This is a genomic window from Corynebacterium pelargi (assembly GCF_014635485.1).
Taxonomy (GTDB): Bacteria; Actinomycetota; Actinomycetes; order Mycobacteriales; family Mycobacteriaceae; genus Corynebacterium; species Corynebacterium pelargi.
The window spans coordinates 643964-701634 of the sequence record NZ_BMCX01000001.1 but is presented as its reverse complement, the minus strand read 5'-3'; the positions used below and the strand labels follow the sequence as shown (position 1 = coordinate 701634).

Sequence of the window (57671 nt, the reverse complement as noted above, 5' to 3'; positions counted from 1 at the left end):
TCGCGCACGGCTGCTCCGCCGCCGGCGGAGTGGCCGACGAGCAGCATCTTAGAGAAGTCCACGTGCTCGTAGAGGGGGCTTGAGGGGTCGCGGTCTGCTTGGTTTGCTCCAAGGGCGGCGATGTCCATTTGTTCGCCGAACCAGTTGGCCACGCTGTAGCCGAGTGCCACGATGTAGCCGTGGGAGGCGTAGAACTCGGCGTGGTGGTGCACCATGCCGGGTTCGGATCCAATGCCGGGTGAGAGGACGATCAGCGGTGCGCGCTGGCCTTCGGCAAGGTCGGTGGGGTAGATGAATTGGAAGCCGATGGCGGGGTTGGGGCCTTCTGGGGTGACGCCGTAGCACTCCGGTGGCACGTTGTTGCCGTGGTTAAAGCGCAGGATTTGGTTGTAGAGCGCGTAGATGGGGGTGCAGTCGATGGTGGGGACGGTCGATGCAATGGGGTGGGGCCCTGGTGCGCCGAAGGTTTCGCGAATCTTGCCCGGATCCTGGTGGAATGGCGCGGTGATGCGGGTGCCGGTGAGTCCGATATCCGCCAATGGTGCGGGCACCTCGGGGGCGATGTCTTCTGCTGGTTGCTCGATGGAGTCGAGCACATCGATGATGGGGTTCAGCCCGTTGGTGATGCCGAAGTCGATGGCGTGGGCTGCGGGCATCGTGCTCAGGCCTAGCGTGAGGCCAAGTAGACCTGCGGTGATGCGGGTGCGGGTTGCTGCCACGGGAGGGCTCCTTTTTCTTGAAGGGGAATACAAAGGAAGTATTGGAGGGCAGCATTAGTGTACCCACCAGGGCATGAGCACGGTGAGTGCTTTGCCTGGTGGGTAGGGGTTGGGGATGTGAAGTCCCCCGAGTGTGGGGAGGGGCGTTTTAGGTGTGCTGGAGTTCGGGGGTGTGGGTGTGTTCTTCGGCCTTGTTCAGTTTGTAGTTTCGAGCGAACACGGAAAGGCCGATAAAGACGATGATGCTTACTACGAGCACGACCACCCCGGTGTAGTAGGTGCCGTCGAAGTTGCCGTCGACGGTGCGCACGAAGACGTCCTTGGCGTAGGTCATGGGGTGCAGGCTGTGCATGGCGCGCATCGGGGCTGGGGTGAGCTGGATGGGCCAGACGCCACCGAAGGCGAAGACGCCGTAGGCGAAGAAGCCCAGTGCGAGTGCTCCTCCTGCAAGCCGGCCGAAGGCCAGGCGAAGGAATTGGAAGATGCTGGTGCCGTGGGCTGCGATTAAGACCATGGCAAGGAAGTAGGCGCCCAGGTGTGCGATGTGGAAACCAGCGGCCATGCCCGCGCCGGTGAGCAACCACAGCAGGGCGGTGTTGCCGGCGCCAACGACTGCAAAACCAGCGAGCACGGCAACCAGGGTGGAGGCGTGTTTGCGGGTGCCCAAGATGTGCGGGGCAAGCATGCTCACCAGTGCCATGAGGAGGTAGCCGAAGACGAGGATCAGGATCATCGTCACGCCACCGGAAAGCACCTTGGAGGTGGGGTCGTGTTCGTCGCTAAGCTCCTGCACGGCGTGGCGGTAGTCCTCCTCATAGGCCACGGGCACGGCGATTTGGTGGGAGGATGCCTCGATATCTTTGATTTCGGGGGCCTGCTGCGCGCCTTCGCTTAGCCCCGCGTCGAGCTGTGAGGTGCCGTCTTTGAGTTTGGCTACGCCGGCGTCGAGTTGGTGGGTGCCGTCGAGAAGCTGGCCCATGCCGTTGTCAAGGCGAGCGGCTCCGGCGGCAAGCTGAGAGGAGCCGTCTTTGAGCTGCAGTGCGCCTTGGAGGTAGGGCGCTGAAGGGTCGTTGAGGTTATAGCTCATTTGGGCTGTGCCGTCTTTGAGCTTGGCTAATTGGTTGGCCAGTGCATCGGGGTTGGAGGTGTCCAAAACGGCGATGCGATCGCGGATTTCTTGGGCCTGTGCTTGCAGCCCGAGCATTTCAAGTTGGTCTGCGAGGGGTTTGAGCATCTCCACGGTGGTGCCGGCCTGCTTGAGCAGGGGGATGACCTTGTCGGTGAGTTGGCCTACCCCGGCATCGATTTGGGCCGCGCCGTCGCCAAGCTGGCTTGTGCCGTCGAGAAGCTGGCCCATGCCCTGATCGAGCCTGCTTGCGCCATCGGAAAGTTGCGCGGAACCGTCTTTGAGCTGCGTTGCGCCGTCGACGCCCTTTTCGGTTCCGGCCTTTAATTGCGCGGCACCATCGTCGAGCTGCTGGGCACCATCGGCGGCCTTCCTCAGCCCTTCTCCCAGGCGATTCATACCGCCGAGAATTTCCGAGCTATAGCCTTCCGCGATGCCCTTGGCAATGCCTTTTTGAATGCCCGGCACAAGCCCCGAGGTCAATAGCGGGGTATTGGTGCCGTATTGATCATTAAAAGAGATCACCACCTCCGGTTGCTTGGGGTGCTCATCGATGACGCTGGCTACTTCTTGAGAGAAATCCTTCGGGATCGAAAGCACCACCATGAAGTCGCCATCGCGCAGCCCATCATTGGCTTCGGCGGCTGGAAGTTCGGTGAAGTCCATGTAGCTGGTGTTCAGCAGGCCCTCCACCACGTCGTCACCAAAATTGACCTTCTGGCCATCTTTTTGAGTGCCGGCATCCTCATTGACCACCGCCATGCGAACGTTTTGCAGGTAGTGGGAGGGATCCCAGAGTGACCACATAAACGCTGCCGTTACCAGCAGGGGAGCCACGAGAACGGTCACGATGATCGAACGAATCAGCAGCGCCCGCTTACGTGAGGGGGAGGGCTTGGTGGTTTCTTTCATGCGCAAAAACTCCGTTGCGAGGTGAACAATGACGAGGTGAAGCGTCATCAGTGAGGGGCAATAGCGTAATTTTGTGGCGCTATAAATTTTGTCTGCTAAAGCTTAGTAATCCTTCGAAGGGAAAAGCAAAACTTTTCGCAGCTCAAGCTTTTCGACGCCACCCCACGCCCTCAAAGCGCCTCGATTAGAATTGCAATCTATGACTTTCGCAGCACCGGGAACTCCCCAAGACCTCCGCCATCACATCGCTGCTGCTAAAAGGGTGGTGGTCAAGATCGGTTCCAGCTCCCTTACCGGCGAAGACTTCGCAGTAAGCCCGGAAAGAATCAACCGCATCGTCGACGCCCTCGAACAGCGCATGGGCAAAGGCTCGGACGTCATCGTCGTCTCCTCCGGTGCGATCGCCGCCGGTCTAAAACCCCTCGGCCTGCATCGCCGGCCTGCAGATCTTGCCACCAAGCAGGCCGCAGCCAGCGTCGGCCAAGTGCACCTTGCCAATGCATGGGGTGCTTCCTTCGGGCGCTACGGGCGCACCACCGGCCAAGTGCTGCTCACCGCCGCCGATGCAGGCGTGCGTGAACGCGCACGCAATGCACAGCGCACCATCGATCGGCTAAGGCAATTAGGGTGCGTGCCCATCATCAACGAAAACGACACCGTGGCCACCTCCGAGATGCACTTCGGGGATAACGACCGCCTTGCAGCCATTACCGCCAACCTCATTGCCGCTGATGCACTGGTGCTGCTTTCCGATGTGGATGGCCTCTATGACCGCAACCCCAGCGACCCCACCGCGCGCTTTATCAGCGAGGTGCGAGACGCCAGCGATTTAGATGGTGTGGTCGCAGGCGATGGGGGCGTGGTTGGCACCGGAGGCATGGCGTCGAAGGTGTCTGCAGCGCGTCTGGCAGCCCGCGGAGGAATCCCGGTGTTATTGACTGCGACCGCTCGCATTGAAGATGCGCTCGATCGCGCCGATGTGGGCACGGTGTTTTATCCGGAGGAAAATAAGCTCTCAGCCTGGAAGTTCTGGGCCTTATACGCCGCCGATGTAGGCGGTGGCCTAAGAATTGATGCCGGCGCGGTGCGCGCGATCCAACAAGGCGGTAACTCTTTGCTGGCGGTAGGCATTACGGAGGTGATTGGTGATTTCCACTCCGGTGAAATTGTGGAGATCCTAGGCCCTGAAGGCCAGATCATCGGCCGCGGCGAGGTGGCCTATGATTCCGATACCCTCGTTGGCATGGTGGGCAAGCAATCGGCGGAGCTTCCCAAAGGCATGCAGCGACCAGTGGTGCACGCCGACTACCTTTCCGGTTCACGCGCCTAGCCGCCCCGCAGTCTGTGCTGGCCCAAGCCCGGTTGTTTGCCTGATCGTCTACATGGAAGGAGCGCTGCCATGAAATTTGCCATGATGCCTCAACGCTGGGATATCCCCGCACAGGCGCTAATCGATGCCGGACACGAAGAAGTAGAGCTTGATCAAGCCGACTTCCTAGTGTTCAACGGCGCCAAGGACTTTCCGGAGCTGCCGGAAAATATCCAATACGTTCAGGTCGCCTTCGCCGGCATGGATGCATTGCGCAAACAAGGGGTGCTCAACGATCAGGTGCGCTGGGCCAATGCCGCAGGCCTTTATGCCGACACCGTGGCCGAATCCACCCTGGCCATGTTGCTTGCGGTGGGGCATAAGTACCCGGCGATTCTCAACGCCAAGTCTTGGGGCATTCGCCCCCTGCCGGATCAGCACACCAATTGGCTTTACGACGATAAAACGCTCGCCATCATCGGCGCCGGCGGTATCGCCCGGCGTCTGCTGAAGTTTGTGTCCGGCTTTGATCTGCACACCATCGCCGTCAATACCAGCGGCAAGGCCGTCGAAGGCGCGGATGAAACCTTCAGTATCGAGCAAGTAGAGCAGGTGTGGCCCAGGGCCGATTACGTGGTGCTTTTGGCGCCACTGACTGAGGAAACTGAGCACATGGTCAATGCGAGCGTCTTCGAGCAACTGCCCAATCACGCCATCGTGATCAATGTGGGCAGAGGTGGGCTCGTGTGCACCGAGGAATTAGTCGCTGCCCTTGAACAAGGCCAGATTGGTGGTGCAGCCCTTGACGTCACCGAACCTGAACCGCTGCCCGACGGTCATCCTTTGTGGCAGATGGATAATGTGCTGATCACACCCCATGTGGCCAATACCACCGAGCGTATGCAGCAGCTTTTAGGGCCGCTGTTTGTAGAAAACGCACGCCGATTCGCAGAGGGTGAAACCATGCTCACCGAAGTTGAACCCGCGAAAGGCTACTAGCTGCTAGTTTAAGGCGGTATGAAACAGCCAACGGTATTAGAACGCGCCAAAGCCGCCAAAGCAGCAGCGCCGAAGCTTGCAGCACTCTCAAGCACTGAGAAAAACGCCCTCCTTGAAGATGCAGCCGAGTATCTCCTGGCGCACAGCGAGGCGATTTTAGAAGCCAATAAGCAAGACCTGGAAGCCGGTGAGCGCGCCGGGTTGAGCGAAGGGCTGTTAGATCGTCTTCGCCTCGATCACGGACGCATCGAAGGCATCGCCGGCGGCTTGCGCCTAGTGGCGGGCTTAGCCGATCCAGTTGGCGAGGTCATCGGCGGCGGCGTGATGTACAACGGCATGCTCATGCGCCAGGTTCGAGTCCCACTTGGGGTGGTGGGCATTGTGTATGAGGCTCGCCCCAATGTCACCGTGGACGCCTTCGGGCTGACCCTAAAATCCGGCAACGTGGTGTTATTGCGCGGCTCGAAGTCTGCCGTGCACACCAACACCAAGCTGGTGGAGCTGCTTCAGGAGGTCGTGCAAAAGCACGGCCTGAGTGCCGATACCGTGCAGCTTTTGCCCTGCGAGAGCCACGAGAGCGTCCAGGAACTCATTACCGCCCGAGGCTATGTCGATGTGGTGATTCCCCGAGGTGGCGCGAAGCTGATCGAGGCCGTGGTCTTGGGAGCTACCGTGCCCACGATTGAAACCGGCACCGGCAATTGCCACTTCTATATCGATCGCGACGCCAATATGGATGAAGCCATTGCCATGCTGCTCAACGGCAAAACCCGCCGCTGCTCAGTGTGCAATGCCACAGAAACGGTCCTGATCGACGCAGGCCTGCCGGCCACCGAACAATTGCGCATCATCCGCGCCCTCCAGGACGCCGGGGTGAAGGTGCATGGGGACGTCGACAAGCTTGCCACCATCGGTGCAGAAAACATCGTTCAGGCCGAGGCGAGCGACTGGGAAGAGGAATACCTCAGCATGGATATCGCAGCCCAGCTTGTCGACGGCCTCGACGGCGCCATCGAACACATCCGACGCTATAGCTCCGGACACACCGAAGGCATCGCCACCCGCAACACCGCCACCGCCCAAGCATTCGCAGCGGGCGTCGACGCCGCCGCCGTCATGATCAACGCATCCACCGCCTTTACCGACGGCGAGCAATACGGCATGGGCGCAGAAATCGGCATCTCCACCCAAAAACTCCACGCCCGCGGACCCATGGGACTGCCCGAACTGACCACCAGCAAATGGATCCTCGAAGGCCAAGGGCATACCCGCGCATGAGCAAACGCATCGGCATCATGGGTGGGACCTTCGACCCCATCCACCACGGCCACCTCGTCGCAGCAAGCGAAGTGGCCGCACGCTTTGGCCTCGAACTCGTCGTGTTCGTCCCCACCGGACAACCCTGGCAAAAAGCCGACCGCGAGGTCAGCGAACCAGAAGACCGCTACCTCATGACGGTGATCGCCACAGCAAGCAACCCCCGATTCACCGTGTCGCGCGTCGATATCGAACGCGAAGGCGCCACCTACACCATCGACACGCTCAACGACTTAAAAAGCCAATACCCAGACGCAGAACTGTTCTTCATTACCGGAGCCGACGCACTCGCCAAAATCCTGTCCTGGCGAGACTGGGAAAAAATGTTTGAGCTTGCCACCTTCGTCGGCGTCACCCGACCAGGCTATGTGCTCGAAGAAAGCAATATCCCCCAACGCTTCCAACACCGCGTGGAACTCATCGAAGTGCCAGCGATGGCCATTTCATCCACAGATTGCCGGGCGCGGGCCAAAAAAGGCATGCCGGTGTGGTATCTGGTGCCCGATGGGGTGGTGCAGTACATCAATAAGCGGAAGCTGTACTCGCCTTGCGGTGCCGACGATGACTTAGACCCCACCCCCTCCTAACTTTTTGCGAAAACTTAGGAGGGTGGGAGACTGCTAGTAGCGAAATTAAACTTTCCGCCCCAACCCAATTGAAGGAAACTTAAGGTTTATGACAGCAACTGCTGACACTATCCGCCTCGCGGAGATCGCCGCGAAGGCCGCCGACGAGAAACTCGCCACCAATATTGCGGTGCTTGACGTCTCCGATGTCATGGCAATTAGCGAGGTGTTCATGCTGGCATCGGCTGATAATGAGCGCCAGGTCCGCGCCATCGTCGAAGAAATTGAAGATGCCCTCACCGAAGCCGGTGAAGAACCAAAGCGCCGCGAAGGCAACCGCGAGAACCGTTGGGTGCTGCTGGATTACGGCATGCTGGTCATCCACGTGCAGCGCAATACCGAGCGTGACTTCTATGGCCTTGATCGCCTCTACCGCGATTGCCCACTGATTGAGGTCGAAGGCATTGAGCTGCCGCAGCGCCCCGAGATGGACGAAGTTGATACCCGCACCGTGGAATCCCTCGACGACATTCCGCTGGCTGCCCAGCCGGAAGAGGAGTTCTAGGCGCCGATGGCTCGACGTCTTTTACTGCTGCGACACGGCCAAACGGAATTCAATGCCACCCGCCGAATGCAGGGACACTTCGATACTGAGCTTTCTCAGACCGGATGGCAGCAGGCACAAGCTGCCGCCGAGATGCTTGTTGGCCAGCCAATTGTGAAGATCATTGCCTCTGATTTGCGGCGCGCAAAAGATACCGCCCAAGTCATCGGTGATCAGCTCAACCTTCCCGTCAGCCTGGACTCGCGCTTGCGGGAAACTGATCTTGGCGATTGGCAAGGCAAAACGCATGAGGAAGTCGATAGTGCGTTCCCAGGGGCGCGTGCTCGCTGGCGTTTCGACGCCACCTGGGCCCCACCGAATGCGGAAACCCGCCAGGAAGTCGCCGCCCGAGCCTTCACCGTGGTGGAGGATCTCCTGCAAGAAGTAGAGCAGTGGGAGGGCAATACAGTGCTGATTGTTGCCCACGGCGGCACCATTTCCGCACTCACCTCAGCGCTACTCGGATTTGCCGACTCCAAGCACCCGCTCTTTTCTAATCTTGGCAACACCCAGCTTGCCCAGATCGTCGGGCGCGACGTGCCCGAAGGATATCCGGTGCATGGCAACAAGGCTGTGCAGTGGTACGTCGAGGGCTGGAATATCGACCGCGTGCTTTAGCGCTGGGTGGTGCGGTGCCTGCGCCGGCTGCCGCGCCAGCGATGCCCAGTCGCGCCGGGTGCTTGGGCGCTGAGATGCTTGGGCGCTGGGCACTTGGCACTGGGCGCTGGGACGCTGGGCGCTTGGGCTTAAAAATTTTCCCCACGCTAGTAGTTTGTGCCACCGAGCTTTTTGGTGCGCGCTAGTGTTGCAGATAGCCCATACGCCTAGCCCATACGCCCTGCAGGTGGCCTGATGTGCACTCCGCGCGCTCAAAGCCACCGCGTGCACTGCACTCATTGTTAAGAAAAGATTCCCATCATGGCTGTTCGCATTGTCACCGATTCTTCTTCCGGATTGCCGGTCGATCTCGCCCGAGAATTGGGTATCACGGTGGTGGACTTGCACGTGATGCAATCGAGCGGGGAGCAAAGCACCGCTGGTTTAAGTGCGCTCGAATTGACAGCGGCCTACGCCCGCCAGCTCGAACGCGGTGACGATGCGGGCGTTGTGGCGTTGCACCTTTCTAAAGAATTATCTTCCACCTGGTCTGCCGCGACCCAAGCCGCTGCTATTTTTGATGGCCTGGTTCACGTCGTCGACACCCAAACCATTGGCATGGCCGTGGGGGCTGCTGCGATGGCTGCGGCGAAATTAGCTGCCGAAGGGGCGGATGTGCAGGCGTGCGCTGAGGTTGCTCGCGATGTGCTCGACCGCAGCGAGACGTGGTTATATCTGCATCGCCTCGATGCCATTAAGAAGTCCGGGCGTATCTCGGCAACCACCGCAGTGGTCTCCTCGGCGCTGGCCACTAAGCCTTTGATGCGTGTTGAACACGGACGCCTTGAATTGGCGTGTAAAACACGAACCCAGTCGAAGGCCTTTGCGCGTCTGGTGGAGGCGATCCGTCAAAGAGCTGCCGCCGAGCCGGTCTTTGTCATGATTCAGCACTACGATGCCGCGAATGAGGCGGCCGAGTTGCAGCGGCAGATGGAACGCCAGCTTGCCTCTGGATCAAGTTTTCTTAGCTGCCCACTTGAGCCCACCGCGGCGGTGCACGCAGGCCCCGGTGCGATTGGTGTGTCAGTTGTATATCACCGTGACTAACTTATGCACAGGCTTATCGGCACCCACTGAGTTATCCACAGGCCATCACCGCCATTGTTTGCCCGGTATCTGATGGGCTTTTAGCCTCGCAGGCATGGGGAGGGCAACACACAGGCTTCAAGAGTTACTGCGCACCACCGAAGAAAGCGATCGGCTAAAGGTGCAGTACCCAAAGCTTCGGCTGGGTATGAGCAAAAAGCAGGCCATCATGCTGGCGATCGTGCTGCTGCTGGTGGTGCTGGTGGTCTTTCGCCCGCAGCGAGAACCACTCATGCAAGAAGCCTCACTCGATACCCGGCCACACCCGGAGGCTTCGAGTTCGCAGGCCTCAAACGAGCCGGTGGTCATCGCCGTGGTAGGTGCTGTGGAGCACCCGGGTCTTCTTAGCCTTGACCCCGGCTCCCGTGTCGCCGATGCCCTTGAGCAGGCCAAACCTCAACCCGACGCAGATCTCGCCGGTGTGAATTTGGCTGAAAAGCTTGTCGACGGCCAACAAATCACCCTCCCACGCATCGGGGAGGTGCTTAGCAGGCCCGAAGATCCCGCGCCGCCTGGAGATGCTGGTGGCAAAATTTCTTTAAATCGCGCCAGCATCAGCGAGCTGACCGCCCTTGCCGGGGTCGGAGAAAAAACTGCCGCGGCAATCATCGAATACCGTGAGGCTAATGGCGGCTTCCAAAGCGTGGAGCAGCTTCAAGAAGTCAAAGGCATAGGCCCTGCAAAGTACGCAGCTATTGCTGAGCACGTTGTCCTATGAGCGATCTTCGCCTGGTACCAGCGGCAGCGAGCTTGTGGTTCATTGCAGTCGTGGTGACATGGAGCAGGTCACTGGCCTTGGGGCTAGGGTGCGCCCTACTCCTCGCAGTGGCACTAGCACTGTGGCAAAGGCCCCAAGGAATCGCCGTGGGCGCAACAGGTGTGGCTGGGGCACTTCGCACCTGGCAGAGTGTGCGCGCAGCGGATCACTTCGATTTCTCCCAACCGCTGCGAGCCCAAGTCGCCAGCATGCCCCATAGCACTGATAATGGGTGGTTCTTTCGCGCCAAGGTAGCTGGCTTTCCTACTGAACTGCCCGTTTTTAGCACCGAAGCACCAAAGGTTCAGCAATTCGACTCGGTAACACTCGAAGGGGCGGTGCGCCCCAGCGGTGGCCTGTCAAGAGCGCTCTATATCGCAGAAGACATCCACTACCTTGGCCCGCCTGATGGCCTGCAGCGTTTTTCCCTCGAGGTCAAGCTGCGATTTCAGACCCTGGTGCACCAGCACTCCGATGGTGAGGCCATCGGCTTATTGCCGGCGATGATCCTTGGCGATGCCTCCCTCCAGACCCCTGAGGCAAAACAACGCTACGCCGCCACCGGCCTCGCACACCTGAGTGCCGTCAGCGGCGGCAACGTGGCCATGCTCACCACCGCGGTACTCGCCATTGCCACGCTCGCAGGTGCCAGCAGAGCGCTCGCATTGACAGCGGCCATGCTGAGCTTGGCCGTGTTCGTCTTCATCGTAGGCCCTGAACCTTCTGTCTTGCGCGCCGGGGTCATGGGTTCGCTGGCGCTCGTAGCCATGATGGCCCACACTCGAGCCCCACCCATCCACGGCCTGAGCATCGCAATACTGGTGTTATTGCTCTATGAGCCCGCGCTTGCCACGTCTTTTGGCATGAGCCTTTCCAGTGCTGCCACCGCGGGCATTATCGCTATCTATCCGCTGGTGTATCGCAGCATTGCCAGCCCGTATTGGCCCGATGTGCTCAGCCGCATGGTGGCGGTGGCGCTTGCTGCAGAACTTGCTACGTTGCCGCTGGTGGTGGCCATGGCCCAGCGGGTGTCTTTGGTCGCGGTGCCAGCGAATGTGTTGGTAGCCCCGGTGGTGCCGATGATCACCGTGGTTGGTCTTTGCGCTGTGCTTTTGGAGCCCACCGTCCTTGGTGGCGTGATGATTCGCGCAATCACCCCCTTGGCCAATTGGATCGCCAAGGTTGCCGAATACGGTTACAACCTGCCTTTTTCGCGCGTAAATGTTCACAGTGATCCACTCACGCTGGCTTGGATGGTGCTCGCAGTCGCTTGGATCCTTTTCGCCTTAGCTTCTCGACGCCCAACGCTGATCATCGCCGTGGCGCTCGGCATCGGTGGTGTGCTCATCTTGTTGGTCTAGGTGTGGCACCATTGTTGCCGTGAGCCAAGCAATCGCCCCCGTCCATCTCGTCCTCGGTGATGATGAATTCTTGCGCGAGCGCGCCCGCATTGCCATTAGCAGCAGCATTGCCGAACATTCCGAGGCCACTGTCAGCCGAGTGCGCGCAGGTGAGATCACACAATCTGAGCTTTTAGAGCTGCTCAGCCCCTCACTTTTTGCTGAGCAACGCGTCATTGTGATCGAACACCTTGAAGATGCGGGCAAAGAACCAGCCCAGCTTGTGCTCGAAGCGGCGAGCAATCCTGTCGACGGGATGTACCTGATCATTTGCCACGCCGGCGGTGGGCGTCAAAAAGCAATGGTGCCGAAGCTGAAAAAGCTCGCACAAGTACATGAGGTGGCCAAACTCAAACCCAATGAGCGCCCCGCGTGGGTCACAGCGGAGTTTAGAAACCACGGCCTCAGCCCCACACCTGATGTGATCCATGCGCTTCTCGACGGCGTGGGGTCCGATCTTCGCGAGCTTGCCTCAGCCGTTTCTCAACTCGTTTCAGACAATCCCGATGGTGTGGACGCATCGACAGTGCGGGCGTTCTACAACGGCATCGCCGAAGTATCGGGATTTGATATCGCCGACCTCGCGGTGAGCGGGGAAACGGCGCGTGCGGTTGCCAGTACTAGGCGTGCGCTCCAATTGGGTGTTTCGCCCGTGGCGCTGGCTACGGCTTTGAGCATGAAAGTAGGCGCAGTGGCGCGTCTATATGGATCGTGGCGGATTAATTCTCGTGAGTTAGCCGGAGAGTTAGGAATGGCGCCGTTTATTGTGGAGAAAACCTCAAAGGTGGCGCGACGCTGGTCAGCCGATGCGGTGAGCAAGGCTGTGATTCTTATGGCTGAACTCGACGCCACCGTCAAAGGCCAAGGTGGCGACCCTGAATTCGCAATTGAGGATGCGGTGAGGCGCGTTTCCCAATTGGCTGGCTAAACTGTCACGCATGCTTTCATCCGAACTACCCGAAGACGTGCAGGCGTTGGCCAACAAGCTATTCGAGCTTGCACGTTCTGGAGATCCGCGCACCCTGGCGGAGTATCTCGACCACGGTGTCGATCCGAACCTACAAAACCATGAGGGCAATAGCCTGCTGATGCTGGCCGCCTATAGCGGCAATGAGGAAGCGCTCGAGGTGTTGATTCAACGCGGCGCCGATGTCGATGCCCTCAACGATCGAGGTCAGTCACCCCTGGCCGGGGCCATTTTCAAAAAGGAGCAGGGGGTCGTCGAAAAGCTCATGCAAGCTGGCGCCGATCCTGCCTTGGGGCAGCCGAGTGCCATAGATACGGCTCGCATGTTTGGCCAAGACGAGCTCGTGCAACGACTCGAAAGCCGTGGAGCTTAACCAGCTCGCCACGCTCGTCACCTTATATCTGGCCGGGATGATCACCCCAGGGCCCGATATTTTCCTCGTGATGCGCGTGGCCACAAAATCACGCAAACATGGTCTGGCTACGGTCGCGGGCATTGTCACCGGGCTTGCGGTGTGGGTGACCCTGACCGTTACCGGCGCCTCAGCGTTGCTGACTGCCTACCCCTCGATCCTGAGCGCCATTCAACTGCTTGGCGGCGGCTGGATTGGGTACATGGGTGTGCAAATGCTGCGCGAAGCTCGCAAACAGTTCAAAGCGGACGCTCGCATTGACTTAAAGCTCGAGGGGATCTTGGGCACGCCCTGGCGTTCGTACCGCCAAGGGCTGCTGACCAACCTGGCCAACCCCAAGGCTTTGCTGTACTTCGCCGCTGTGATCGCGCCGTTTTTGCCGCCTAATCCAAGTCTGGCGCTCAGTGTTGAGCTGATCGCTGTGCTGCTGTTTACCGCCTTTGTTGGATTCGGTCTGATCGCGATGGCGGTGGGCTCGAAATTGCTGCGCACACGCATGGTCAAGGCCGGGCCATATATCGATGCTGTCGCGGGTGCCTTCTTCGTGTTCGCCGCGATTGCCTTGATGATCGCCGGTGTCCGCGGCTTCTTCTAAACGCTCGCATTGACGCTTTGCACGACACTTTGCATGACGCTGAGGCGAGGGCATACGAAGTCATTAGGATGATGGGCATGAAGATCCTCAGCACCAATGTGGCCGTGCCCCAAGCTGATCCTGGGGGCGCGGATCGTGTGAGCGGCATCGATAAACAGCCGCGCGAGCGCATCCGTGTGTCTGCGCCCGGGCCTTCCTACGGGGATGGTTCGGGTGTGGAATCAGATGTGATTGGTGACACCAAGCATCACGGCGGCGCAGAAAAAGCGGTGTATGCCTTCGCCCGTGAGGAGCTGGATTATTGGCAAAAGCAGCTCGGCCGCGAATTGCGCCCCGGGGTGTTCGGCGAAAATCTCACCACCACGGGCGTGGATTGGTCTGCGCAACTGATCAACCAACGCATGCGCATCGGCAGCGCGGTGCTTGAAGTGTCCATTTCACGCCAGCCGTGTCGAACCTTCGCTGCGTGGCTTGAGCAGCGCGGATGGGTCAAACGCTTCGCCGAACATGGCGATTGCGGAGCCTACCTCCGCGTAATCGAGGCTGGGGAAATTCGGCCAGGTGATTCCATCGAGCTTTTCGACGCCCCGACGCACGCATTGACAATGCGGACGCTCTTCGCAGCGAATATGGGGGATCGCGAAGCCATGGCGGCTGTGCTCGAGGCCGATTGCGTGGCCCCGATGTATCGCGAGCGCTTTGAGAAGATGCTGCGCTCGCAATGACGATGGGGCCGTCCGGAGAAAGAGGCACATGTGATTGTCCAGCGGGTTGATGCGTGGAAGCAAGAGCGCAGTGCTCACTTGAGCGGGGTTGGGGTAGTAGCACCGAGGTATCGGCCATCGGTTTCGCACCTTCCTGAACATCCGAAAAGTAGAACGCCGAGCGTGATCCATCTGGTGTCGCACGGCTAAACGATTTACGGACCTAGGCCGAAGGTGTGACATGTTGGCCGCCCACATTGGCTAAGCTCTTCTCGATTGTGTAACGACTAGGGGGGGCACCCTACTGATTCCTGAAATGTGATCGGCGTTGCCGTGCTTGTTGTCTGACGACAGCGAGGCTGAGGAGGTTGGAGCGCTCGGCTTGAAAACTTCTCGTGTCCGGTGGGGGCGAAGCCGGAATCTTTTGGGTCTTGAACTTTTTCTCCCTTTCCAACTCTCGATTACTGCCGAATCAGGGTTGCATCGTACGACCTAGCTAAAAATAGTCCTAAAAAATCAGTGTTTAATCCCTGAGAATCGCATCAAAAACGGTGCTTTAGCAGCACGTTTGCTATTGGAAACGCATGCTCCTAGCCTTGTTACATAAATTAAGTCCTTGCCATTAATTGACAAGCACCACATCTGCACAATCATTGTGACGCACGTTACTAAGGGTTGGCTTTTTGATTAGAGAGGACGATCAAGTTGAAATTCTTTGAACTTCAACGACCGCCACACAGTGGACTATCGCTAGCGCAGCAGCGCAAACTTTGGCTCAGAAACTTTCTGAAAGCATTCTTCGTAGTCTTCATCGCCTACATGTGCATGTACCTCGTGCGCAATAACTTCAAGGCTGCACAACCCCTGCTCAAAGAGCAGTACGGCTTGACTACTTTGGAGCTGGGCTATATCGGATTGGCGTTTTCCATCACCTACGGCATAGGTAAAACGGCGCTCGGTTACGTTATTGACGGTCGAAATACTAAGAGGATTGTTTCGTTCCTTTTGGTAGCTGCTTCGATGACTGTTCTGGCACTGGGTCTGTTCCTGGCAGCCTTCGGTTCGCATGTAGGTATCTTTGTCGCTCTTTGGGGGCTAAACGGTGCATTCCAGTCAGTTGGTGGTCCAGGTTCGTACTCGACAATCACGGCTTGGACACCACGAAAGCAGCGTGGTCGCTACCTAGGTTTTTGGAACGCGTCGCACAATATTGGTGGTGCCCTCGCAGGCGTAGTTGCTTTGTGGGGTGCGAATCAGTTTTTCCACGGAGACGTTGTGGGAATGTTTGTATTCCCTGCACTTCTAGGCATCGCTATTGGTGTTGCGGGCATGTTCATCGGTAAGAATGACCCACAAGAGTTGGGTTGGAATACGTCGGAGGAAATCTTCGAAGAACCGGTGGAAGTACGCAACGTCGAATCCGAACAAATGACCAAGTTCGAAATTTTCCGCAAGTATATTATGCGCAACCCATGGATCTGGTTGCTCTGTGTGGCTAACGTCTTTACCTACATCATCCGCATCGGTATCGACAACTGGGCGCCTTTGTATGTTACTGAAACCCTAAATTTCGACACTTCGGCGGCCGTGGAAACGATCTTCTACTTCGAGATTGGCGCGTTTATCGCATCGATGTGCTGGGGCTATATCTCTGACCTAATGGGCGGTCGTCGAGCACTCGTCTCTGTACTCGCGATGGTTGCCCTGTTTTTTGCTATCGGTTTCTACAAAAACGCCACCACCGAGTTGCAGGTCAACGTTTCATTGTTCGCACTTGGTGCTCTCATCTTTGGCCCGCAGCTACTAATTGGTGTCTCGCTTGTTGGTTTCGTTCCGAAAAAGGCAATCTCAGTAGCTAACGGTATGACGGGAACCTTCGGCTATCTTTTCGGCGATTCTCTAGCAAAAGTTGGTTTGGCTATGATCGCTGACCCTGAGCGTGAGGGGCTCACCATCTTTGGTCATCTCCTCCATGGCTGGGGAGCAATGTTCACCGTGCTCTACTTGGCATTAGTGGTCGGCTTCGCTTTGATGCTGATCGTTAGCATCGGTGAGGAGCGTCAAATCCGGCGGCTTAAAGAAGATGATGCCAAAGCGGCAGCCGCCACCTCGTAGCAACTTCACAGTTCTACTGATCTAGCCATATTTAGGGAAGTCTTAGTCCGCGTACTTGCAGGCGGACTGAGGCTTCGCCATTTTCAGTTGTTGCGCTTTTAGCCGTGGCATTTTTCCGACCCGGTGGGGAAGGGGGAGCGTCTAAAAACGAAGGTTTATGCGAGTCTTTTGCCCTTCCTCGCAGGTGGAGGATGGAGAGCACTTCGCAGCCATCACGAAGACGTTGCCTCAACTGCGTGAACTTTTGGGGTCGCGCGAGGTAGCGCTGCGGTATGGGATCAGTGTTTTACTTCGCCTGATCGGTGTTGCCTTGCCAGCTTCAATTCGTCGTTAATGCTTTTTAAGGTGTTGTAGATTTTTGCTCCAAAAATGACCACTGCAATGATTATTGCAAGGGGGATCGCGATTAAGACCGCGATTAACGCGAGTTCGACAATGCCCAGACTCATTTGGTTCCTCTTATCGTTTCACTGTGCTCTTCAGTGTTGCTTAAAACGGAATTGAGTTCAATAGGAGCTCGTGCGAGCAGACTGAGGCCGGGGGCGCTCAATTGGAGCCGTCCAGCATTGCGGGGCAGAGGGCATGTAAAAACGCCACGTCCCGATGGGAGACGTGGCGTCGAAAAGCTAAGAAGGCTTAGGCCATCTTGTTCAGGGCGCGAGCCATGTTGGACTTCTTGTTGGCTGCGTTGTTGCGGTGCAGCACGCCCTTGGACACGGACTTGTCCAGCTTGCGGGAAGCTACGCGGAGCTGGGTCTCAGCAGCGGCCTTGTCGCCGGCCTCAACAGCCTCGTGGAACTTGCGGATCTCGGTGCGAACAGCGGAACGCACGGACTTGTTGCGCAGACGAGCCTTCTCGTTGGTCAGAATGCGCTTCTTCTTGGACTTAATGTTTGCCATGGGAGTACCTCTTGGTTCTCGATCGTTTTCGAATGATCATCTACGCCCGCTCAATACTTCAAAAACTACTGTAAGGAGTGATGTTCGGTTGTGAACCCAAGGTCTTGTTCACCATAAGAACAGCACTAGGTGCATCTGATCGACAGCGGTTGTCTACCTTAGCAGGTGGTGAGGTGGGAATGATAATCCGGGCTTCACGTTCCCGGTGATGGCGCTTAGATTGGCGGGATTTGAGGATGTGTCGCAGGGGGGCGACTAACGCCAGCCGTATTCCTGCCTCAAGCGATTCGCGATCCTCTCGAAGCGCTGCTGCGGCATCACGATGCCTTGGCGTCGAATGTGGGTTTCGGGCACGGTGACGATTTTGTCTATCCGCACCCAGGACTGGCGGCCACTTGCATCCCAGGGGCCTGAACCGATGTCCATCCAATGGTCATCAGTCTCGTGATCCGGGTTGGGGGAGGTGAGTAAGCCATAGATCGACTCGGCGGTGCGCGCGACCACTACGAGCGAGCGTTCAACAACATGTTGGGGCGAATGATCAGAGGGAGCCCAAAACCACACCACCTCGCCGGGATCGACTTGGCCGTCCATATCGGGCGCGTAGATGATGCTGCTGGGGATATCACCTGCAGAGTGCACTTCACATGCCAGGTGATCGGGCTTGGCCTCTTGATGTTCGCAAAGCCCAAGCCGCTCGGATAAGGCATTGAGGCCGTCTTCGATCGGGTCTTGAGTGCGCAGCGAACTGCTTATTCGCCGAATGAGCGAAGGCCTCTTGCGTGCTGCGTGCCTCATATTGTCACCCTTATGTGCCAAGCGGTTGTTCTTTCAAGTCTATCTAGCTTTGCGGCCGTGGTGTTTCGCTATGTGTGAAGTTTTCCATTTGGGGGTTGCGGGGGTTGCAGGTTGGCCGTGGGGGTTGCTGGGGTTGCTGCCTGTGGGCGGGGTTGGGTCGTGGGCGGGCGGGCTTGGGTCGGGGGCTGTGGTTTGGCGGAGTGCTTCGTCAATGCGTGCGTCGGGTAGTGTGTTTGTGACGTGTGATGAAAGGTGCGTGGAATCAAAAACGATGGCTGAGAAATTTGCGGAGAAGACGTTCACGGATCCCAAGCAGATCCGCAACTTCTGCATCATTGCCCACATTGACCACGGCAAATCCACCCTTGCCGACCGCATCTTGCAGCTTTCCAACGTCGTGGATGCGCGCGACATGCGCGATCAATACCTCGACAACATGGATATCGAGCGCGAACGTGGCATCACCATCAAGGCGCAAAACGTGCGTTTGCCCTGGATTCCGCGCTCCGGCCCCTTCGAGGGCGAACAAATCGTCATGCAGATGATCGACACCCCCGGCCACGTCGACTTCACCTACGAAGTCTCCCGTGCGCTCGAGGCGTGTGAGGGCGCCATTTTGCTTGTCGACGCCGCGCAAGGCATCGAAGCGCAAACACTGGCCAACTTGTACCTGGCCATGGAAAACGATCTTGAGATCATCCCGGTGCTCAACAAGATCGACCTGCCCGCAGCAGACCCAGAGAAGTATTCCGAAGAGATCGCCCACATCATCGGCTGCGAACCTGAAGAAGTCCTTCGTGTTTCCGGCAAAACCGGCGAGGGCGTGGCAGAGCTTCTAGATAAGGTCGTGGAGCTCGTTCCCGCCCCGACGACCGCACACTCTGACGATGCGCCCGCCCGCGCGATGATTTTCGACTCGGTTTACGACACCTACCGAGGCGTCGTCACCTACATCCGCATGATCGACGGCAAGCTCACGCCTCGCCAAAAGATCAAAATGATGTCTACCGGCGCGGTCCACGAACTGCTCGAGATCGGCATCGTTTCGCCCACGCCTAAAAAGTGCGATGGCCTTGGCCCGGGTGAAGTCGGCTACCTCATTACCGGTGTGAAAGATGTGCGCCAATCAAAGGTGGGCGACACGGTCACGTGGGCGCACCACGGTGCAGAAGAACCGCTGCAGGGCTATGAGGAGCCCAAGCCGATGGTGTATTCGGGCTTGTTCCCAATTTCGCAGGCAGACTTCCCGGATCTGCGCGATGCTTTGGAAAAGCTGCAACTCAACGATGCATCTTTGACCTTCGAGCCTGAAACCTCCGTTGCCCTTGGTTTCGGTTTCCGTTGTGGCTTCCTAGGTCTGCTGCACATGGAGATCACCCGTGACCGGCTGCAGCGCGAATTCGATCTCGACCTCATTTCCACCGCACCGAGTGTGAACTATCGCGTGATTGCTGAAGACGGCACGGAAACGCGCGTGCACAATCCTTCTGACTGGCCCGGTGGCAAACTTCGCGAGGTTTACGAGCCGATCGTGAAAACCACCATCATCGTTCCAAGCGAATTCGTCGGCTCCACCATGGAATTGTGCCAATCCAAGCGCGGCCAAATGGGCGGCATGGATTACCTTTCCGAAGACCGCGTCGAGCTGCGCTACACCATGCCGCTTGGCGAGATCATCTTCGACTTCTTCGACCAACTGAAATCCCGCACCAAGGGCTATGCCTCTCTCAACTACGAGGAAGCTGGCGAACAACTGGCAGATTTGGTGAAGGTGGACATCTTGCTCCAGGGCGATCCCGTCGATGCTTTCAGTGCGATCGTTCACCGCGACAATGCCCAGTGGTACGGCAACAAGATGACCAAGAAGCTCAAAGAGCTCATTCCTCGCCAGCAATTCGAGGTGCCCGTCCAGGCAGCCATCGGCGCCAAGATCATTTCCCGCGAGAACATCCGCGCTCTGCGCAAGGACGTGCTGGCCAAGTGTTACGGCGGCGATATTTCCCGTAAGCGCAAGCTGCTGGAAAAGCAGAAGGAAGGCAAAAAGCGCATGAAGTCCATCGGTTCTGTGGCAGTGCCGCAAGAGGCTTTCGTTGCTGCCTTGTCTACCGACGAGGCATAACCCCCCTCCGCGCTTGTGTAGCCCCTTTCGCTTCGCGGCGAAAGGGGCTTGTTGCTGCTAAAGCTCAGCGCACAGCTCTTGCACGATTTCCTCAGCGCTTGCTTGAGTGCACGAACGGTATCCGGTGCCGGCCCATAGATTCAGGTGCTCAACGTTGCCTTGTGCGTTCGCTTCCTTGCGAGCCTCAGCCGTGAGGTAATGCACCTCCGGGTACAGCGAAGGCGAGAATTTCGTCAATGCGTCCGTCCACTCGTTGCGAATGGCGCGAGCTGTTCGGCCAGAAAACGCTCGGGTCAGCACAGTCTCGCGCTCCAGGTTCAGCAGTGCTGCGCGGTGGGTAGATTTTGTTCCCGCTTCTTCGGCGGTGAGAAATCGGGTGCCAACTTGTACTGCTACGGCTCCGAGGCTTGTGAGTTCTCGTACGTCTTGGGCGGTGGCCACCCCGCCTGCTGCAATCACTGGTAGGTCATGCTCGGTGGCCATTTTTAGCAGTTCTTTGGTGCTGTAGTTTGCTCCCTGAGCCTCATCAAGCGGTGATGCTCGGTGCCCGCCGGCTTCTTTTCCTTGGACGACGATCACATCGCCAAGTTCGGCAGCAGCGGCGACTTCCTCGGCAGTGGTGGCGTGAAGCGCGATCAATGAGCCCTGTTCGCGCAGGGAGTTCGCGATCTCTCGGGAGGGATTGCCGAAGGTAAACGACACTACTGGGACGCTCGCATTGACAACGACAGCGACCTTCTCTTCGTAATCATCGTCCGACCACGTTGGGGATTGGGGCAGGGGAGCGTCGACAAGCTGGGAAAGATGCTCGCGATATCTCAGCCATGCGTCGGTGTCGTCGTGGCGTTTTCCAGGCACGAACAGGTTCACGCCGAAGGGTCGAGAAGTCAATGCGCGCGTTCGGGTGATCTGGGCGGAAAGTTCATCGGCGCTGAGATAACCGGAGGCCAGGAAGCCGAAGCCGCCGGCGTTGCATACTGCGGCGCAGAGTTCGGGCGTGGACGGGCCGCCGGCCATGGGGGCGAGGACGATGGGGCGCGCGAGATTGGCGAGCAGGTCGGTGTTCATGCGGTGGCTCCGTTCTGATGTTGCTCTCGGTACCACGCTAGCGAAAAGCCGCAACCTGCTGGCTGCGGCTCGGGATTGTGTTTGGGGTTTGGGCGAGATTGGCTGGGGTTTGGGCGATGTTGGGCGAGGCTCGGGTGGCTAGTCTTCGAGTTCAGCGTCAATGCGAGCGGTATCGCGCTTGTGTTGCTTGCGGTTATACACCGGCGCGATAAGCAGCACAACCACAACGCCGACGATGCCGCCGATGATCCCGCCATTGATAAATGATGAACTACCGTCAAGCTTCCAGCTAAAGATCAAAAGCCAAATGAACGTCAAAATGAGCGTGACGACGGTGTGTTTGCGCATCGCCGGGCTGAACGGTTTTGGAATCACCGGCACGGGAATTTCTTTGCGCATGCGTGAGGTGCCGATGCTATTGGCGATGCCGACTGTCGCGAGGGGGATAAATGAAAGCCATGGGTTGTCTGCGAGCACGGCGATGGCGATGCATCCGATGAGGGTTAGGTACATCGCCAGCGTGAGCGTGTAGGTGCTGGCTTCGTGGTACTTGCGGATGTGAAACTCGTCGCCCAATGCACGTTCTGTCGCACGAATGGTTTGCTGGATCATTGTGGGTCTCCTTCGTTTGCGTCGAGGGGGAAGAGCGTTTCCACCGTCAATGCGAGCGTTCGGGCGATCCTGAGTGACAAGTACACCGAGGGCGCGTAGCTGCCGCGTTCGATGTTGGCGATCGTTTGTCTGGACACGCCGGCCGCCTCTGCGAGCGCCTGTTGGCTCATGCCGAGCGCTCGCCTTGAAGCTTTGACGTTGTTCCCGGATTCGCTCATACCCAAAATGTAAACCAAACTTTACAAACTGTCAAGGATTCTTTACATAGCTTGTCGACGCCCAAAGAGCGCACTCCCAACGCGAACAGAGGTAGCACCCTCCTCAATCGCCCACTCGAAATCTCCAGACATCCCCATGGACAGCTCGCGTACCTGAGGAAAATCCGGAAGCAAAGCATCGCGAAGCTCACGCAAATCAGCGAAATTCTTCCTCACTACGGCCTCATCGTCATTGCGAGCGATCGTCATCAAGCCCCGCACCCGCAAATGCTCGTGATGAAGCGCCGCTAAAAACTCCGCAGCATCTTCAGGAGCAACACCAGACTTTTGCTGCTCGCCAGAAATATTGACCTGGACGAACACATCCAAGGTGCGCTCGAGCCTGCGCTCTAAAGCATCGGCAACCTTCAGCGAATCAAGCGCGTGAAACTCATCAGCGTGCGCGGCAACATCTTTGGCCTTATTCCTCTGAAGCTGGCCGATGGCGCACCACGTGGCGTCGACAAGCTGCGGAGCCTTGGCGGCGAGCTCTTGGGGGCGATTCTCACCGAAGGTGTGCATGCCGGCCTCGCGCGCGAGTTGAACAAGCTCGATAGGGTGCGTCTTGGTCACCGCGATAAGACGAACGTCCTCCTTGGCGCCGGCGCGAGCGCTCGCATCTTCAATGCGAGCGCACACATCCTCGTAATTCCTGCGAATTTCATCCAAAGTGATCACAAAGCAAGTCTAAAACGCCACGAGAATCGCTCAACCTAGACTCGTACAGTATGACTCTGCGCACGACCACATCCCGCCACCTCGGCCTGACCATCAAAGAACACCGACTCAGCGTGCCTTGGGATCACGACAATCCTTCCGAAACCTTTGATTTATTCGCACGCGAGCTCATCCCCGCCGGTGGCGAAACCCTGCCGGTGATGGTGTATTTCCAGGGCGGGCCCGGTTTTCCCGCGCCGCGACCCGACAGTATTCAAGGCGTGATTGCCGAGGCGCTTCGGCACTACCGCGTGATCTTGTTGGATCAACGTGGCACCGGCCGTTCGGCCAGGATTGATGATCGAAACCTGCGTGGCGATCTTCTGCCACTGCTGCGCCAGGAGTTCATTGTTCGCGACGCTGAGCTGCTCCGCGAAGCGCTCGCATTGAAACAGTGGGCGCTCTACGGTCAAAGTTTCGGCGGATTTTGTATCACCACGTACCAATCCCTATTTCCCGAGTCCATTGAAAGCGCCTACCTCACCGGCGGTTTGCCGGCGCTGTTCGATAGCGCTGATCAGCTCTATGAAACGACCTTCGAAAAGCTTCGTCGACGCCATCTGGAGTTCTATCGCCAGTACCCGTGGATCGAAGATCGAATTCGCGAGGTATGCCACCACCTCGACTGCTCGGATGAACACCTTCCAACCGGCGAGCGACTGTCCTCCCGACGCCTGCGAACCCTCGGCATCAACCTGGGGCGAGGCACCGGATTTCACGCCCTCGCATACCTTTTCGAGCAGCCATTCAGTGTGTCCCAAGGCGAAAAACGCCTCGACTCCGCCTTCTTGCAAGCAGTAGGCCAGCAAGTGTCTTTCGCCGGCGCGCCCCTGTACGCAGCGATCCATGAGTCCATTTACGGCGGCATCGTCAATGCGAGCGCTCCGACCAACTGGGCAGCCCACCGCGTGCGCGAAACCATCCCAGGCTTTGAAGAGGATGCAGACCCCAAGGCTAAGGAACCGTTTTATCTCACCGGCGAGCACATCTTCCCCTGGCAATTTGAAGAAGATCCCGCACTTCGCCCCTTCAAGCCGAGCGCAGAAGCCCTGGCCCAACACCCTTGGCCTGCGTCTCCCTACGACGCCGAGGCGCTTCGCCAACACGCCGCAACCTCCGCCGCGGCCATCTACGTCGACGACATTTTCGTCCCCTTCGAGCAATCCATGGCGACGGCGCAAACCTACAAAGACCTACGACCGTATATCACCAACATCTATCAACACGACGGGATCCGCGCTGATGGCGCGGCAATTTTCGCCCGACTCCGAACGCTTATCGACGATCACTGATTCAATGCGGCCGTACCGCACAAAGAAAAAGTAGGCAGAGCAATGTCACCACAGCACCATCTCCGACCCTCGATCCTGATTCACGCACTGGTGCTTTGCGCTGGTGGGTTTTTCCTCGGTGTGGCTTTGCATAGCGATTTTGACTCGCTTCGTTTTAACGTGTCTGCGCTGTGCATGGCGGGTGTGTGGTTGCTTGGTTTTGCCGTGAAGCCTGCGAGGATCTCACGCTCAGATTTCTCTGCTCGAGCGCTGCGGCCTGCGGTTCTCGCCGCGTGTGCGTTGGTGTGTATCACGCTGGTCGGTGCGCTCATTGTGCCTTCGCTCCCTTGGCTCGAAGCTCGTGTGCTGGGTCTGTTGTCGCAATTGCGTGGCCCGAGTGTTTGGACGCTCGCTTTGATTGCTGCGGTCGGCGGCATTGCAGAGGAGCTCTATTTCCGCGGCACCCTTTTCGATGCGCTCCCTCGCTCTGTAGCGGCCTTGGGCACCACGGTCGCTTATATTGCGGTCGTTTGTGCTTCAGGCATGATCTTGCTGATGCTCGCCGCGGCGGCATTGGGGGCGCTGGCGGCCTTCTTGCGCGCTCGCTTTGACAACGTGGTCGCTTGTGCGATGTTTCATGTTGCTTGGTCTGTGCCCGTCTTGCTCATCGTCCCGCACCTCTTGCCTGCGTAAAACCGCTTTTTTGCCGTAGCTATTGCGCGAATCGAATAGCTGTTCTAGTATTCGGTTTTGTAAGGCAATGTTCGTGGTCATCGAGGGGGAACCACTATGCAGCAGGGGAATTACGTTCACATGCAAGCCGGGGATTTCGCGGATTTCCAGCGCGAGATCAACCGGCAAACCATCGAGTTTTGGGTACAGCACCCGCCAAACAATGATGCAGACTTTCACACCCAGCTTGCCGACGTCGCCACGTCGATGAATATTAGCCGTGGTGAAGCTCGCCAAGCTCTAAGGATTGGTGAAATGCTTCGCCGTTTTCCTAAGTTTTTGGCCTGTTTACGCGCCTGGTATCACGTGAATTTTCAAAGGCTTGCGGTCGTCGAAAAGCAAGTTATGGCCGTGAAACCGGAGCTGGCCGATGAATTAGATGCGTTTTTGACAGAATATTTCACGCCGAAGCATGCCGACGAGGTGCTACCGCAGGCGCAAACGGTGGCAAAACATCTTCGCGCCTTTATTGCCACCTTGGACCCCGAAGCTGCGATGAAGCCCCTGGACACCAAGCGCAGGGCGCGTTTCACGCGGTGTCATAACGGTTTAACGCGATTTAGTGCGACGCTGAGCGATGCTGAAGCGAAGCGTCTTGAGCTGGGAATTCGCAAGCATGAACGCGCTGATGACGAGTCAAGCGCCGATGGTTTCGTGCGACTGCTCGAGAGCAAAACGCTCACCTCAATCACGCTGAATACCTTCGCCGACCCGGCCGGAGTGCAGCATATTATTTCAGGCGGGCTCGCCGGCGAGCTGCAAGCCGACCAGCAACGATCGCTCAACCACACCGCTGAAACCGAGCAATATCGACCCACTCCAGAGATCCGAACCACGGTGCAGCTTCTCGACGGCACCTGCCGCTACCCAGGATGCTCCACCCCCGCTGACCAATGCGACCTCGACCACGTGATCAACTACGACGAAGGCGGAAAAACCGCTCCCGGAAACCTTGCGTGCCTATGCCGTTTCCATCACACCCAGAAAACCTCAGGCCGAGTGCAATACTCCATGGACGAGCACCGCGTCGCCACCTGGCATTTTCCTAACGGCAACACGAAAACCACCCGCCCTGCAGGCGAGGCCACACTAGCTCCGATGTTCGGCCAATCCTGGCAACGTCATGAAGCCAAACGCGTGCAAAAACGCCGCTCGGCAGCCTAGTCCAGCCGGGGAATCGCCTGAAGAAGCTGCTCGGTATAAGGGTGAGTTGGCTGCTGAAAAATGTCTTCAGTCGGCCCATATTCCACTATGCGACCCTCATGCATGACAGCGACGCTATCGCACACAGCGCGCACTACCGATAAGTCGTGCGAGACAAACACCATGGTCAGGTGATGATTCTCAACCAAACGGTCCAGCAGGGCTAACACCTTCGCGCGCACTGACACATCCAACGCCGAAACGGGCTCATCGGCCAGGAGGATGTCGGGTCGCCCCATCACTGCGCGCGCAATGGAAATGCGCTGACGTTGTCCACCAGAAAACTGGTGCGGGAACTTCGTCAAGGCGTGCGGTTCGATGCCTACCTCGGCGAGGGCTTCCTGCATGTCGCCGGTGCTAGCGTCGGGTGCAGACTCCGCCAAAATCTGTGCGATGGTCATCTTCGGGTCAAGCGAGCTCATCGGGTCCTGGAACACTGTCCGGGTGCTTCCATCAACGCGCAGCGAGCCCGATGTCGGCTCTAACAATCCGCCGATCATTCTTAAAAGGGTGGTCTTGCCAGAGCCAGATCCGCCGACGATGCCAAGTCTCTGACCACGGCGTACTTCCAGCGAAACGTCGCGAACCACAGTTGAACGCCCGAATTGACGATGTACTCCACCGACAGAGACGATCGCGTCTTGGTAACGAGCAGGTCGCGCCGACTGCAACGTGGAGGCGTCGATCAGCATCTTTGTGTAGTCGTGTTGCGGATTGTGAAGGATCTCCTGGGTGGTTCCGCGTTCGACGATTTCACCGTTGCGCATCACCAGGATTTTTTCGCAGGTATTGGCGATCAGGCCGAGGTCGTGCGAGATGAAAAGCAGGCCGCGGTTTTGAGCGAGGCGCAGGATCAGCTCCACCACGGCCTTTTGCGCGGTGACATCGAGCGCGGTCGTGGGCTCGTCACAGATCAGCAGGCGGGGATTATTGATCAGCGCCATGGCAATCAGGATTCTTTGGCGTTGACCACCGGAAAGCTCGTGAGGAAACCGATCTGCAACAGAGACGTCGAGTTCAACTTCTTTGAGCGCTTGTTCAACTCGTGCGTTCGCCGCCTTGCGACTGAGCCGTTGGTGCACCCTCGCAGCTTCGCGAATCTGGCTTCCAACCCGCATGAGCGGATCCAACGCCGTCATCGGCTCCTGGAACACCATCGCCACGTCTTTCCCACGCACTCGACATAGCTCGGGTTCCTTCAAGGCGGTCAGATCGATGCCGTCGAGCGAAATTCTGCCCCCATCCGGATCCAAGAGGCGCATGATTGCCAGCGCAGTTAAGGTTTTCCCGGAACCGGACTCGCCGATGATGCCAACGCGTTCACCAGGCTTTACGACGAAACTTATGTCTTTAACGATGTCTGCAATTGACAAGCCTTGAACGTCGAGAAGCTTCATGCGCGCACGCTCGTTTCGTGTCGAGGATCGACCTGATCCCGCAGACCATCACCGAACAAATTGAAGCCGAGGACGGTCACGGCGATGGCAGCGCCAGGCCAGATCGCTAACCAGGGGGCGGAGGAGAGGGAAGATTGTGCGCTTTGGAGCATGCGTCCCCATGAAGGTTCAGGTGGAGGCGTACCAAGGCCCAAGAAACTCAAACCAGCTTCAGCCAGGATCGCCAGGGCGAACGCGATTGAAGCCTGGACAATGGCCACGCCAAGGATATTCGGCAGGACATGGCGGATTGCGATGTAGAACGTGCCACGCTGGGCGTCTTTGGCGGCCAAGATGAAGTCTTGCGCCATAACGCGCATGGTCGATGCTCTGGTCACTCGCGCGAACGCTGGAACGCTCGCAATGCCGATTGCCACCATGGCAGTGGTGGTACTGGAGCCGAACATTGCTGTGGCAACGATAGCCATCAGCAAGGCGGGGAAGGCGAGCAGCACATCAGATAGACGCATGATTAACGCATCCCAGACTCCGCGGTTCATGCCAGCAGCGATGCCAAGCGGAACGCCAAGGATCGCTGCGACGGCTACGGCGACCATGCCTACGAGCAATGAAATTCTCGAACCGACCATGATTTGAGAAAGGACGTCGCGACCATATCGATCCGTTCCCATCCAATGCTGTGCGCTAGACCCTTCAAGGCGTGCGTTCGGCATAGCGTGGAGTGGGTCGTAGGGGGTCCAGAAGAGTGACACGATTGCTACGGCCAAGACGCACGCAATGACGAAGAGACCGGCCTTGCCGGTGGCGTTGAGGCTTTTCATCGGTTGCTCCTTTTGGTGCGTGGGTCTACGAGGGCGTAGGTGACGTCGACAAGCGCATTCACGCAGATGGTGAGGATGACGAGCATCATGACGGTGGTTTGCACCGTCGGGAGGTCGCGATTGCTTACTGCTTGCAGCAGCATTGAGCCGAGCCCTGGGATGGCGAACACTTTCTCAATCACGACCGCGCCGATCAGCAGCGAGGTTAGTTGCATGCCGGCGACGGTCAGGACGGGGAGCGCGGCGTTGCGCAGGCCGTGGCGGAAGAGTGCTTGCACGGGGCTTAAGCCGATGGCGCGGGCTGTGCGCATGTAGTCGTTGTGGAGGATGTCGAGGATTGCTGTGCGCACGTAGCGGGTCATGATCGCGGCTTGCACCAGGCCAAGGGCCACGCAGGGCAGGATGATGCGAGCGATAAAGGCGCCGGGATGTTCGCGGGGCACTACCCAGCCGTTGGGTGGCAACCAGCCGAGGTGGACGGAAAATAGGGCGATGAGCAGGATGCCTGTGAGGAAACTGGGTATGGCGATGCCGATTTGACTGAGCGCGCTGACGAGCACGCCGTCAATGCGAGCGCTCCGCTGTGCGGCCCACATCCCCATCGGCACGGCGATGAGGAGGGCGAGCACCATGGCGATCGTGACGAGGATCAGGCTGACTTGGAGCCTGTCGACCACCATCGATGAAATATCGGCGCCAGACACGATTGATTGGCCGAAGTTTCCTTGGAGCATCCCCGTGACCCACTGCAGGTATTGCTGCCAGGCGGGCTGGTCGAGCCCCATGTCGGCTTCGAGTTTGGCCACGCTTTCTTCGGTCGCGGTGACGCCAAGTGCGATTTCTGCGGGGTTGCCGGGGATGATGCGAAGCGCGAGGAAAATGAGCACGCTGGCCAGGACCAGGGTGATGGCGTAGCGCAGGAGGTGTCTTGCCACGGCGCGGAGTTTCATTGATGCTCCTTGCGTACTTGGGCGAGTTCGAGTCCGTCACCGACCGCATTGACGGGGATGCCGGTGACGTCTTTGGTCACGATGATGCTGGGCAGGTTGTATAAGGTGTCGGCGCCTGCTTGGTCGACGATGCGTTCAATTGCTTGGCGCATCGTGGGCACATAGTCGGATTCGGGGGCGGTGTCTGCTTGGTTGAGCAGGCGTTGTACTTCTGCGTCGTCAAATCCGAGGTAGTACTCGGCGGTGCCGAACATGGTGGGAATGTCGCGCGCTTCAACGTGGGCGACCAGTGATAGGTCGTAGTCTTTGCCCTTGTAGACCTGCGAGAGCCATACGGCGGGAAACTCCACTGATTCGATGTGGACGTCGAAGCCGATGTCGCTTAGTTGGGAGTACAACAGCTCGGATGCGCTTTGGGCATAAGGCAGCGATGGCACGGAAATGGTGATGCTGGTGCCGATGGCGTCCGCCTCTTTCATCAATGCGTGCGCTCGCTGGGGGTCGTAGGGGAAGCGCTTTGATTCGAAATACCAAGGATCGGTGGGTGCAGCGGGCACGCCACCGGTATCGACCCCATAGCCTTCCCACGTCGTGTCGATGACAGCCTGGCGATCAATCCCGTACATCACCGCCTGGCGCACGCGCACATCGTCAAAGGGGGCGCGCTGATTGTTCATGCTTAGCAGCACTTCGCCGTTGGTCGTGCCGACTTCCACGCTTAGCGATTCGTCCGCGCGGATGGCGTCGAGAAGCTCTGGCGACTGCAATCCCACCACAGCATTGACATCGTGCGTGCGCACCGCATTGCTAAGCGCATTGGCATCGCCGAAATAGCGCAACACGGCGCGCTCGTTGGCCGGGCGTTCGCCCCAGTAATCCGCCCGCGCCTTCAATGCGAGCGACTCGCCGACAGCCCAACGTTCAACTTGATAGGGGCCTGTGCCGATGGGTTCGCTTTCAAGCTTGTCGACGCCCCCGGGGTGCATCATCGCGCCCACAAGGGTGCCCATGTTCCACAACCAGTCATTCGAACGGTGTGCAAGCCTGACTTCAAGCGTGTGGCTGTCGATCACTCGCGTCGACTGCACCACATCCATCTTCGACTTCAGTCCATTGCTCCACGCGTCGGATTGCACCCTGTCGATGGAAAATTTGGCGGTGTTGGCGTCGAAAGCCTCGCCATTTGAAAAGGTCACGCCTTTGCGAAGGTGGAAGGTGTAGATCTGTCCATCATCGGAAACTTCCCACCGCTGTGCGAGCGCCGCTTCAATGCGACCGGTCTGCGTGATGCGAACGAGGCCTTCGTAGACGTTGCCCATGAGCGCTTGAGGGATAGCGGCACCGGCGGTGGTGGTGAAATCGAGGGAGGCGGGTGCGGTACTGAGCCCAATGACAACGGTGCCGGGGGCATCGGCGCTGTATTGACTGGTCTGGGTAGCGGTTTCGCCGGCGCTGCAGGCTGCGATTCCGCAGGTCAGCGCCAGTGCCGCGGCGGCTGTGCGGAGTTGAGGCATGGGTTTGAGGATATCCCTTCGCCTTCCGAGCAGCGAAAAACGGTCGAAGGGGGTGCCTCAGATGGAGGTATTTTCGCGCCGCCAGCCCGCCACCGTCCCGCCCCGAACGCACCGCCAACCCACCGCCAGCCCGCCACCGTCCCGCCCCGAACGCGCCGCCAACGCTTCGCCAACCCGCCCCGAACCCCCGCCCATCCAACCACCCCACAAAGTCCTTCTGCAGCCAAAAATAACGCGCATACCTGGTGTATCGATGGGGTGCGCATCCGGGGGTTCAATAAGAAATGATGAACGTTTTGGCGTAATCTTTAGCAACCGTAACCGACCGCTTTAACCATTGAGTTGATTATTTTGTCTGAAAACAGTGATACGGCTGGTGTGCGCCAGCCGGAGAAGCGTAGGGGAGTGAAGTCTGATCCCTTCATCTTCTTTGCTTCTTTGGGTTTTATTGTCGTCTTCGTCTTGCTGACGATCCTGCTCGGCACCACCGCCCGCGATGCATTCAGCACGGTGGCCCAGGGCCTGATGCGCACCACCGGCTGGCTTTATATCTCCGGTGTGAGCGTCATCTTCATCTTCTTGATCGCCGTGTTCGTTTCTCGCTATGGCCGCCTGCGCCTCGGCGATGACGATGGCGAGCCCGAGTACAGCTTGCCGGCGTGGTTTTCCATGCTCTTCGCCGGCGGCGTGGGCGCTGTGTTGATGTTCTGGGGTGTTGCAGAGCCTTTGAACCACGCGGTGAATGTGCCGCGTCAAGACGCTGATCCGATGAGCGAAGCGGCGATTCGCGAGGCCTTCGCCTACACCTTCTATCACTTCGGCATTCACATGTGGGCCATTCTGGCCTTGCCGGGCCTTGCGCTTGGTTACTTCATCTACAAGCGCAAGCTGCCACCGCGTGTGAGCTCGGTGTTTGCCCCGATTCTGGGTTCGAAAATCTATGACGTTCCAGGCAAGCTTATCGACGTCCTGGCTATCATCGCCACGACCTTCGGTATCGCAGTCTCGGTTGGTTTGGGTGTGCTGCAGATCAATGCCGGCCTGAACATGCTGTGGGACGTGCCCGTGGTGAGCTGGGCTCAGTTGATGATCATCGTGATTATCACTGGTGTGGCCTGTGTTTCGGTCGCTGTTGGTTTGGACCGTGGCATTAAGACCTTGTCGAATGTCAACATTGGCCTGGCTGTGCTGCTCATGATCTTCGTCCTGATCGCAGGCCCAACCTTGACGCTCTTGCGCTTTGCCGCTGAGTCCTTCGGTATCTATGCCGATCAATTGCCAGAGATTATGTTCTGGACCGACTCCTTCGGTGATAACCCGGGCTGGCAGGGCAAGTGGACGGTGTTCTACTGGGCGTGGACGATCTGTTGGTCGCCTTTCGTGGGCATGTTTGTCGCTCGCATCTCCCGCGGCCGTACCGTGCGCGAATACATCGGTGGCGTTTTGGCGCTGCCGGCAATCTTCTCGGTGATTTGGTTCGCCATCTTCGGCCGTGCGGGCGTGGAAATTGAGCTCGCCGAGCCCGGCAAGCTTTCAGTGCCGGTGGTTGAAGAAGGTGACGTGCCCTTCGCACTCTTCGGCTTCCTTGAGCAGTATCCGTGGACGGGTGCCGTGAGTGTGCTCGCATTGATTGTGGTGATCATCTTCTTCGTCACCTCAATGGATTCCGCCGGCATGATCAACGACATGTTCGCCACTGGTGAAGAGGCCATCACTCCCACCTGGTACCGCGTGCTGTGGGTTGTCGCTATCGGTGCAGTAGCAGGCGCCTTGCTGATCATTTCTCCCGGTGTGGGTATCAAGACCCTCCAGGAAGTCGTGATCATCGTGGCCTTCCCCTTCTTTATCACGCAGTTCATCATGATGTACTCGCTGGTCAAGGGCATGATGGATGACTCCGCGGCCGAACGTGCGATTAAGACGCGTCGTTGGGAAAAGACCGATACCCCCGAGAAGCTGGAAGCACACGAGGCAATGCCGGCACCAGGCTACGACGAAGAAGGCAATGAGCTCGCCGTGGTAGCACTGGAGCAGGATGCTGAGGGCAATATCGTCATCCCCGGCAATGTGGTGATTGAAGGCGACCTCGGCGTGCACGGTGACGTCGACAAGCAAAACTAGATAAGCACCTCAAAAGCTCCCGGATCGTCAAAGCGACCGGGAGCTTTGTTATACCTCGCTCATCTCTGGAGGTTGCCGCTTAAAGCCCTTGGTCACTACCGCGAGCACAGCCACGCCGATGCCTAACCAGATCACGCCGATGGTTTTGGCGTGCCCATCGAGTTGAGTGAGCAACCCGATACAGACCACAGCGCCGATGGTGGGGGCGATGGCGTAGGAAAAGACGTTGAGCTTGGTACCCTGTTGGCGCTGGCGGAAGAAGTAGAAGATCACGCCGAGATTCACCGAGGCGAAGGCGACGAATCCGCCGAAGTTTACAAACGACGTCGAAGTAGAAACGCTCATGACGATCGCAATGAGGCCAACAGCGCCAGAGATCACAACGTTGATCGCCGGGGTGGAAAAACGCGAAAGGCGTCCGAATATTTTCTTCGGCAGCACCCCATCGCGGCCCATGGCATACAGCAAACGCGAGGCGCTTGCCTGGGCAGCGATGCCGGAGGCGAATTGGGCCAGCACCAAACCGGCGAGGAACACCGCACCAAATGCCGTGCCACCAATCTTCAGCGCCAAATCCATCGCAGCGGAGTCGGGGTCTTGGAACTGATAACCGGGGTGAACCAACTGGGCTAAATAAGCCAGGGCGATGAAGATGAGCCCGCCGATAAGCGCGATCAGGAAAATTGCCCGAGGCATGCGCTTTTCAGGTTCGAGGGTTTCCTCCGTCAGCGTGGTCACCGCGTCGAAGCCAAGGAATGAGTAGGCAGCGATGGCGGCACCGGCCACGACAAAGCCCGGCCCGGACTGATCGTTGATGAAGGGATCTAGATTAAACCCAGTGGCGTCGCTTTGGAAGATGAAGCGGATGCTGAGCAGCGCAAAGAAGAAAATGACCAGGCCTTGAAACGCCATGAGTAGGGTATTGGCGCGCTCTGCCACTTGGATGCCGACGATATTGAGCACCGACGTCAGGCCGATGAACAACAAAATCCACACAGGTTTAGGCACGGCGGGGAATTGGGCTCCAAGGTAGGAAGCGCCAATCAGCCAAATCACCATGGGCAAGAAGAGGTAATCCAATAACACGGCCCAGCCCACCATGAAGCCGGCGTGCGGTTGGATAGTTTTTCGCACATAGGTGTACGCGGAGCCGGAGACTGGATAGGCCTTTGCCATGCGCCCATAGGAGTGCGCGGTAAAAAGCATGGCGATCATCGCCACGAGGTAGGCTGCCGGCGCAGCGCCGTGGGTCGCAACCGAGATCACCCCGAAGATCGACAGCACCACCATGGGGGTGAGGTAGGCCAGGCCGAAAAGCACCAGGGCTTTAGTTTTGAGTGTCCTTTTGAGTTGGAAGGTTTCTTGACTCATTGTGTTCGCCTTTGCTTCGACGTGTTAGGGGGTGGTTTCTTCAGGCTGAGGCGCCGATTGCGCTTGCTCAGGCTGCGCTTGCTGCGTGGGCTCAGTCGCCTGCCCAGTCGCCTGCCCAGTCGCCTCCCGCCTAGCCGCCTTCTGCTCAGCCCCCTGCCCGGGCTGGGCAGGCTCGATATTCCATGTGCTGGGGTCGATCCGGCCCTCGTACAGCGGTAGCGGCACCACGGGGTCGGTGGGGCGAAATTGTGCCCAGGGGCGGTTCACCCCGGCGGTGCCGTGATCGCGAATGCTTCGCAAAGCGTCGAGATCCAAGGTGGCGCTGAGCACTTCCGGATCTTCGCCGCGAGCGCTCGCAATGACATTTCCGTCGGGGGCGACGATCAAGCTGTGGCCTTTGCCGGTGGGGGCCGCGACGTTCACGCTGACGAAAAACACTTGGTTCACGATGGCATTTGCCTGCGCAAGGATCAGTTCCTGGGCTCGGTCTTCGCTGGTGGTTTTGACCACGTTGAGGATGACCTCTGCGCCCATCCATGCCAGGTGACGAGTGGTTTCGGGAAACCACGAGTCGTAGCAAATGTGTAGACCGACTGCTGTGTTCGCGGCTTTGGCGGTGACGAAGCGATTGCCGATGTCGTAAGGCTCGTGGGGTCGCCAGGGGAAAATTTTGCGATAGCTGGCCACAAGCTCGCCTTGGGGTGAAAGCAGCAGTTGGGTGTTGAAAAGCTCGCCCTGTTCGCCGCGTTCGCACACGCTGCCGGGGACGAGCCAAATGCCAAGTTCTGCTGCGATGGTTTTGAGTTCCTCAACCCGAGGCCCGTCGAGGGGTTCGGCCGATGCTTCGAGGGCGCTGCGTCGTCCTTGATCAGGTTCGCCATCGCCAAAAAGGTGCAGCTCGGGGAAGATGAGCAGTTCGGTGTCCGGGTGTTCGCTGAGGATCGCGCTGGCTTGTGCTTTGAAGTCTGCAAGCGGCTGGCCGATGAGCAAGGGGTTGGCTTGCACGGCCGTGACAGTCAGTGTGCGTGCTGTGTCCATGGGGGTCCTTGTATGGGTGTTCTGTGGGTGTTCGAGGTGGGGTGTTCGCATGCCCGCAGGAGTATGGTTTGGGGCACGAAAAACAAATTTTGACGATTATGTCACGATTTTTCGGTAACTAGTTATAAACTCATCTCGATACCTCAGCAGTAGTGCTGTTTTTGCACCACAAACCCTCAAAGAAAGGCGAGCAATGAAAGATCTGGAGTACCGTCTGCCGCAGGAGCGCCGCGTCGCTACTGCACTGCCCGGACAGCACAGCAAGGCGTTGGATGAACGTCGAAAAGCTGCTGTTGCTCGAGCCCTAGCCCCCGGCCTCCCGGGCTTCGTCGTTGACGGCGACGGCGGAGTGCTTGTCGACGCCGACGGCAACTCCTTTATCGACTTCGCTTCGGGCATTGCCGTTACCACCGTCGGTGCATCGAACCCGCACGTGGCTGAAGCAATCGCCACCTCGGCACGCCGCTTTACCCACACCAGCTTCATGGTCTCGCCTTACGAGTCCTATGTCGCAGTGGCCGAGCGCCTCAACGAACTGACCCCCGGCGACTTTGAAAAGAAGTCCGTGCTGCTCAACTCCGGCGCCGAGGCAGTAGAAAACGCCGTGAAAATCGCCCGTGCCTACACCAAGAAGAACGCGGTGGTGGTCTTCGACAACGGCTACCACGGCCGCACCAACCTCACCATGGCCATGACCGCCAAGAACAAGCCATATAAAACCGGCTTCGGGCCTTTCGCCGGCGATATTTATCGCGCCCCCATGAGCTACCCGCTTCGCGATGGCTTAAGCGGCCAAGAAGCAGCCGATCGCGCCATCAAGATGATCGAGCAAGAAGTCGGCGCCGAAAACCTCGCCTGCGTGGTGATCGAACCCATCCAAGGCGAAGGCGGCTTCATCGTTCCCGCCGATGGCTTCCTGCCCGCAATCGTCGATTGGTGCCGCGAACATGACGTCGTGTTCGTTGCCGATGAAATCCAAGCCGGCCTGACCCGCGCCGGCAAGTGGTTCGCCAGCGAACACTTCGGCATCGAACCCGACCTGGTGTGCATTGCCAAGGGCGTCGCAGGCGGCATGCCCCTATCGCTTGTGACCGGCCGCGCTGAAATGATGGACGCTCCCGTCCCCGGCGGCCTCGGCGGCACCTATGGCGGCAACCCCGTGGCCTGCGCTGCTGCCTTGGCCTCCCTCGACCAGATGCGCGACCTCGACCTCAATGCGCGCGCACTCGAGATCGAGCAGATCATCCGCGAAGAATTCGCCGAACTGCTCGAAATGGACGTGGTGGCCGAACTTCGCGGCCACGGAGCAATGATGGCCCTTGAGCTTGTCGACGCCTCCGGCGCCCCCAATGCCGAGCTCACCGCAAAGGCCGCAGCAGGCTGCAAAGAACAAGGTGTGCTCATCTTGACCTGTGGCCTCGACGGCAACGTCATCCGCCTGCTGCCCCCGCTGACCATCCCCGAGGCCCTACTGCGCGAAGGCCTCCAAGAGCTGGTGGCTCAGATCAAGGCACACGCCTAAACCACCAACGCATCTAACGCTGCCCCAGGCACGCAATTCGCGCCGGGGCAGCCGTGTGCTTACTCGGCCAGAGCCTGCGCGCAATCGCGCAAGGAGCGTTGCGCCACCTCAGCGTTAGGCGCGCGCATCACGAGCATGAGCTCATCAGCATCGGTGCGCTGCATAAACGCATCGACGCTTGCTCGTACCTGCTCGGCGCTACCGCAGGCGAAGTGCTCGAGCATCTTCAATGCGTGCGCACGCGCTATGCCAGAGGCATGCGGCCCGGCGAAAGCAGCGACGTGCTGTTCACGCACCTGCTCAACATCGCTTGCCTGCTCGGTGCACAGCGCATTCATCGCCACCATCACATAGGGCTTATCCAATTGCTCACTGGGCTTAAACTGCTGCCGATACAACGCCAACGCCTGATCCAGGTGATCCGGGGCAAAGTGCGAGGCGAACACATACGGCAGGCCCATCTTCGCAGCAAGCCCTGCGCTATAGAGCGAAGAACCGAGCAAATATAACGGCACATTGCTACCGGCACCCGGCACACACGTCACGCCAGGGATAGGGGAGTAGCCCGCGAGGAACCCCTGGAGCTCTTCGACATCCTGGTCAAAGCCCACGGCCCCCGGTTGGCGACGCAACGCCCGGCCAAGCGTGAGCGGATCGGTGCCAGGTGCACGACCGATCCCAACGTCAATGCGACCGGGATGCAACGCTTCAAGCGTGCCGAATTGCTCAGCCACCACATAGGGGGCGTGATTTGGCAACATCACCCCGCCGGAACCTAGCCGAATCCGCTGCGTGTGTGCCGCTGCGTGCGCAATGAGCACCGCGGGCGTTGCCGCCGCCACCCTCGGAATGTTGTGGTGCTCTGTAAACCACAGTCGGTGATAGCCGAGCTCCTCAGCCATCTGCGCCGTGCTAGCTATTCGACGCAGCGCCTCCGCCGCAGAATCCTGCTCATAGACGCTGGCGAACTCCAATAGTGAAGTCTTATACCGCATGAACGCGCTCGCCTTTCTTCTTCGAGTGTCCAATGAGATCGGCCGCCAAGCCTAGTGCGTACGCGCAAAGCGCCGGCGTCACCCAGGCCAATTGCTGGCTCGCCAGTGGCAAAGCCCCAAGCCCAATCGCGATCACTCCAAGCTGTTCCAACAGTGCCCAGGCCGAGAAGAACGCCGTGGTCCAGGCCGAAAGCCGAAACGCCCAGAACGTGGGATCTGCTTCTAAGCGAGCGCTCGCTTTGAAGATGCGACCGCCCAACGTGGCCAGCACCAGGGTGATCACGATGGGGTAGATAAACGCAATAATCGGCGCGGCGATCTGAAGGACAGCCGAAAGCCCGAGGCTCGCGATGGCAAAGGAGATGAAGCTGAAGGCGCATAGCCACGCCCGGTAGCTCACACCCGGGATGAGTCGGTGGAAGAACTCGCTAGTGGCAGCGAGAAGCCCAACGGCGGTGGTCATGCACGCCAGCAAGACGGTCAGGCCGAAGGCGAGCTGGCCGTAGGGGCCTAAAACCTCATGAGCTGCTTGTGCGAGCATCACCGCGCCATCGTCGAAATGCTCGGTGGTGTGCAAACCAATCAAGCCCAGGCCGATATACACCGCCGAAAGCAATGCGCCCGCGATCAAGCTGACGATGATGGCTCGTGAAAGGATCGATTGTTGCTCATCATCGCCCGAAGTGGCGCGGTTGTTGTGGGAACGAAGCGCGGAGATGACCAAGATGCCAAAGGCCAACGCGGCGATCGAATCCATGGTGAGGTAACCCTCGAGAAAACCAGCGGTGAGCGCGGCGTGATCGTAGGGCGGCTGCGGACTCTGTGGCTGCACATGAGCCTCATTGCTGAGCACCAGACCCAGCAGGAGGAGCAATAACCCCAGCAGAATAGGGGTCAAAATCTTGCCCAGGTTGGCCACGATCTTTCCGGGGTAGAGCGCAAGCAAGAGAGCGAGCGAGAAAAACAGCGCATTAAAACCCGCGTGCGCCACCATCGTGCTGGATTCGCCCACCGGCTGCAGCACCGGATCCACCACAGCCGAGTAGCTCACCGCGCCTGTTCGTGGAATGGCGTACATCGCGCCCACAGAAAGATAAGCAACCACGCAAAAAGCGATATTGAATACCTTTCCGGCACGCGCACCTAGGCTTCGCACATCGGAGCCGGTCATCGCCATGGTGATGATGGTGAGAACCGGCAAACCGATGCCGCCGAGGAGGAATCCGAGCATGGCGGGCAGGAAGTGTTCACCGGCTGCTTGTCCGAGCATGGGCGGGAAAATCAGATTGCCCGCACCAAAAAACATCGAAAATAAGGTGAGCGCGGTGGGGATGATCACGCCAACAGAACGTGGCACTTGAGTCCTTCTTTCGTTTCTGGAGCGCTCGCATTGAAGAAGAGGGCGGTGTCCACATACACCACCGCCCTCAAGCACGAAGAAAAATGCGACTTATGAACGTTGATCCAGGGCGCGAGCCATGCGATCGAGAGCAGTTTCGAGAATCTCGCGGGAGGTGGCGAAATTCAAACGAGCGTAGCCGCGACCCCACTCGCCGAACATGGTGCCCTCGTTGAGTGCCACGCGGGCGTTCTTGAGGAAAAACGCCGCCGGTTGTTCGAGCCCGCAATCACGGAAGTCGATCCACAACAAGTACGTCGCGTCGACCTTACGCACCTTGGCCCCAGGCAGGCGTGCGGGAATTTCTTCGAGCAAGAAATCGCGATTAGCGCGAAGATAAGCGAGTTCTTCATCAAGGAATTCGCGGCCTTGTTCATACGCAACTTCAGCGGCAAGCAACCCGAGGGTGGAAACGCCATCTTTGGTTACCGGGCTGAGTTGCTCCCAGTGCCGCACGTCTTCTTCATTGCTAAAGATCACCTGCGCGCACTTCAACCCAGCGGTATTCCATGCCTTTGAGGTGGCAGTGAAGGTGATGCACTGCTTGGCGGCGAGTTTGGAAAGGCCAGCGGTGACCAGGTGGGTGCCGTCGTACACTAGCGGCGCGTGGATTTCGTCGACAAGCAAACGAACATCGTTGGCGGCTGCGAGTTCCACGATGCGCTCGAGTTCCTCGCGGCTGAACGTGAAACCGAGGGGGTTATAAGGGTTGCAGAGCAGCATCGAACCGGCCGCTTTGAAGGCGCGCTCGAGTTCGTCGAAGTCGAGGCCGTTGCTGACGTCGATGAAAATGCCCTCGCGGTGGGTGGCGTCGAGCACCTGGAAGAAGGGGGGATACGCCGGCACCGGCACGACCACCTTGGAGCCCGGTTGGCTAAATTCTTGGATACCGATATACAAACCGCGCACCACATCCGGCAGCGGGAAGACCCATTCCGGGCGGGCAGGGAAACCATAACGGTCCTGATAAAACTTCGCGCAGGCCTGTTGGAGCCCTTCGGCTGAAGGCGGGTAGCCAAAACGCTCCTCTTCGACGGCAGAGCGCAAAGCCTGGTGGATTTCAGGGCAGGTGGCAAAGTCCGACTCTGCCACCCACAACGGAATCACGTCCTCGTCATGACGAGTCCATTTCATGGTGTGGCGGGCACGGAGGCGTTCATATTCGGGAAAATCCATACCCTCCAAGGTAGCCAAAGCCACCTCAAGAGGTTTCACTAGCTCATCTCCCGAGCTAGCACACCGGCCAACTTTGAGCCGATGCCCGAAGCTGAGGCGCAGTGGTTTTAGGCCTGGAAGCCGAAAGCCTTGAGGCGTTCGCGGGAGACTTCATTGCTATTGGCGGTTAATTCGAGCAGTTCGGCGTAGATGCCGCCAGAGGTGGCAAGCTCGGCGGGTGCGCCAATTTCGTCAATGCGACCGTTCTTGAGGGTGACGATCGTATCCACATCGGCGATGGTGGAAAGCCGGTGCGCGATGATGATGGTGGTGCGTCCCTGCATGAGCTGATCCAAACCGGCTTGCACCGCCAACTCACTTTTGGTGTCGAGGGCTGAGGTGGCCTCGTCGAGGACGAGCACGGGAGCATCTTTGAGCATCGCGCGGGCCACAGCCACGCGTTGTTTTTGGCCACCGGATAGTCGCAGGCCGCGCTCGCCAATGACGGTGTCGTAGCCGTCGGGGAATGCGGAAATGAAGTCGTGGGCGTTGGCGCGCTTTGCCACGGCAATGATTTCTTCATCGCTGGCATCCGGGCGCGCATAGGCAATGTTTTCGCGGATCGTTCCCGAAAAGAGGCTGGATTCCTGGAACACCACGCCAACGGAGGCGCGCAGTTGCTCTGCCGAAATGTCTTTGATGTCGCGGCCACACAAAGAAAGGTGCCCGTGGGTCGGACGGTAGAGGCCAAGCAGGAGGTTCACCATCGTGGTTTTGCCGCCACCGGATTCGCCTACCAATGCGATGCGTTCGCCTGCTGCTGCGCGCAGTGAAATGTCTTTGAGCACCGGTTCGCCCTCGGAGTATTCGAAGAATACGTGGTCGAATTGCACCGCCGGAGTATCGCTCGGGCTGCTCGTGGAGGAGGGCAGCGCAAGGGGTGCGACGTGGTCGTCGACAAGCGAAGGCACATCGTCGCTATAGGTGGCGGCGGCGATTTCGGGGTTCACGGTGGCTTCGAGCTCTAAGTCCATGACCTCGAAATAGTCCTTGGAACCAGCGATGGCGCGCTGGGTGGTATCGACGACCCAGCTCATCATGGTCATGGGCATGCGGGCCATATTGACCAATTGGATCAGCAACACCATATCGCCGATGCTGAAGTGGCCATGGAGGGTGCGCAGAAAGAGCATGAGGTAGATGCCGAAGAAGATCAGGTTCATCGACGCCCCACGCAATGTGTCCATGAAGTGCCACCAGGAAGACTGTCGCCTCGTCAAAGCGACCGTCTCGCGGAATCGCCCAGCAAAGCTTCCAAGCTCGCGCACCTCGGCAACGAAACTCTTGACCACCTTGACTTGGCCAACAACCTCGGCGAAGCGACCGCCCGCAAGGTCAATCTGTCGATTCTTCTTCCCCTCGATGTCTTGCCAGCGCTTCGAGGTCAGCGAAGTCAACCACATATAAATCGGGATGATCACAGCCAGCAGCACAGCAAGCGGCCAATAATAACTGGCAGACACGCCCAAGACCGCCACCATGGTGATGATCATGGGGAAGAAATTGTTCGCCATCGCCTGCAGCGCCTGGGTGATGGAGGTGATCGAACGATCAAGCCTGGCGATGATCGTGCCGGTGACTTGATCGTCAAAGTAGCGCTGAGGCATGCCCAGCAGCTTGGCAAAATAGCGAGTCGAAAGGATCTGGCGTAAACGAGCCGCCATCACGTCGCCGATATAGCCGCCGACGTTGTTAAACAACGTATTGGCAAACTGCACGCCCAAAAGCGCCAGCGCCAACCACATCACATGGGTGCTCACATCCGCGGCGTCCACTTCGCCGGTGGTGGCGGCAACGATGGTGTCCGTGGCGTTTTTGATAATGAAGGGGGTCAGCAATGCCAGCACCGAAACGAGCACCGCATTGAGCACCACGCCTAGATAAAAAGGCCAGAGCACCCAGGCAGAGCGCAAAATTTTGCCGATTGCTTGCATGTGGACGATTCCTTCGATCTTCTAGGCGGGCGTGTTGCTGGCAGGGCGTTTTGCTGGCCGGGCCAGTTTCCGGGCTCGGTGCGTTCCGAACTCGGTGTTCTGCAGGCTCGGCTGTTTGGCTCTCGTGCCCGGACATGTTCGCGAGCGCCCCCATCTTCAATGCGAGCGTTCGCACCGAAGCCGGGGCTCCGTGCGCTGAGCCGTCACGCCGAGTGCGTTCCCAAACACACCGAGTGCCTTCGCAAACACACCGAGCGCCTTCCCAAACACGCAGTAGGCGATTACAAAACCGGCTCATCTTTACACAAATCGCGGCAAATGGCACTTCGGGATTGCTTTTCGAATCCTCTCAGGCGCTAGAGTTGCAGGTGTTGATGCACGCGAAGAACTGCGAGGAATACGTCTTGAAAAGCACACGGTTGCTCAAAGCTACGTCCGCTGCGGCGTTGCTGTCTTTTGCTTTAGTTGCCTGCGGTGGTTCGGAGTCGGATGACGCCGCGGCGTCGATTAGCGCTAATGCGCCGGCCACTCCGGTTTTTGAGGCAAAGGAAGTGGACGTGAAAACAGTTGATGTCTCCCGCAGCCCCGAGCACGACGATGGTTTGAACACCACGGTGCGTTTGCAAAGCGCGAATTACAACAACCAGGGCGGTGGTTCGGTGATTTATGTGCTGCTGACCAACGACAATGATGCCCCGTTGCCTGCAGATGCTTTCTCCGATCCCACGCTGACCGTCAATGGTGAAAGCATCGATCGGGTGGAAAACGGCACCGTTGATCTCGAACTTCCCCTTGAGGCTCACGCTTCCACCAACCTCGCCTACGCCTTCGATGTGAATTTCGGCAATTTAAGCGACGCTGAATTCCAGATCGGCAACCTGAAGTTCAAGGGCAACTTCACCAATATCTAAGCCTTTTGAGTCCCGTCGCGGGGGTAGCACCCGGCGGGGCTTTTGCATGTCTTGAGCTGCTGAAAAGCGAGGAGCTTTGCAGTTGCGGGGGTGGGGCGAGGAAAGTGTGAGGGATCCTCAGACCACCTTTTTACGTCAAACATATAGTGAGCACGGTCGCGACACTGCACCACAGCAACCGCAGCCTTCTAGGCAGGTGGTTCGAGGGGGTCGGAAAAGAGGGGGCAGTTTGGGGGAACTGCCGGGGGCTTTTCGACGGGCCACCGCGGGGTCGTCGCGGCCGTGCTTCCCTATGCGCTTTGAAATTTAAGCTTTTCGACGTCCACGCACCCACCCCACTGCCACACAAGCCTTCTTAGCGCCCATATACAGCACATTTGCTGCGCATCGGTGCTGTTGTGGCAATCAAAACGCCACTGCCCGGCTAGCCCCTCGGGGGTAGTGCTTTTAAAAAACTTTGGCAAACGAGGGAACCGATCGCCCGGAATTTCGTCTAACACAAGTAGCAGGGTTTTCTGCTCTGCCGACATTGTTGAAAACGGAAGGAAACCTCCCGTGCAGGAATTGGGTCTACGAAACGGTCGCACACAGCCTGTGTTCTTCGCCCGGCGAAGCTTCTTGAGCATCTGTTGCCTTGCGCTCATGCTCGCCGGTTGCGGAATGGGCACAGGAAGTGGAGCAGACAAAGAACACGCCAAGGGGCTGCAAGGTATTGGCGATGATCGTGCTGGCAGTGCTGATGGGAAAGCAGGCGAATTTACGGCAGATGGCAAAAGAATTTATCTCGGGGAAGTTTTTGCGCCCAACGTAAATGAGACTGACTTCTTTGACGTGTGCAGCGCGGTGCCAGAGTCCTTGTTGCAGGAGTACCAGCTCACGTTGGCTCCGGAAGAAATGCAACACCCGTCGCATAACCCGGCCAGGGGAGTGTCGATGTGCAGCTATTTCATGGGAGGGCCAGGGCCTGATCCTATTGGAACTTTGAGCTTCATGTCGACGCTTCAAAGCAATGAAGTTCGCGAGGCCTTTGCCAGGGAAGAGTTCTTCCAGTTCCATGATGATGCGCTGCCGGATGCTAGATATTTCGGAGATCCGGTGGACTTCGAATCGATGTGTGAAGTATCTGTTGATACCTCGCGGGGGAGAATCGCAGTTTCTGGAAGTTATGGGCTTTTCAATACTGAGCTAGAAAAACAATGCCGGCAGAATGCGGGAATTCTGCACCAGATTATTGCCATTTCCAAGGGGGATCAGTGAAGGTTCAATTCAGTTCGTCGCAGCTTGCTTCCACCGCAGCGGCGCTTCAATCAATCACAGCATCATCATTTTTATCGACCACTATGTCAAGCGCTGCACCGGCGCTCGCCGCCTTTTCACCTGTGTCCGGCCTAGATCAGCTTGGTGCTCAGCACGCGCTGGTGTTGGCAGGATCACCGGGTTCCGCGGCGAGCGTTGCTAAGTCTCTTTCAAAACAGGTGGCCTGGCTATATGAGGCGCTTAAAGCAACCGCAAGTAGCCTGGGCATGCAAAATGACTTCGTTCAGCGCGCAATGGACGTGGCAGATGAGGGCGGCTATGTGGGGGACATGGCCGCCCTTTTTCCTATGCGTCCCATCCCAACCATTCCGGGCTTTTCTTTCGCACCTCCGGTGATGGTGCCAGCTACGAGTGTTGAGCAGCTCGTTGCGCAATTTAACGCCACGAACGAGGCTGGAGGTCTTGAGGGGGCGAGGCAGTGGTCGCAGCTCGGTGCAGCCGCGGCAAACCTGGCCACATCGCTTGAGTCGGTAGCTGCTCAATTGCTGGCAAGCACCGAAGGCCTTGCTTTTGACCGCGCGGCAGCAAAGATCAGTGAGGTAGCAGTTACGGCAGGCAACTTCGCGGCCAATTGTGAGGTGATGGCCGCAAGTGTGAGCTCGATGGTGGGCATCCACCAACGCCACCTGCCACAAGTCTTAGCAGCACAAGCACAAGTGCAGGCGGCCAGTGACCCGCGGGCAAAAATGATGGCGGAACAATCAGCCCTGGCACAGCTTAATCCCGCTATCGCCGCTGATCTGCCCACCGGCATGCCCATGATCCGCAGTTTGGTGGCTCCGGCAGTCGCGGGGCTCGGCGGAGGCATCGCGCGCACAGGCATGGGTGTCATCCCTGGGAAAGGAAAGCTCAATACCGCAGGCTTGGGAGCAACGGGTGCTCCCTCTGAGCCGCTGCGCGCGTCGGTGCACACTCCCGGCGGCAGTTTTGAGGCAGTAGCGGCTGCTGCCAATGAGGCAAGCCCCCAAGCCCTTGGCGATGCAGCAACGAAACAAGCCTCCGTTGCCCAGGCGCCGGGGCAGTTCGCACAAGCCAGCGCCCAACAACTCGGCGCGGGCGCCGGGCAACCAGCAGCGCCACTATCGGCTACGTCGCAACCTGCCTCGCATTCACCCGGTGCGACCATGACGGGCTTGGGCACTCCAGTGCAACAGCAATCGCTGGCATCGGGTAGGCCTTCTGCTCTTGGCAATACTCCCGGCGCGCATTCTTCCCGGCGCAGCAACCACACCGGTGCGGCCGCTTTGGGAGCCCTGGCCGCCGGGGGAGCAGCGATGGGTATGGGCGGGCTTGGTGGCTCGGGCTTGGCACACGCTGGTGGCTATCCCGGTGGTGCGGCCGGCAATGCCGTGGGGCCGCGCGCTTTGGCGGGTCCTTCGGCTGCCACCTCGCCTCATGCCCTTGCGGGCGCTGGGGGTGGCGGCGCTGGGGCGTCGACAAGCGGAATGCGTGGAAGCACCGGGGGTCTGACACCGATGATGGCCGCGCAACCCGGCGGGCGTGAGCGCAGAAACACCAAGGTCAAGGGGATCACGAATGCGGTGGAGAAGAATCACAACCTCAAAATGCTGCTTGGGCAGCAAGAACCGGTAGTGCCAAGGGTGATTGGGGCGTGGGTTCGGCAATAACGTCGTGGCCAAGGCGGTGTTAGGATCCACGCATGCATGCAGAGGAACTGGTTGTACTCGCAGACGCCGAAGGCAACCCCACAGGCACCGCCTTAAAAGCCACCGTCCACACCACGAACACGCCCCTGCACCTGGCCTTTTCCTGCTATGTGCTCAATAGCGAGGGCCAATTATTGCTCACCCGCCGCGCGCTGGATAAAAAGACGTGGCCGGGGGTCTGGACCAATTCCGCGTGCGGGCACCTGGCTCCTGAAGAAAGCCCCGCCGAAGCAGTGGCGCGCCGCGTGCCCTTCGAGCTGGGAATCCCCAGCGATACGCTTGTCGACGTCACCTGCGTGCTTCCTAACTTCCGTTACAAAGCAGTAGACGCCAATGGCATCGTGGAGTGGGAAATTTGCCCTGTATTCATCGCCCGCACCAGTGCTCGTGTGCAACCCGAGCCTGAAGAAGTCGCCGAGCTGGAATGGGTAGCCCCAGACCAACTCATCAAAGCGGCAGAAGCAACCCCATTCGCCTTTAGCCCGTGGATGGTCGAGCAACTCCAACACCAGCAACTTCGCTCGGCGTTGCTGGGCAATGGCGATCTTTAACCCTGCTGGCTAAAAAGCGCATCAGCATCACGCAACGGCACCGCGACCCAATCGGGGCGGTGTCGTTTTTCATATGCCACCTCATAGGCAAAACGATCCACCACGCAGGCGTTCACGAGAATTTCGTCAAAGCGACCGTACGCCTCAAGCAGTGCTGTGGGATTGCCGAGCCCGGCGTAATGGAAGGAGCGGATCAATCCCGCCAGGTCATAGGCCGTAGGCAGCAGCGCGCGGCGTTGGCTCAGGCTTTGGTCGGGCTCGCCTTCAAAATCCACAACGTGCCAGCCATCGGCCCAAAGCACTTGGCCTAGATGCAGATCGCCGTGGATGCGCTGCGTGGGGATCATGCCTTCGAGCGCATCGAAGCTTGCGTGGATACGCGCCGCGTAGGGGCGAAGCTCCGGGGCTTGGGCAATGTGCTCTTCGGCGCGGCGATGCATGAGCCGGGCGAGCTCCTCGGCCGCAATCGTTCCGATTTCAAGCCCCGCTTTGAGGTCGCGGTGAATTTCCTGAAGAGCGAGGCCCATGGCTGCGCTGTGTTCTTGAAGCAGCGTCGGGTCTTTGGAAGTGGCAATAGTCCACGCATCGACGGCATGGGGCACCAACTGTGTGGCAACGGCTAGGGTGTAGTCCCGCCCATCGATCCTGGCGCTCACATGAGCCTGATACGCAGGCACATGCGCGCGTACCACCTGAGGAATCTCCACGTCTGGGTGCGTGCCCGGGCTAATCCTGCGATAGAACTTCCACATGCTGCTGGAGGTGTGCAGCGAGGCATTGGTTTGCTCCCCACGGCTGGGTTTTAAGTGTTCTATTGCCTTTTCGACGACCTCCGCATCGCCATGAACGTTCACCGCAGGGTGCTTGAGCCACGCCTTGAGCAAGGCTTGCACACACTCCGGCTGCTTCAAATAATCCTGCTGGCCGTCTGTGAGTCTTTGGGTGAATTGCTGATCATCACCGCCGTCGGTGATGGCTTCGAGCGCCCACTGTGCTTGGCCAAGGTCGATGTTTATGCTGCTCATGGGGTGGGAAAGCCGTGGCGAAGATGCCCCAGTGGGTCGCGAGTGATCGACTCTGCGCCCGTTGCCACATTCAATTCGAGCGCATCGCGATGCTCGGGGTAGCTTGGCCAATCGGGCATGGTGCCGCGCAAGAAGTCATCGACGATCTGGGCGACTCGGGTGGTGGTGTGCTCGGCGGGATGTTCAATGTGTTCTGCTGTGCCAGCCTCGACGTAGGCCTCGCTTTGCAGCACCCATGGAATATCGCAGCAGTGGACCGCGGGTTGTTCTGCGCTTCCGGTGTAGTGCACGACCCAGGTGCAGGGTTGGGCGGCGGCGGCGATGCGGTCAACCCAACGTCGAATAGCTGAATCGCCAATCACCTTGGCCATCAGGCGGGGTTCGTCTGCTTCGTGCTCGAGGTAGGTGGCGTTGGCGTGAAAGTGCTGTGCCACAAGGGGGCGTAAAGCTTTGGGGAGTTTGGCGTCGATGCGCGCGGTGCGTCGAGAAGCAAACCACTCCTGCTCAGCACAAGTGATGATCAGGGGAACATCGGCGAGCTCCGCGCCATCAAGGCCAGTAGGCCCCATAGCCAAATCGGTGGGCACATAGCGCTTGTATTTGCGATAACCACGGTTGAGCTTATCGGCGGAAAGCTTGCCTAAACTCTGCGGAGTGATCGCGCGGCCCAAGGCAAAGCGCAACCGGGCCTTGTGCTGCTCAAAGCTCTTGCGGGCAAAGGCCGGAGAAAGCGCCATCGCCCTGCGAAATGTGCCCTTGTAGTGGTCTTTTCGGCAAAGCCACAACGCGATGGTGGCACCCGCCGATTGGCCAATGAGCGTGACATTCGTTGGATCGCCACCAAAGGCTTCGGCATTGAGCTGAAGCCAATCCAGCGCAGTTTGGCAGTCGCTAATGCCCCGGTAGAAGTGGGGCTCATCGTTTGGGAACCGGGCGAAGCCATAGAGTGCAAGGCGATAGTCGATGCTGACCATCATCACCCGTTGCGCAGCCAAACCGCCGCCGTGAAACCAGTGCTCATTGCGCCAACCGGAATCAAAACCTCCGCCGTGAATAAACGCCACGATAGGAAGATCCTCGCCAAGCTCTGCATCAGCGGGGATACTCACCCTCAAAAGCAGAGGCCACTGGTCCGGCCTGCCAACGTGTTGAGAGATCTCCGTGCGCAGCGTCGGCTCGGCAAAAGGCTCGTCCACGCTGGCATACGCGATGTGATCAAAAATGGCCACACCTGGGCCAGTTTCATCAGCAGCCGGCTCGATATGTCCACTAAAGCGCTGGCCGCGGGCGTTGGTACCGGGGGATTGGCAAGGTTCGGCGTTGATGCTCACGGAATTGATGCTACCGCGCCGGCCGAAGGTGGCTGCGGCGCTAGGATGGCTAGCATGAGAAGCGAGCGCTCGCATTGAAGATGCGGGCGCCGCAACGAGGCGTGTTCAAGGAGGCTGCGATGTGGGATTGGTTCACTGACCTGGGCGATCGCACCGCGCAGTTTTTAACCACCTCTCCGCTGTGGTTGCAGGTGACGCTGGTGATTGCCGTTGCCGTGCCCTTGTGTGCGGTGCTGGCGTTGCTGTGGCTGCGAGTGGTAGACCGCGTGGGCTCGCTGCTTGGCCGGGGTGGTGCTAGGGCGCGCGCACGGGCACAGGCTAAGGTTAGTCTGGATCGAATGACTCGCACCGATGCAGAAAGAGTGGCCTCAGCTAAACATGGCGAACCCTGAGGAATTGCGCAAGAAGGATCAACAGCGCGCACAAGGCCAGCGAAAATACCCGCAGTCGCGTGTGCGCCAAGCACTATATTTACTCATTGCGCTGATGATCCTGGCGTGGCTGATCTCCGTGATGTAGCCACCTTGATGTGACACGTCGGGTAGCGAGGCTACCCGACGTACTGCGCTTTCAGGCTGAGCGCTATGGGCGCCGGGATGCTTCAGCTACCTGCTGGTAGAGCGGGTAGGAGCGCAGATCTTCGATGAGTACTGGCTCGGCGTTGCCGTCGCAAAGCGGGATGCACCAATTCGGATACTGGTCTTTTGTGGTGCCCGGTTGATTCTGGGCCTGGGTATCGCCAACCATGTCCACCAAGGAAACACAGCTCAACGCCGATGGGGTGTGAGCAATAAAGCGATACAGCCCGGCGATGAGTGCATGAAGATCGCCACGTTGATCGCGTTCAAGGCCATGGAAATGCTCGGGCACCGAGGCTGCCGCGTCTTCTGAGTCCTGATGTGGCGAATCGACGTCAAAGCCGCCTTGTTCTGCCACTCGTTCTAAGACTTGTGCCTGCCAGTGCAAATCTTGGGCATGCTCTGTTTCCACATCGGATTCAAGCAGCCCTAAGCGGTGGCGCAATTCGATGTGTTCTCCACCCAGATACCCGGCCGTTGGTGGCAGGTCGTGGGTGTTCACGGAAGTCAGCGCGAGCTGGCGGTAGTGCTCCTGGCGTAGGGGATTGCCATCCCAATCGGATTCGAACCACACAATAGAAGTACCCATCACGCCACGATCTGCCAGGTATTCCTGTACCCAAGGCTCGAAGGTGCCGAGGTCTTCACCAATAACAACGGCGCCTGCCCGCTGGGCCTCAAGGGCCAAAATGCCGATGAGTGCCTGATGGTCGTAGCGCACATAGGTGCCGGTGGTGGGAGCTTGGCCGCGGGGGATCCAGAAGAGGCGGAAAAGACCAAGGATGTGGTCGATGCGGATGCCGCCGGAGTGGCGCAGCACCGTGCGCAGCAGATCGCGCCAGGGAATGTAGCCAGCCTCGGCGAGTTTTTCTGGGTGCCATGGGGGCTGCGACCAATCTTGGCCTTGGTGGTTATAGGCATCCGGTGGCGCTCCCACCGAGGCCTGCTGCACCAGGACGTCGTTGAGATTGTGGGCGTCGGCGCCGCCGGGGTGAATGCCCACAGCGAGGTCGGCCATGATGCCAATGCGCATGCCTGCATCGGTGGCTGCCGATTGGGCGGCGCCGAGCTGCTGCTCACAGATCCACTGCAGCCACATATAGAATTCGGCCAGCTCTTCAAGGTCTGGGGCTTGGGCGTGATTGCCGTCTACACCCAGTTCTTCAGCTTCGCGGGCAGCACACCACATGGCGAAGTCTTGGAGGCCTTCGCCTTCGCGGGCGATGAAGTCCCGGAAGTCTTGCTCGCGGGCTTGTTCGCGGCCGGCGGCAAAAATTTCTCGAAGCACCTGCAGCTTGGTGGCGTAGATGTCGTCGCGGCGAATCTGCTCTGCGCTGGTGTTCAGTGTTTGGAAGTCTGCGCCGATTTCTTCGATTTCTTCCCGGGTGGCGTCGTCGAGGGTGAGCAGCTCGGGAATCTGATCGATGTCGATATAAATCGGGTTAATAAACCGCCTGGAAGTCGGCAGATATGGAGAATCCTCCACCGGCGGGTAGGGCTCGGCGGCGTGCAGCGGATTAATCAACAGGAAGTCGAAATCGTCTTCTGCCACGGTTGCGGCAAGCCTGCCCAGGTCGCTGAAATCGCCCATGCCCCAGGAATGCTTGCTTCGTACCGAATACAGTTGCGCCATCACTCCGGCGGCCGGGCGCTCAACGAAGCCATCGGAGGTAGGAACGCGGTGCGGGGTGACCACAAGGAATCCGCTGGAGGTGAAATCATCGGACTCCAAGGTCAGGGTGTGCCAGCCTAAGGGAAGATCCTCCGGCAGTCGGAAGGAGGCTTCGCCCCACACCACTCCGTCGATCTCGCGGGGCTGGGTCCAGTTGTCTACCTGTTCGGCCTCACGGACGCTGCCATCTTCGAGCGTGATGTTCACGCGAGCGCTTGCACCGTCATGCACATGGACATGCACAACGTAGGGGTAACCATGGGTGGCTACCACGCATGGGGGGAGCGGGCGCGTGAAACGAGTGGCTTCTACACGCGCAAGCGCGACCTCGAGGGCTTCTTGGCTGGGATTTTCCGCCTCCACGGCAAAGACCGATTCCTGCCAGCCTTCGGGCTCGTTGCCAAAGTGCACACCGTAGGCGCGCAGGGTTTTCAGCAGCGTGTCTTCACTCACGTGCACGGTTTGGCCAGCGGTGTCTTGATAAGACCACGCAATGTTGTGGGCATCGGCCAGGGCTCGCAGCGTATCCATGTATGTCACAAGGCAACATTGTGCCATGTCAGGCCGGAGGTATCGGAAGTGCAGTACAAGATTGTGCTCGGTGGTCGCTCCTCGCTTCAATGCGAGCGTCCACGGTGGTGCTTTCGGGCACCGAAACCAAAACGCGGTACTCTCGGACGAAACGCTGCTTTTGCCCCAGTGCTTGGCACGAGGCAGGCGCTGGGGCTGCTTGCCTCACAGGCAAGGTGCAACCGAGTAAGGGTGCAACCTCAGCCGAGGCGCATTGCCAAGTGCGCAGTGTTCAGCAGTGAGTGTTGTAAAAGACCTTGAAGGAGTAAAGCGCCGTGCAAGAAGTCAGCACGAAAGCCGAGTACACGGTTGGTGAACACGACACCTGCCTAACTGCCCTGATGAGCACCGCCAAGGCGCGGCCATACGGGGTGATGTTTACTCGGCCGAAGAATTACGAGTGGGTCAATGTCACGGCAGCGGAATTTATTAATGAGGTCTTTGAGGTAGCCAAGGGCTTTATCAACGCAGGTGTGGAACAGGGCGATCGCATCGCGCTGCTTTCTTCTACCCGCTATGAGTGGGCCTTGTTGGATTTCGCCATTTGGGCTGCCGGCGCGGTGAGCGTGCCGATCTATGATTCCTCTTCGCTCAAGCAGATCGAGTGGATCATCGAGGATTCAGGGGCCGTTTTCGCTATCACTGAAACTCGTGATCACACCGAGCTGATGAGCCACCTGGTGCTCCAAGAAGACGGCGAGCCCGCCTTGAAGGGGTCTGAGTCGAAGCTGCGTCGCATCCTCGAGATCAACGCCTCGGCGATTGAAACCTTGAAGTTTGAGGGTCGCACCGTCGATTCCTCCGAGGTGGATGCCCGCATCGCTAATACTCGCTCCAAAGACCTCGCATCCTTGGTCTATACCTCGGGCACCACTGGCCGCCCGAAGGGCTGCAAGCTCACGCACTTTAACTGGCTTTCCGAGGCCCAGGCGCTTCTTACCAACTCCATCGGACATATCGCGGTGCCCGGCACTCGCGTGCTCACCTTCTTGCCCATGGCGCACGTGCTTGCGCGCGCGGTCGCGCTGGCCGTTGCCATCGGTGGCGCCACCCAATCGCACTGGTCGGACTTTTCCACCATCGCCATGGAGTTCCAGCGTGCTCGTCCCAACATGATCCTGGGTGTGCCGCGCGTGTTTGAAAAGGTACGCAACTCCGCTGCGGCGAATGCTCAATCGGGTGGCCCGGTCAAAGCCGCGATGTTTAAGCAGGCTGAGCAGGTTGCCCAGGAGTACTCGCGCGCCCTTGATACTGCTGAGGGGCCGTCTCGTGCCTTGCAGCTCAAGCACAAGGCTTTTGACAAGCTGGTGTATTCGAAGATCCGCGCGGCTATGGGCTCGGCGGTGAAGTATTGCATCTCCGGCGGTTCTGCCATCGGCCCTGATCTTTTGCACTTCTATCGTGGCATCGGTGTGCCGGTGTATGAGGGCTATGGTCTGACCGAAACCTGTGCTGCGGCCACCGTGTCCTATGACAATCAGAAGATCGGAACGGTTGGTTTGCCCGTGGGCGGTACCAGCATCAAGATCAACGAAAACGGCGAAATCCTGGTCAAGGGCAATATCTTGTTCGATGGCTATTGGAAAAATGATGAGGCCACCCAGGAGTCGATGGAAGGCGATTGGTTTAATACCGGCGACCTCGGCGAGCTGCTCGATTCCGGCCATCTGATGATCACCGGCCGCAAGAAGGAACTCATTGTCACCGCAGGTGGCAAGAATGTTTCCCCAGGACCTCTGGAAGATGCGATCCGTGCGCACCCGCTGATCAGCCAGGCCATGGTCGTAGGCGACGGCAAGCCATTCATTGGCCTTTTGGTCACCCTGGATGAGGAGGCGCTGCAGCGCTGGAAACTCAACCGCAATATCCCCGCGTCCAAGACGGTGCGCGATTTGAGCGAGGATCCCTTCTTAAGGGCAGAGGTGCAAGACGCCGTGAACTCGGCCAATGCCATGGTCTCTCACGCGGAGTCCATTAAGAAGTTCATCATCTTGGATCGCGACCTCACCGAGGAAGATGATGAGCTGACCCCGACGATGAAGGTGAAGCGAAACGTCGTCACTCGCCGCTATTCAGATGCGATCGACCGCTTGTATCGTCGATAAGCGAAAAAACACTGCTCGCCTGCGCGCTGACCTGGAGATCTTCGGGTTTGCCCGGGCGAGTTTTGTATTGCTCGGGCGTGGCGCGCGCGTGAATGGCACAGAAAGTTTTAAGGTTGCATGCAGCGCTTCCCTCAAGGCGCGCATGAAGGTTTGATACGAGTCTCTATTGGAAAGGCCGACGCGGATGCAGGTTACGGATGCCACCTTGCGGCACCGCGAGCTCACACAAGAGCTTTTTAACATCGGCGATGAAATGGCCACCTATATCGAGAATCTGATCGAGGCCATCCGCGACTGGGATATTGAGCTTGTCGACGACTGCGTGGCCGAATTCGAAGAGATCGCCCAAGACGCACGCAATGACGCAAGAAGCGTCAGCGCAGAACTTCTAGGACTGCGCCAAGCCCTAGTATCCGGGGTGGCATCGGGTCGGATCGCGCGCCCAGCAGCGCCTGCACAGCGAATGGCAGAACCCAAACTTTTCCACGCCGCGGCACTGCGTATGGCCTACCCGATCCAGCAATCACCCGTGGTGGTTCGCGAACTCACCTCCTCGCTCGACGCCCGTGCAGCGGCAGTGGTCGATGCCCTGGAAGGCTGCGTGGAATGGGTGCTGGCAGAAACTGAACGCGGCGCCCGAGACTTGCAGGCGCTGAACCTCTCCAGGTTTTATGCCCACAGCCACGACGTTGTGTGCGCGATTGTGAACGCCTGGCGCGAGGCCGTCGCGCTCGAACACCCCGGATATGCGCGCACGATGCGTGGCACCAATCCGCCCCAGTTCTTAAACGAGCGCGCTCGCATTGACGCTGTGGTAGCCAAAGTAGCCGCCAAGCGCCACGCCGCTGGAGCATCGGTTGGCTAAACCACCCTTCGGGCTATACATCCACGTGCCCTTTTGCGCTACGCGTTGTGGCTATTGCGACTTCAATACCTACACCCCCGGAGAACTCGGCAGCGCCACCTCTCCCGCGCAGTACCTCGATGCGCTCGAACAAGAACTAGCCATGGCCCAAACCCAGCCAGTAAGCAGCATTTTCATCGGCGGCGGCACGCCCTCGATGCTCGGTTGGGAAGGGCTGGCACGCATCCTAGGCATGATCAAACGTGAGGTGGGCATCCAGCCGGGTGCCGAAATCACCACCGAATCCAACCCCGAATCCACGTCGCCGGAGTTTTTTCACCAGCTCCGCCAGGCCGGTTTCACCCGCATTTCCTTAGGCATGCAATCGGCAAGCAGCCGGGTCTTAGAAATCCTTGGCCGCGCGCATACCCCTGGCCGGGCTTTTGAAGCAGCCACCGAGGCGAAGGCCGCGGGCTTCGATCATGTGAACCTCGACATGATCTACGGCACCCCCTATGAGCACGACGAAGATGTTGCCCACACCCTCGATCGGGTGCTTGAAACAGGTGTGGATCACGTCAGCGCCTATTCACTCATCGTGGAAGACGGCACCGCCATGGCCAGGAAGGTGCGAAAAGGGGAGCTGCCCGCACCGGATGAAGACGTGTATGCGGATCGCTACGCCATGATTGATGCGCGCCTGCAACAGGCAGGCTTTGAGTGGTACGAGGTATCGAACTGGGCCAAACCAGGTGGGCAGTGCGAACACAATCTTTTATATTGGCGTGACGGCGACTGGTGGGGTGCAGGCCCTGGTGCGCATTCGCATATTGGCAATGAGCGCTTCTTTAACGTCAAACACCCCGCCACCTATGCCGCGCAGTTGGCCCAAGGAGCATTGCCCATCCAAGATCGCGAGCACTTGAGTGCCGAACAGCGCCATGAAGAACAGGTGATGCTTGGGCTGCGTATCCGCGAAGGCGTGCCGCTTGAGCTTTTTAATGCCGCCGAGCGTGAGGTGCTTGCTCGCTATGAGGCGATGGACTTGGTAGAAGTGGGGCAGCGGGTGCGAGTGACCCAGGCCGGCAGATTGTTGGCAGATGGGATCATCGCCGATATCCTCACCGCTAGGTAGCGAAGAGAAGGAAGGGGCAGCGCAGGTGGCAAGTAGTACGAGTCAGCGTCGCACGAAGGTTCTGCATGCCATCGTGGCCGACTATATTGCCCGCCAGGATCCAGTTGGTTCTAAGGCGCTATTGGAACGCCACAACCTCAACGTTTCTTCTGCCACGATCCGCAATGACATGGCAGCGCTTGAGGCCGAGGGCTATATCGTGCAGCAGCACGCGAGTTCCGGCCGCATCCCCACCGAGCGTGCCTATAGGGAGTTCGTCGATTCCATCCACGACGTCAAACCCCTATCCCAGGCTGAGCGCACCGCCATCTTGAATTTTCTTGAAGGGGGAGTGGATCTAGAAGACGTCCTGCACCGCAGCGTGCGCCTGCTGTCCCAGCTCACCCGCCAGGCAGCCGTGGTGCAATTGCCCAATTTGGCTGTCGCGCGCGTCAAGCACCTTGAGGTGGTGGCATTGACCCCGCTTCGCCTGCTGCTTGTGCTGATCACGGATACAGGCCGGGTGGATCAAAGAAATGTGGAGTTGGATCGCCCCTGCAATGCAGAGCATGTGGCCATGCTGCGCGATGTGCTGAATAAGACCTTAGAAGGCCGCACGCTTGCCGACGCCTCCGTCTCCCTGACCCAACTGGCCGATCCTGCCGATACCGCCATGCCATTGGACCCAGAAATCCAGATGATTGCGTTGCGGTGCATCACGGTGCTCGTCGAAACGCTCGTTGAGCAGCCAAATGACAAGATCATCGTGGCTGGTGCATCCCAGTTGGCAAAGGCCACGCAGCATCTTTCCCATGAATTGCTTGAGGCTTTAGAAGAGCAAGTGGTGGTGTTGCGCCTATTGGCCAATGTGCAGGAATTAGGCCAGGTGCAGGTGCATATTGGCCAGGAAAATTCCGAAGCCGGCCTGCCAGGTGCTTCGGTGGTGAGCACCGGATATGGGGCGCAGGGCGCCACCTTGGGTGGATTGGCTGTGGTTGGGCCAACCTTTATGGACTATTCGGGAACAATGTCGAAGGTGCATGCTGTTGCAAGTTACGTATCCCGAGTTTTGGGCGGCGAGTAGTATTATCGTTTCGCTTCCAATTCGCTGATGTACGCGACAAATCAAAGGTGTTAGGACCGTTAGAGACTTATGGCTCGAGACTATTACGGCATTTTGGGCGTCGACCGTGACGCCAGCGATAACGAAATTAAAAAGGCGTATCGCAAATTAGCCCGCAAGTACCACCCGGACGTCAATGACACCGAGGAGGCAGCAGCGAAGTTCAGTGAGATTTCGCTGGCCCAAGAGGTGCTCTTAGACGCAGAAAAGCGTCGCATTGTCGATATGGGTGGCGACCCAATGGCCCAAGGTGGCGGCGGCGCCGGTGGTTTTGGTGGCGCCAACTTCGGCGGTGGCCTGGGCGATATTTTCGAGGCCTTCTTCGGCCAAGGCGGCGGGGCAAGCCGCCCACCGCGTTCGCGCGTGCAGCCCGGCAACGATGCCCTCCTGCGCACCGAACTCACCTTAGAAGAAGCATTCAATGGCGTGAAAAAGCCAGTGACCATCGATACCGCCATCTTGTGCGATCGCTGTGAAGGCAGTGGCTCTCAAACCAAGGCCAAGCCGATTAGCTGCGATAACTGCGGCGGTGCCGGCGAGGTACAGCAGGTGCAGCGTTCCTTCCTGGGCAATGTGCTGACCACCTCCACCTGCCCCAAGTGCCGTGGCGTAGGCGAGATCGTGCCGGATCCCTGCGAAAAGTGCGCCGGCGAAGGCCGCGTGA

General features: G+C 58.7%; 53 protein-coding genes (2 of these 53 running past the window's edge). 31 read left to right on the top strand and 22 right to left on the bottom strand.

Going from position 1 to position 57671, the window contains the following annotated elements; translation table 11 throughout:
* On the bottom strand, positions 1-719 hold the 5' portion of the coding sequence (locus IEU99_RS03150) for an alpha/beta hydrolase (RefSeq protein ID WP_128889366.1). It extends 400 nt beyond the left edge of the window; the window shows 719 of its 1119 coding nt (coding positions 1-719); it begins with the start codon at positions 717-719; its stop codon lies beyond the left edge, outside the window.
* Between the two features lie 148 nt (positions 720-867).
* Positions 868-2805, bottom strand: coding sequence for a YhgE/Pip domain-containing protein (locus IEU99_RS03145; RefSeq protein ID WP_128889367.1), 1938 nt, complete (start codon positions 2803-2805; stop codon positions 868-870).
* Between the two features lie 151 nt (positions 2806-2956).
* On the opposite strand from IEU99_RS03145, the gene proB reads away from it, so the two are divergent.
* From proB to uhpT, 14 genes are all read left to right on the top strand, one after another.
* Positions 2957-4087, top strand: a complete 1131-nt coding sequence (proB, locus tag IEU99_RS03140; RefSeq protein ID WP_128889368.1) for a glutamate 5-kinase — start codon at positions 2957-2959, stop codon at positions 4085-4087.
* A gap of 69 nt (positions 4088-4156) precedes the next feature.
* Entirely contained in the window at positions 4157-5065 is a 909-nt protein-coding gene (locus IEU99_RS03135; protein ID WP_128889369.1) for a D-isomer specific 2-hydroxyacid dehydrogenase family protein, read from the top strand.
* An 18-nt stretch (positions 5066-5083) separates the two neighbouring features.
* A complete protein-coding gene (locus tag IEU99_RS03130) occupies positions 5084-6343 on the top strand; it encodes a glutamate-5-semialdehyde dehydrogenase (RefSeq protein WP_128889370.1) in 1260 nt (419 codons plus the stop codon).
* Positions 6340-6969, top strand: a complete 630-nt coding sequence (gene nadD, locus IEU99_RS03125; protein WP_128889371.1) for a nicotinate-nucleotide adenylyltransferase — start codon at positions 6340-6342, stop codon at positions 6967-6969. Before IEU99_RS03130 ends, nadD begins: the two co-directional genes overlap by 4 nt.
* An 88-nt stretch (positions 6970-7057) precedes the next feature.
* Positions 7058-7513 carry a ribosome silencing factor gene (gene rsfS / locus IEU99_RS03120; protein ID WP_128889372.1) on the top strand — a complete coding sequence of 152 codons (456 nt, stop codon included), beginning with the start codon at positions 7058-7060 and terminating at the stop codon, positions 7511-7513.
* A gap of 6 nt (positions 7514-7519) precedes the next feature.
* Positions 7520-8170 carry a histidine phosphatase family protein gene (locus IEU99_RS03115; RefSeq protein ID WP_128889373.1) on the top strand — a complete coding sequence of 217 codons (651 nt, stop codon included), beginning with the start codon at positions 7520-7522 and terminating at the stop codon, positions 8168-8170.
* Between the two features lie 300 nt (positions 8171-8470).
* Positions 8471-9256 (top strand): DegV family protein, encoded by a 786-nt coding sequence (locus IEU99_RS03110; protein ID WP_128889374.1) that lies wholly within the window; start codon positions 8471-8473, stop codon positions 9254-9256.
* 94 nt (positions 9257-9350) lie between these two features.
* A complete protein-coding gene (locus tag IEU99_RS03105) occupies positions 9351-10013 on the top strand; it encodes a helix-hairpin-helix domain-containing protein (RefSeq protein WP_128889375.1) in 663 nt (220 codons plus the stop codon).
* Between the two features lie 146 nt (positions 10014-10159).
* The gene (locus IEU99_RS03100; RefSeq protein ID WP_164931136.1) at positions 10160-11413 is read left to right on the top strand and encodes a ComEC/Rec2 family competence protein; all 1254 of its coding nucleotides are present in this window, start codon (positions 10160-10162) and stop codon (positions 11411-11413) included.
* 19 nt (positions 11414-11432) lie between these two features.
* Positions 11433-12380: a DNA polymerase III subunit delta gene (gene holA, locus IEU99_RS03095; protein ID WP_128889377.1), complete on the top strand. Its 948-nt coding sequence runs from the start codon at positions 11433-11435 to the stop codon at positions 12378-12380.
* A 10-nt stretch (positions 12381-12390) separates the two neighbouring features.
* The gene (locus IEU99_RS03090; RefSeq protein WP_128889378.1) at positions 12391-12792 is read left to right on the top strand and encodes an ankyrin repeat domain-containing protein; all 402 of its coding nucleotides are present in this window, start codon (positions 12391-12393) and stop codon (positions 12790-12792) included.
* Positions 12782-13426, top strand: coding sequence for a LysE family translocator (locus IEU99_RS03085; RefSeq protein WP_128889379.1), 645 nt, complete (start codon positions 12782-12784; stop codon positions 13424-13426). Before IEU99_RS03090 ends, IEU99_RS03085 begins: the two co-directional genes overlap by 11 nt.
* Positions 13427-13503: 77 nt before the next feature.
* A complete protein-coding gene (locus IEU99_RS03080; protein WP_128889380.1) occupies positions 13504-14151 on the top strand; it encodes an MOSC domain-containing protein in 648 nt (215 codons plus the stop codon).
* 684 nt (positions 14152-14835) lie between these two features.
* On the top strand, positions 14836-16245 hold the full coding sequence (gene uhpT / locus IEU99_RS03075; RefSeq protein WP_128889381.1) for a hexose-6-phosphate:phosphate antiporter UhpT: 1410 nt from the start codon (positions 14836-14838) through the stop codon (positions 16243-16245).
* Positions 16246-16523: 278 nt separating this feature from the next.
* On the opposite strand, the gene IEU99_RS03070 is transcribed toward uhpT, so the two are convergent.
* From IEU99_RS03070 to IEU99_RS03060, 3 genes are all read right to left on the bottom strand, one after another.
* Positions 16524-16694: a hypothetical protein gene (locus IEU99_RS03070; protein WP_164931137.1), complete on the bottom strand. Its 171-nt coding sequence runs from the start codon at positions 16692-16694 to the stop codon at positions 16524-16526.
* A 187-nt stretch (positions 16695-16881) separates the two neighbouring features.
* A complete protein-coding gene (rpsT, locus tag IEU99_RS03065) occupies positions 16882-17145 on the bottom strand; it encodes a 30S ribosomal protein S20 (RefSeq protein WP_123959762.1) in 264 nt (87 codons plus the stop codon).
* Positions 17146-17400: 255 nt separating this feature from the next.
* Positions 17401-17943 carry a type II toxin-antitoxin system PemK/MazF family toxin gene (locus IEU99_RS03060; protein ID WP_128889382.1) on the bottom strand — a complete coding sequence of 181 codons (543 nt, stop codon included), beginning with the start codon at positions 17941-17943 and terminating at the stop codon, positions 17401-17403.
* Positions 17944-18214: 271 nt separating this feature from the next.
* Here IEU99_RS03060 and lepA point away from each other — a divergent pair, with 271 nt between their 5' ends.
* Entirely contained in the window at positions 18215-20062 is a 1848-nt protein-coding gene (gene lepA / locus IEU99_RS03055; protein ID WP_123959764.1) for a translation elongation factor 4, read from the top strand.
* Between the two features lie 57 nt (positions 20063-20119).
* Here lepA and IEU99_RS03050 read toward each other — a convergent pair whose 3' ends face one another.
* The 4 genes from IEU99_RS03050 to IEU99_RS03035 form a co-directional block, all read right to left on the bottom strand.
* Positions 20120-21130: an NAD(P)H-dependent flavin oxidoreductase gene (locus IEU99_RS03050; RefSeq protein ID WP_128889383.1), complete on the bottom strand. Its 1011-nt coding sequence runs from the start codon at positions 21128-21130 to the stop codon at positions 20120-20122.
* Positions 21131-21268: 138 nt separating this feature from the next.
* Positions 21269-21742 (bottom strand): hypothetical protein, encoded by a 474-nt coding sequence (locus tag IEU99_RS03045; RefSeq protein WP_128889384.1) that lies wholly within the window; start codon positions 21740-21742, stop codon positions 21269-21271.
* Positions 21739-21960 (bottom strand): helix-turn-helix transcriptional regulator, encoded by a 222-nt coding sequence (locus IEU99_RS03040; RefSeq protein WP_128889385.1) that lies wholly within the window; start codon positions 21958-21960, stop codon positions 21739-21741. The genes IEU99_RS03045 and IEU99_RS03040 overlap by 4 nt, the downstream gene beginning before the upstream one ends.
* Positions 21961-22002: 42 nt before the next feature.
* Positions 22003-22677 (bottom strand): YggS family pyridoxal phosphate-dependent enzyme, encoded by a 675-nt coding sequence (locus IEU99_RS03035; protein ID WP_128889386.1) that lies wholly within the window; start codon positions 22675-22677, stop codon positions 22003-22005.
* 56 nt (positions 22678-22733) lie between these two features.
* Between IEU99_RS03035 and IEU99_RS03030 the strand changes: the two genes are divergently transcribed.
* The 3 genes from IEU99_RS03030 to IEU99_RS03020 all read left to right on the top strand — a co-directional run bounded on the left by IEU99_RS03030 (position 22734) and on the right by IEU99_RS03020 (position 25883).
* The gene (locus tag IEU99_RS03030) at positions 22734-24008 is read left to right on the top strand and encodes an alpha/beta fold hydrolase (RefSeq protein ID WP_188358280.1); all 1275 of its coding nucleotides are present in this window, start codon (positions 22734-22736) and stop codon (positions 24006-24008) included.
* A 42-nt stretch (positions 24009-24050) separates the two neighbouring features.
* Positions 24051-24680: a CPBP family glutamic-type intramembrane protease gene (locus IEU99_RS03025; RefSeq protein ID WP_128889388.1), complete on the top strand. Its 630-nt coding sequence runs from the start codon at positions 24051-24053 to the stop codon at positions 24678-24680.
* 96 nt (positions 24681-24776) lie between these two features.
* The gene (locus IEU99_RS03020; RefSeq protein ID WP_128889389.1) at positions 24777-25883 is read left to right on the top strand and encodes an HNH endonuclease signature motif containing protein; all 1107 of its coding nucleotides are present in this window, start codon (positions 24777-24779) and stop codon (positions 25881-25883) included.
* Here IEU99_RS03020 and IEU99_RS03015 read toward each other — a convergent pair.
* Genes IEU99_RS03015 through IEU99_RS03000 form a run of 4 tightly spaced genes read right to left on the bottom strand, consistent with a single transcriptional unit; the run spans position 25880 to position 30604 of the window.
* Entirely contained in the window at positions 25880-27319 is a 1440-nt protein-coding gene (locus IEU99_RS03015) for an ATP-binding cassette domain-containing protein (protein WP_128889390.1), read from the bottom strand. The two genes, IEU99_RS03020 and IEU99_RS03015, sit on opposite strands and share 4 nt — an antisense overlap.
* On the bottom strand, positions 27316-28140 hold the full coding sequence (locus tag IEU99_RS03010; protein WP_128889391.1) for an ABC transporter permease: 825 nt from the start codon (positions 28138-28140) through the stop codon (positions 27316-27318). The genes IEU99_RS03015 and IEU99_RS03010 overlap by 4 nt, the downstream gene beginning before the upstream one ends.
* Positions 28137-29090, bottom strand: a complete 954-nt coding sequence (locus IEU99_RS03005) for an ABC transporter permease (RefSeq protein WP_128889392.1) — start codon at positions 29088-29090, stop codon at positions 28137-28139. The genes IEU99_RS03010 and IEU99_RS03005 overlap by 4 nt, the downstream gene beginning before the upstream one ends.
* Positions 29087-30604, bottom strand: a complete 1518-nt coding sequence (locus IEU99_RS03000) for an ABC transporter substrate-binding protein (RefSeq protein WP_128889393.1) — start codon at positions 30602-30604, stop codon at positions 29087-29089. Before IEU99_RS03000 ends, IEU99_RS03005 begins: the two co-directional genes overlap by 4 nt.
* A gap of 351 nt (positions 30605-30955) precedes the next feature.
* On the opposite strand from IEU99_RS03000, the gene IEU99_RS02995 reads away from it, so the two are divergent.
* A complete protein-coding gene (locus IEU99_RS02995; RefSeq protein WP_128889394.1) occupies positions 30956-32725 on the top strand; it encodes a BCCT family transporter in 1770 nt (589 codons plus the stop codon).
* Positions 32726-32773: 48 nt separating this feature from the next.
* Here the strand turns inward: IEU99_RS02995 and IEU99_RS02990 are convergent, their stop codons facing one another.
* Complete coding sequence (locus tag IEU99_RS02990; protein ID WP_128889395.1) at positions 32774-34096, bottom strand: APC family permease; 1323 nt, start codon at positions 34094-34096, stop codon at positions 32774-32776.
* Positions 34097-34120: 24 nt separating this feature from the next.
* Positions 34121-35134, bottom strand: coding sequence for a carbon-nitrogen hydrolase family protein (locus IEU99_RS02985; protein ID WP_128889396.1), 1014 nt, complete (start codon positions 35132-35134; stop codon positions 34121-34123).
* A 193-nt stretch (positions 35135-35327) separates the two neighbouring features.
* Between IEU99_RS02985 and gabT the strand changes: the two genes are divergently transcribed.
* Positions 35328-36656: a 4-aminobutyrate--2-oxoglutarate transaminase gene (gabT, locus tag IEU99_RS02980; RefSeq protein ID WP_128889397.1), complete on the top strand. Its 1329-nt coding sequence runs from the start codon at positions 35328-35330 to the stop codon at positions 36654-36656.
* 59 nt (positions 36657-36715) lie between these two features.
* On the opposite strand, the gene IEU99_RS02975 is transcribed toward gabT, so the two are convergent.
* From IEU99_RS02975 to IEU99_RS02960, 4 genes are all read right to left on the bottom strand, one after another.
* Complete coding sequence (locus IEU99_RS02975) at positions 36716-37651, bottom strand: LLM class flavin-dependent oxidoreductase (RefSeq protein WP_128889398.1); 936 nt, start codon at positions 37649-37651, stop codon at positions 36716-36718.
* A complete protein-coding gene (brnQ, locus tag IEU99_RS02970) occupies positions 37641-39008 on the bottom strand; it encodes a branched-chain amino acid transport system II carrier protein (RefSeq protein ID WP_229718354.1) in 1368 nt (455 codons plus the stop codon). The genes IEU99_RS02975 and brnQ overlap by 11 nt, the downstream gene beginning before the upstream one ends.
* Positions 39009-39101: 93 nt before the next feature.
* A complete protein-coding gene (locus IEU99_RS02965; protein ID WP_128889399.1) occupies positions 39102-40226 on the bottom strand; it encodes a MalY/PatB family protein in 1125 nt (374 codons plus the stop codon).
* A 107-nt stretch (positions 40227-40333) separates the two neighbouring features.
* A complete protein-coding gene (locus IEU99_RS02960) occupies positions 40334-42199 on the bottom strand; it encodes an ABC transporter ATP-binding protein (protein WP_128889400.1) in 1866 nt (621 codons plus the stop codon).
* Between the two features lie 404 nt (positions 42200-42603).
* Here IEU99_RS02960 and IEU99_RS02955 point away from each other — a divergent pair, with 404 nt between their 5' ends.
* From IEU99_RS02955 to idi, 4 genes are all read left to right on the top strand, one after another.
* Positions 42604-43110 carry a hypothetical protein gene (locus tag IEU99_RS02955; RefSeq protein ID WP_128889401.1) on the top strand — a complete coding sequence of 169 codons (507 nt, stop codon included), beginning with the start codon at positions 42604-42606 and terminating at the stop codon, positions 43108-43110.
* Between the two features lie 555 nt (positions 43111-43665).
* A complete protein-coding gene (locus IEU99_RS02950) occupies positions 43666-44367 on the top strand; it encodes a hypothetical protein (RefSeq protein ID WP_128889402.1) in 702 nt (233 codons plus the stop codon).
* A gap of 83 nt (positions 44368-44450) precedes the next feature.
* Entirely contained in the window at positions 44451-46055 is a 1605-nt protein-coding gene (locus IEU99_RS02945) for a hypothetical protein (RefSeq protein WP_128889403.1), read from the top strand.
* Between the two features lie 32 nt (positions 46056-46087).
* Positions 46088-46645 (top strand): isopentenyl-diphosphate Delta-isomerase, encoded by a 558-nt coding sequence (gene idi, locus IEU99_RS02940; protein WP_128889404.1) that lies wholly within the window; start codon positions 46088-46090, stop codon positions 46643-46645.
* Here idi and IEU99_RS02935 read toward each other — a convergent pair.
* Positions 46642-47670, bottom strand: coding sequence for a phosphotransferase (locus IEU99_RS02935; RefSeq protein WP_128889405.1), 1029 nt, complete (start codon positions 47668-47670; stop codon positions 46642-46644). The genes idi and IEU99_RS02935 overlap by 4 nt on opposite strands.
* The gene (locus tag IEU99_RS02930) at positions 47667-49001 is read right to left on the bottom strand and encodes a carboxylesterase family protein (protein ID WP_164931139.1); all 1335 of its coding nucleotides are present in this window, start codon (positions 48999-49001) and stop codon (positions 47667-47669) included. The genes IEU99_RS02935 and IEU99_RS02930 overlap by 4 nt, the downstream gene beginning before the upstream one ends.
* 119 nt (positions 49002-49120) lie before the next feature.
* On the opposite strand from IEU99_RS02930, the gene IEU99_RS02925 reads away from it, so the two are divergent.
* Together IEU99_RS02925 and IEU99_RS02920 are read left to right on the top strand one after the other, a co-directional pair.
* Complete coding sequence (locus IEU99_RS02925; protein ID WP_164931111.1) at positions 49121-49393, top strand: hypothetical protein; 273 nt, start codon at positions 49121-49123, stop codon at positions 49391-49393.
* Complete coding sequence (locus tag IEU99_RS02920) at positions 49380-49520, top strand: hypothetical protein (RefSeq protein WP_164931140.1); 141 nt, start codon at positions 49380-49382, stop codon at positions 49518-49520. Before IEU99_RS02925 ends, IEU99_RS02920 begins: the two co-directional genes overlap by 14 nt.
* A 63-nt stretch (positions 49521-49583) precedes the next feature.
* Here IEU99_RS02920 and malQ read toward each other — a convergent pair whose 3' ends face one another.
* Positions 49584-51791 carry a 4-alpha-glucanotransferase gene (gene malQ, locus IEU99_RS02915; protein WP_164931141.1) on the bottom strand — a complete coding sequence of 736 codons (2208 nt, stop codon included), beginning with the start codon at positions 51789-51791 and terminating at the stop codon, positions 49584-49586.
* Positions 51792-52096: 305 nt separating this feature from the next.
* Here malQ and IEU99_RS02910 point away from each other — a divergent pair, with 305 nt between their 5' ends.
* The 5 genes from IEU99_RS02910 to dnaJ all read left to right on the top strand — a co-directional run.
* Positions 52097-53926 (top strand): AMP-dependent synthetase/ligase, encoded by a 1830-nt coding sequence (locus tag IEU99_RS02910; protein WP_128889408.1) that lies wholly within the window; start codon positions 52097-52099, stop codon positions 53924-53926.
* 184 nt (positions 53927-54110) lie between these two features.
* Complete coding sequence (locus tag IEU99_RS02905) at positions 54111-54791, top strand: hypothetical protein (RefSeq protein ID WP_128889409.1); 681 nt, start codon at positions 54111-54113, stop codon at positions 54789-54791.
* Positions 54784-55905 carry a radical SAM family heme chaperone HemW gene (gene hemW, locus IEU99_RS02900; RefSeq protein WP_128889410.1) on the top strand — a complete coding sequence of 374 codons (1122 nt, stop codon included), beginning with the start codon at positions 54784-54786 and terminating at the stop codon, positions 55903-55905. Before IEU99_RS02905 ends, hemW begins: the two co-directional genes overlap by 8 nt.
* 25 nt (positions 55906-55930) lie before the next feature.
* Entirely contained in the window at positions 55931-56968 is a 1038-nt protein-coding gene (gene hrcA / locus IEU99_RS02895) for a heat-inducible transcriptional repressor HrcA (protein ID WP_128889411.1), read from the top strand.
* A 69-nt stretch (positions 56969-57037) separates the two neighbouring features.
* A protein-coding gene (gene dnaJ / locus IEU99_RS02890; protein ID WP_128889412.1) for a molecular chaperone DnaJ crosses the window boundary here: on the top strand, positions 57038-57671 show its 5' portion. It continues 509 nt past the right edge of the window; 634 of the gene's 1143 nt are visible here — the first part of the coding sequence; its start codon is at positions 57038-57040; its stop codon lies beyond the right edge, outside the window.

Coding starts and splice junctions, on each gene's coding strand:
- IEU99_RS03005 (WP_128889392.1), bottom strand. CDS start 29,090: ATGAAACTCCGCGCCGTGGCAAGACACCTCCTGCGCTACGCCATCACC.
- IEU99_RS02965 (WP_128889399.1), bottom strand. CDS start 40,226: ATGGATTTTCCCGAATATGAACGCCTCCGTGCCCGCCACACCATGAAA.
- lepA (WP_123959764.1), top strand. CDS start 18,215: ATGGCTGAGAAATTTGCGGAGAAGACGTTCACGGATCCCAAGCAGATC.
- IEU99_RS03015 (WP_128889390.1), bottom strand. CDS start 27,319: ATGAAGCTTCTCGACGTTCAAGGCTTGTCAATTGCAGACATCGTTAAA.
- IEU99_RS03060 (WP_128889382.1), bottom strand. CDS start 17,943: ATGAGGCACGCAGCACGCAAGAGGCCTTCGCTCATTCGGCGAATAAGC.
- IEU99_RS03130 (WP_128889370.1), top strand. CDS start 5,084: ATGAAACAGCCAACGGTATTAGAACGCGCCAAAGCCGCCAAAGCAGCA.
- IEU99_RS03000 (WP_128889393.1), bottom strand. CDS start 30,604: ATGCCTCAACTCCGCACAGCCGCCGCGGCACTGGCGCTGACCTGCGGA.
- IEU99_RS03025 (WP_128889388.1), top strand. CDS start 24,051: ATGTCACCACAGCACCATCTCCGACCCTCGATCCTGATTCACGCACTG.
- IEU99_RS03070 (WP_164931137.1), bottom strand. CDS start 16,694: ATGAGTCTGGGCATTGTCGAACTCGCGTTAATCGCGGTCTTAATCGCG.
- IEU99_RS03080 (WP_128889380.1), top strand. CDS start 13,504: ATGAAGATCCTCAGCACCAATGTGGCCGTGCCCCAAGCTGATCCTGGG.
- IEU99_RS02905 (WP_128889409.1), top strand. CDS start 54,111: ATGCAGGTTACGGATGCCACCTTGCGGCACCGCGAGCTCACACAAGAG.
- IEU99_RS02975 (WP_128889398.1), bottom strand. CDS start 37,651: ATGCGGTATAAGACTTCACTATTGGAGTTCGCCAGCGTCTATGAGCAG.
- IEU99_RS03045 (WP_128889384.1), bottom strand. CDS start 21,742: ATGATCCAGCAAACCATTCGTGCGACAGAACGTGCATTGGGCGACGAG.
- IEU99_RS03105 (WP_128889375.1), top strand. CDS start 9,351: ATGGGGAGGGCAACACACAGGCTTCAAGAGTTACTGCGCACCACCGAA.
- IEU99_RS03110 (WP_128889374.1), top strand. CDS start 8,471: ATGGCTGTTCGCATTGTCACCGATTCTTCTTCCGGATTGCCGGTCGAT.
- IEU99_RS02990 (WP_128889395.1), bottom strand. CDS start 34,096: ATGAGTCAAGAAACCTTCCAACTCAAAAGGACACTCAAAACTAAAGCC.
- IEU99_RS02985 (WP_128889396.1), bottom strand. CDS start 35,134: ATGGACACAGCACGCACACTGACTGTCACGGCCGTGCAAGCCAACCCC.
- IEU99_RS03050 (WP_128889383.1), bottom strand. CDS start 21,130: ATGAACACCGACCTGCTCGCCAATCTCGCGCGCCCCATCGTCCTCGCC.
- gabT (WP_128889397.1), top strand. CDS start 35,328: ATGAAAGATCTGGAGTACCGTCTGCCGCAGGAGCGCCGCGTCGCTACT.
- IEU99_RS02920 (WP_164931140.1), top strand. CDS start 49,380: ATGGCGAACCCTGAGGAATTGCGCAAGAAGGATCAACAGCGCGCACAA.
- rpsT (WP_123959762.1), bottom strand. CDS start 17,145: ATGGCAAACATTAAGTCCAAGAAGAAGCGCATTCTGACCAACGAGAAG.
- proB (WP_128889368.1), top strand. CDS start 2,957: ATGACTTTCGCAGCACCGGGAACTCCCCAAGACCTCCGCCATCACATC.
- IEU99_RS02960 (WP_128889400.1), bottom strand. CDS start 42,199: ATGCAAGCAATCGGCAAAATTTTGCGCTCTGCCTGGGTGCTCTGGCCT.
- IEU99_RS03135 (WP_128889369.1), top strand. CDS start 4,157: ATGAAATTTGCCATGATGCCTCAACGCTGGGATATCCCCGCACAGGCG.
- idi (WP_128889404.1), top strand. CDS start 46,088: ATGCATGCAGAGGAACTGGTTGTACTCGCAGACGCCGAAGGCAACCCC.
- IEU99_RS03020 (WP_128889389.1), top strand. CDS start 24,777: ATGCAGCAGGGGAATTACGTTCACATGCAAGCCGGGGATTTCGCGGAT.
- IEU99_RS02935 (WP_128889405.1), bottom strand. CDS start 47,670: ATGAGCAGCATAAACATCGACCTTGGCCAAGCACAGTGGGCGCTCGAA.
- nadD (WP_128889371.1), top strand. CDS start 6,340: ATGAGCAAACGCATCGGCATCATGGGTGGGACCTTCGACCCCATCCAC.
- IEU99_RS03115 (WP_128889373.1), top strand. CDS start 7,520: ATGGCTCGACGTCTTTTACTGCTGCGACACGGCCAAACGGAATTCAAT.
- IEU99_RS02945 (WP_128889403.1), top strand. CDS start 44,451: ATGTCAAGCGCTGCACCGGCGCTCGCCGCCTTTTCACCTGTGTCCGGC.
- IEU99_RS03090 (WP_128889378.1), top strand. CDS start 12,391: ATGCTTTCATCCGAACTACCCGAAGACGTGCAGGCGTTGGCCAACAAG.
- rsfS (WP_128889372.1), top strand. CDS start 7,058: ATGACAGCAACTGCTGACACTATCCGCCTCGCGGAGATCGCCGCGAAG.
- IEU99_RS03010 (WP_128889391.1), bottom strand. CDS start 28,140: ATGAAAAGCCTCAACGCCACCGGCAAGGCCGGTCTCTTCGTCATTGCG.
- IEU99_RS03145 (WP_128889367.1), bottom strand. CDS start 2,805: ATGACGCTTCACCTCGTCATTGTTCACCTCGCAACGGAGTTTTTGCGC.
- IEU99_RS02925 (WP_164931111.1), top strand. CDS start 49,121: ATGTGGGATTGGTTCACTGACCTGGGCGATCGCACCGCGCAGTTTTTA.
- IEU99_RS03040 (WP_128889385.1), bottom strand. CDS start 21,960: ATGAGCGAATCCGGGAACAACGTCAAAGCTTCAAGGCGAGCGCTCGGC.